This window comes from Candidatus Nitrohelix vancouverensis (assembly GCA_015698305.1).
Taxonomy (GTDB): Bacteria; Nitrospinota; Nitrospinia; order Nitrospinales; family VA-1; genus Nitrohelix; species Nitrohelix vancouverensis.
The window spans coordinates 815,243-872,913 of record CP048620.1; the positions used below are offsets into that span (position 1 = coordinate 815,243).

Below are 57,671 nucleotides of genomic sequence, written 5' to 3' on the forward strand. Positions count from 1 at the left end.
TGGGCAATACCGAAGTGAAGGGTATGGTCGAGCAGATTGTTAATGACAAGCTGGGTCAGTTGTTTGAGGAAAATCCGCAGATAGCGAAAGCGATTGTGGGCAAAGCCATTGCGGCGGCGCAGGCGAGGGAGGCGGCGAAGAAGGCGAAAGACCTGGTGCGCCGCAAAAACGCTCTGGAGATCAGTTCGCTTCCTGGAAAGCTGGCGGATTGCGCCGAAAAAGACCCGGAATTGTCGGAATTGTACATCGTGGAGGGAGATTCCGCTGGCGGTTCGGCCAAACAGGGTCGCAATCGAAAATTTCAGGCCATCCTGCCTATCAAGGGTAAGATCCTCAACGTTGAAAAAGCGCGTTACGAAAAGATGATCGGTAGCGATGAAATTCGCACCTTGATCACGGCGCTGGGCACGAGCATTGGCAAGGACGTCAACCTTGAGAATTTGCGTTATCACAAAATCATCATCATGACCGACGCGGACGTCGACGGCGCGCATATCCGAACGCTGTTGTTGACGTTTTTCTTCCGTCAGATGCCGGATCTGATCAAACGGGGCTATCTCTACATCGCGCAACCGCCTTTGTACAAGGTCAAAAAAGGAAAAGTCGAAGAGTATCTGAAAAATGAAAAGGCCTTGATCCATTATCTCGTGGAAAAAGGAACTGAGAAAATGGAGTTGAAAAACGCGCGCGGCGATTCATTTTCTAAAGAAGGTTCGCTGGCGGAAGTGGTCAACCGATTATTGCGCTTCAAGGAATGTTTTGAGCAGGTGGTGAAGAACAATATCCCGCCTTCCTTGTTGAACGCATTGATCGCTTCGGATATCGAGCGCAAGGACTTTGAATCGCTGGAAGCGATCCTGCATTGCGTTGCGCGTATCATCGATTTGCAGATAGACGAGGCGAGACGCGAGCAAAGCCAGTACATGCAGGGCGGTTTCAATCTCCCGATTGAATTTGTCAATTGCGGCGAACTGGATTCGTTGGACCCGGCTTTGCTTGAAAAGTATCAACTGCAACTGGAAGCGCAGGGCGAAGGTCGCCTGGTGGGCCGGGTTGCTTCTGAGAACAACCGTTGCGACTTGAATCATGAAATCAAAAATTTCTCGCTTCGTATCGAGTTGAATCAGGAAAATCAATTGTACAAATTTTTCCTGAGCGGCATGAACTGGGGCCGCGAATTCGAGATCAAGATCAATATCGGTTTTGTCGAATCGGCGATCATGCAGAAAATTCGCCAGGTTTATGATCCAATCCGGGAGATGGATTATCCTCCCTTTGAGTTGAATAATAACAACGATATTACGATTGTTAACGACAAAAAAGAATTGCTGACGACGCTTCTGGAAAGCGCGAAAAAGGGATTGTACATTCAACGATACAAAGGCCTGGGCGAGATGAATCCCAATCAGTTGTGGGAAACTACGATGGATCCGGATCAGCGCGCGCTCTTGCAGGTTCGTGCGGACGATCTGGTGGCCTCGGAGGAATTGTTCACGACTTTGATGGGCGATCAGGTGGAGCCGCGCCGCAAGTTCATTCAGGATAACGCCTTGCAGGCCAAGAATATCGACATTTAATCGCAGGAATATTTTTTGCGGAACGTTTTATTTTTTAAGGAAAAAGGGTTATGCCCGAAGTAATAGAGCCGATCAATATTGACGATGAAATGAGGGTCTCTTACCTCGATTACGCGATGAGCGTGATCATTGGTCGGGCTTTGCCGGATGTGCGCGACGGTCTCAAGCCGGTGCATCGGCGTATTTTGTTCGCCATGCACGAGATGGGCAATGTCCATAACAAGCCGTATAAGAAATCGGCGCGTATTGTCGGCGACGTGATCGGTAAATACCATCCGCATGGCGACACGGCGGTTTATGACACCATCGTGCGCATGGCGCAGGATTTTTCCCAGCGTTATCCAATTGTGGACGGTCAGGGCAATTTCGGTTCCATCGACGGCGACTCTGCGGCGGCGATGCGGTACACCGAGATCCGCATGTCGGAGATCACCCAGGAATTATTGAAGGATCTGGAAAAGGAGACGGTCCGTTTCACGCCCAACTACGACGAATCGCTGGAAGAACCGGCGGTGCTTCCTTCGGCGCTGCCGCATTTGCTGATCAACGGCGCGTCGGGTATCGCCGTGGGCATGGCGACGAATATTCCTCCGCATAATATTTCTGAAATCCTTGAAGCGGTCATTCACACCATCGACAATCCGGATTGCTCCTTTGAAGAATTGATGAGCATTGTGCCGGGGCCGGATTTCCCGACCCAGGGCATCATTTACGGAACGTCCGGCATCCATTCGGCCTATCGCACGGGACGCGGCATCATTAAGGTGCGCGGTCGCGTGGAGATTGAAGAGCTGAAAAAAGGCGACCGCGAGCAATTGGTGGTTCGCGAATTGCCGTATCAGGTGAACAAGGCGCGTTTTGTCGAAAAGATCGCCATGCTGGTGCGCGAAAAACGTCTGGAAGGGATTTCGGATTTGCGCGACGAGTCGGATCGCGACGGCGTTCGGGTGGTCATGGAGTTGAAAAAGGGCGCGGTTGCGGATGTGATCATCAACTCCCTTTACAAAAATACGCAGTTGCAGGAAACCTTCGGCATCATCCTGCTGGCGCTGGTCGATCAGCAGCCGAAGGTATTGAACCTGAAGGAAATCATTCATCATTTCATTCTCTTCCGCAAAGAGGTTGTCACCCGGCGGACGGAATACGATCTGAGAAAAGCGCGCGAGCGCGAGCATATTTTCGAGGGTTTGAAAATTGCCGTCGACAATATGGACGAAGTGGTCGCGCTGATCCGCCAGTCGGAAGACCCGACGATCGCCCGCACGCAGTTGATGGAACGTTTTGAGCTTTCGGAAATCCAGGCTAAAGCCATTCTGGAAATGCGTCTGCAACGTCTGACGGGTCTGGAACGACAAAAAATACTCGATGAACTGGCGGCGATAGTTGAATTGATTGGCGAACTGGAAAATATTCTCTCGCATGACGAAGTCAAACTCGGCATCATCCGCGATGAGTTGACGGAGATCAAAAAGAAATACGGCGACGAACGGCGCACCGAGATTGTCGAAGGCGAACTCGATATCATCGACATGGAGGACCTCATCGCCGAAGAGGACGTGGTGGTCAGCTACACCCGGAGCGGTTATATCAAACGCCAGGGGATGGACAATTACAAGGCCCAGCGGCGCGGCGGCAAGGGCATCAAGGGCATGGACTTGCGCGATGAGGACGTGGTGGAGAAATTGTTCATCGCTTCGACGCACAGTTATCTGCTGGTGTTCACCAATATCGGCAAGGTTCACTGGCTGAAAGTCTTTTTCATTCCGGAAGTCACCCGCATTGCCAAGGGCAAGGCCATCGCCAATCTGCTTCAGTTGCAACCGGACGAAAACATCGCCAGCATTCTGGCGGTGCGCGAATTCCGCGAGGATCAGTATGTGTTGTCGGTAACGGAACTGGGTTTCGTTAAGAAAACGCCGCTCATGGCTTACAGCAAGCCGCGTCAGGGCGGCATCATCGGCCTGACCATCGAAGACAACGACAAGGTGATCGCCGCTGAATTGTGCGAAAAGGGGAGCGATGTTTTGCTGGCGACCCGCAATGGCATGTCGATTCGCTTCGATCAGGAAGAGGCGCGGCCGATGGGCAGAACCGCGCGCGGCGTTCGCGGCATCAAACTGAAAAGCGGCGACCGGGTGGTGGGCGCGGAAGTGGTGGCGCCGGGCAACGCGCTGTTGACGGTGACGGACCGGGGCTATGGCAAACGGACGCCTTTGGATGAATATCGCATTCAGGCGCGCGGCGGTCTGGGAATCATCACCATCAAATGCAACGACAAGATCGGTTCCGTGGTTGCGGTGCGGCAGGTGATGGATAGCGACGAGCTGTTGGCCATCACCTCTAACGGCAATATTGTGCGGATGAGCGTCAATGAAATTTCGGTGATCGGCAGAAACACGCAGGGCGTTCGTCTGGTCGCTTTGAGTGAAGAAAATCGCGTGGTCAGCGTTGAAAAACTGGTTGAGTGAGGCGACCGGGAGCCGAAATGAAAGTCGGTGTGATCGGTCCTTCCCTTCCTGAACCCATTCAGCTTCGAAACAATCCTTTCGTTTTTATTTTGCGTTTAATTCTCTTCATTTGTTTGCTTTCCCTTCTTTCCTGTAAAGACAATTCATCGCCGCCTTTGATCATGAAGGCGAATGAGGAGTGGATCAAAGGTCGCAATTATTCCGCGATTGAGATGTTCAAATCCGTCCTGAACGAAGAGACCACCGGCCCTGTCGCGGAAGAGGCCTTGTTCCGTCTGGGGGAAATACACCATTTCAGTTTGGGAGACAGCGCCCAGGCCATCGTGTATTTCAAGGAACTGCAGGAGTTGAACCCGAAGAGCGTGTTCGCGCATGAGTCGCAGAGGGCGATCGCGGAGATCATGGAATATCATTTCAAGGATTACGATCAGGCGATCATAGAGAACCAGAATCTGATCAATCAATCGCAAAATCCCAAACAAAAAGCTAATCAGCAATTTCGCATCGCAATGATTTATTACAAGATGCAGAATCTGGAGCAATCGCTTGCGGAACATGAAGACCTGATTGAAGAGTACCCGGATTCAGAAGTTGCGAATGAATCCGATTTTAAAATTTTAGAGATTTTATACGGCCTGGGGCGTTGCGGAGAAGTTGAAAATCGCTATAATCGCATACTGAAAAAAAATCCGGACAGCAAGTTCACCTCTGAGATGGAATTCGTGCTGGCTTCCTGTCTGGAAGAAAAGGGCGAGTTGGAGACGGCTTACGAAAAATTCAAAGCGCTTGAAGGACGTTATCCTTATCCCTCTTTATTACAGATCAAGCTGGAAGGCGTGAAAAAACGCATCAAAAAGAAATAATATGCTGGATATTAAACTCATCAGAGAAGATTTGAAAAGCGTTCAAACGGCGCTTGAAAGACGCGGCGGCGATTTCGGAGAGCGTCTTCACAAGCTGACGGCGCTGGACGAAGCGCGGAGAAACGCGTTGCAGAGCGCGGAAGCGCTGAAGGGCAAAAATAAAAAATTGTCCGCAGAAGTGGGCCGCCTTAAAAAAGAAGGCCAGAACGCCGACGCATTGATGGAGGAAGTGAAATCCATTAAAGAACAGATTCGCGAACTGGATGAGAAGGTCAACGATGCCGAGGCGCAATCGCTCGATGCATTGTTGCATATTCCGAACATGCCGGACGCGACGATTCCCGACGGTCTGGCGGAGACGGATAACCGCCTGGAGCGTATTTGCGGCGAGATAAGCGAATTCAATTTCAAACCGAAAAATCATGTGGAGCTGGGCGAGAGCCTGGGCTTGATCGATCTGAAACGCGCCGCCAAAATTTCCGGTTCGCGCTTTGCGGTTTACAAAAATGTCGGCGCGCAATTGATGCGCGGTCTCATTAACTTCATGCTCGACGTGCAGGTGCGCGAGAACGGTTATGAAGAATTGTACCCGCCCTTTCTGGTCAATCGTGAGAGCATGACGGCGACGGGACAGTTGCCAAAATTCGAAGACGATCTGTTTGGCATGCGCGACGACCCGCTCTATCTCATCCCCACAGCGGAAGTGCCGGTCACCAATTATCATCGTGATGAGACCTTGCCCTACAGCGATCTGCCGCGCAAGTACGCGGCTTACACCCCCTGTTTTCGCAGGGAGGCGGGGTCTTATGGAAAAGACACGCAGGGCCTGATCCGTCAACATCAGTTCGACAAAGTGGAGCTGGTCAAATTCGTCGAGCCGGAACAGGCGGAGCAGGAGCTGGATGCTCTGGTCGCCGATGCGGAAAGCATTCTGAAAAAACTGGAGCTTCCGTATCGGGTGATGACCTTGTGCGCTGGAGACTTGGGTTTTTCCGCCGCAAAGACTTACGACCTGGAGGTCTGGCTCCCGGCGCAGCAGGCCTATCGCGAGATATCTTCCTGTAGCAGTTTCACCGACTACCAGGCGCGACGCGGTTCCATCAAATTCAAACGCAAGGAAGGCAAGCCGGAGTTTGTCCACACGCTCAATGGCTCTGGCCTTGCCGCGGGTCGATTGTTCGTCGCCATTCTGGAAAACTACCAGCAGGAAGACGGCTCTGTCAAAGTTCCCACCGCCTTGCGTCCCTACCTGAACGGACTCCAAACTATTTCCTAGCGCTTAACTCGCATTGCTATCAATCTTGTTAGAGCGCAGTCGAAACGTTGCGGCCCTTATCCAGCGGACGTCGTCCGCCCGGCGTGTCGCCGGGGCCGTAATGCTTATCTTTTCTATTCTACAGGGTGTAATTGAAATGTTGCGGCCTTAAATTCAGCAGGCAATGCCTGCCCCCTCACCCAGCCCTCTCCCGCGAGGGGAGAGGGTTTTCTAATGCAATCCCCCCACTGCTATCAATTTCGTTAGAGCGCAATTGCAACGTTGCGGCTCTTATCCAGCGGGCGTTGCCCGCCCCCGGCTTTTCTGGATGCGTTCTCTCAGGTTGGCAGGCGCTTCGAAGAGGTAGCTGTGGGCTTTTTTCTTCTTCACCAGCATTTTATAAGTATCTGCCATCTCCATGAGGTCTTTGCGCGCGGTTTCGTAGGCAATGCCGTGAGTGTTCTGGTGCCCGTATACGGTGTATGCGTATCGCGGGTTTTTAAGCGCGTGTTTTAGCAGATTGATCTGCCGATGGTTCATTCGCTGGGCCAGGTGTTTTTTTCCTTCCAGTTCTTTTCGGGCCTGTTCGATTTCTTCCGTTTCTTTTTTAAGATATTCAAACAGGGATTCGAGGCATTTTCTAAGAACCGAAAGTTGGTGAAGGATGAAATAGGTCAGGTCGTTGTCATCGCTTTCCGAAAGTAAAAAAGCTTTTTTGTATTGCTCGGGTTCTTTTTTAAGGATTTGCGAAATGGATGTGTACTGGATCAAACCATAGCCTTGTCGGGAAGTGTACCAGTAGAACAGGGCGCGCGCGGTGCGTCCGTTGCCGTCGACAAAAGGGTGGTCGTAGGCAAAGGCAAAATGCAATACGATCGCTTTGATGATGGGATCGATGAAGGTATCGCCGTCTTCTTCGTTGGCGAAATCGCACAGCCGCTGTAGCCGCTCGGGCAATTCTTTAGCGGGCGGCGGCACGTGCAGGGTGGTGTTGTCGAGCGCATCCGCGACAACGATATTGTCCCTATCCTGCCTCAATTTCCCTGCGGACTCCGGGTTTTTCAGGGTCTGTTCGGTCAGTTTGTTATGGAGCTCAAAAATTATCGCTGGTGAAAGCGGTTCCTCTTTAATCTCTGAGATGAATTGCATCGCATGATAATTATTGAAAATCATCTGTTCGCCATGATCTGTCGGCTTCTTTTCCTGGCGAATCATTTCTTTCGCCGCATCGGTTGTAGTGGTGGCGCCTTCCAGTTGGCTTGAGTTGATCGCTTCGTTGATGAGGGAGCGAATGTGATAGGTTTTTCTCAATTCGGGATTCATCATTGAGTCGGGAGAGGAAAGATTTCCCGCCGCGTTTTTTGCCAGCCAGTTCAACTCTTTTTGCACGGCATCCGTGTTGACAAAATGGAACGGTGCCTGGTTTTTATCCAGCAAAGGGAGGTTTTTGGATAGTTTTTTTCGTGAATTTTTTACCGCCGCCCACCATTGTTCGGAAGAGAGTCCCTCCGGAGGAGGGATTTTGTATTTGAGATCTTCCCAATGCAGGTAGCGTCCTTTTTGATCGGTGGATTGATCCCAATCAAGTATTTTTAAAAGTAGGGGCATATCCGATCCTATAGATCCAAGGATTTCTACTGTATCCGGCGGTGTTTCAGGAAGTTTCATGATTTCATCTTTTAAAGTCGTATACTAGTTTTTCAAAAAATAGTATACGACTAGTATGCGAAGTAATATACCTTATGTAGTGGTTTACAAAAATATGCCTGCTTATATGTTGTATATTTTTAATATTTAAATCGTATACTAGTTTTTGAAAAACTAGTATACGACTAGTATGCGCTTTTCACAATGCAAAAAAACCTGAATAAAAACAGAAGTTTTGCTTGTTAAACGGAGGTTTAAAAAACGTTCTGAAAACCTTGAAACAAGATGATTCATTTGAAACGGGTCAAAAGAGTTGTATTTTTACTCTCCAAAATAAAAAAATATGAAAATAAGCGAAATTAATCAAAAAGATGGTTGAATTATAACGAAGATTTCTGCAAAATGGACGGCTTGACAAATACGGCCAAGTGGATGAGTATGAAATATCCAAGGAGGGATGGCCGAGTGGTTTAAGGCGGCGGTCTTGAAAACCGTTGAACGAAAGTTCCGTGGGTTCGAATCCTACTCCCTCCGCCATATTTTTCAACTTGTTTTCAGAGCGTTCAGACCTCGTGTCTGGGGTTGTGAAATCAAGTTGAAACGATTCATGGGTATGGAGAGGTGGCCGAGCTGGCTTAAGGCGCACGCCTGCTAAGTGTGTGTAGGTCAAAAGCCTACCGAGGGTTCGAATCCCTCCCTCTCCGTAGCCCCATCTATTGACTTGGCGAGGGATGATACATGGTGTTACGTAACACCGAACCCTCTCCGTAGCGCCATTTTTGGGTTTGGCGACGGAGCAAACAATGAATTCAATGCGGTGGATATGAATATGAATCGTATACTGATCAATAGTCTGGGACTGGCGGTTTTGGCGATGAGCTTTACGGCTTGTTCGATGGAAGCCGACGAGCCGTTGAAGCTGGATGCGCAACAGGCCAAGATGCCGGAAAATCTGCCGGAAGGTTCGAGCAGTCGCCGGGCGGTGGAAGCGGCGAATCCGCAGGAGCTTCAGGTTGCAGAGACTTATCCTGAAGGTTCTTTGGGCGGGGATAATAAAAATCACCCGCAGGTCCAGGGTCAGGAAAAATTAGATCGGGAATTATTCATCCCTGAAGACCTCAAGGGCAAATGGAAATCGGTGAAATTGCTGGTGGGTCATAAAAAGGATGAAGAACTCACGCAGATCAAGACGATCGACTTGGGGACTTCATTTGAGTTGAAGGATGCGGGCCTGAAAGTGACGGTCGGTCCGTTTTTCCCGAATTTTGTGATGAACAAATCGTCGTATTCTTCCATGAACAATGAGCCGCTCAATCCGGCGGTGCAACTCCTGGTTGAAGAAAACGGAAAAAGAATTTATAAGGGGTGGGCGTTTGCCAATTATCCCGGCCTGTATGCATTCGAACATGATGTATACAAGGTGGAATTACTGGACTTTATACCTGCAAACGTGTCATAACAAACAGATATTGTGCGCCCATAGCTCAGTTGGATAGAGTGACGGTTTGCGGAACCGTAGGTCGGAGGTTCGAGTCCTCCTGGGCGCACTCTTTTTTCGGTCACGTTCCGATCCTGCAGTATTCGGGGGCGTTGTCCACGCGCTTTTAAGGAGAGGTGGCCGAGAGGTCGAAGGCGATAGACTCGAAATCTATTGTACCCATCCGGGTACCGTGGGTTCGAATCCCACCCTCTCCGTTCTTTGTTAGCCCTGTTGCCGGACGGCGCGACCAGGACAGGCGGATAGTTTTATACAGAAGCAAGCCGAGCGGGCGACCGTAAAGGCTGATACCGGCGACGGGAGAGGTGGCCGAGCGGTTGAAGGCGCACGCTTGGAAAGCGTGTGTAGGTTAACCCCTACCGAGGGTTCGAATCCCTCCCTCTCCGTATTTCGCTTCGGCAAATCAAGACATTCAAATTTGGGCAGTTTTGTTGGGCCTTGCGCGACATGGCTTTGTGAACCCCGTCAGGTCCGGAAGGAAGCAGCGGTAGCAAAATACCATGGGCGCTGCAAGATCACCCAGCAATTCTGCCTTTATTTTTTTGTAGCAAAGGGGCGGATTCGGCCCCATGCCCTCCTATTATTTCCCCACGATACAAAATTCTAAAATCTGGCCCTGGCGTCATGAGGCCTTGTCCTTGCGAGCATTTTTTTATAAAGCGGCGAGCTGACTCCTAACGATACTGCGACTGCTTGCAGACGGACCGTTTTCACAGGCGAGTCTTCATGAAATTTCATAAAAAATGTTGCATGCGGCGATGATGTAAAGCAAAATCAAAAGCCTGCGGCGGAGTAAACCGCAAGTTTGAATTTGATGCATCAAGACCGTTATTTATTTAAGCCAAGGGGCGCAGTCGGTCCCGTTCCCACCTTGATTTTATGGAATTCCAGGTATCAGCGCGCAAATGGAGACCGCAGAAATTTGCGGAACTGGTTGGGCAGGAAGCGATCGTCCAGACTTTGAAAAACGCCGTCGCTTTAGATCGGGTGGCGCACGCCTATTTATTTTCAGGCACGCGCGGCGTTGGCAAAACCACGCTGGCGCGGATTTACGCCAAGACGCTCAATTGCGTGGAAGGCCCGGGCGAAGAGCCTTGCGATGTTTGCGAAAACTGCGTGCAGATTCGCGAAGGCGCCTGCCTCGACGTGCGCGAGATCGACGGCGCCTCGAACAACGGCGTGGATGAGATCCGCGATCTCATCGAGAATATCCAGTATGGCGCGGTGTCCTGCCGCTACAAGGTTTATATCATCGACGAAATTCATATGCTCTCCAAGAGCGCCTTCAACGCCTTATTGAAAACGCTGGAGGAACCGCCCGCGCGCACCTTGTTTATTTTCGCGACGACGGAATTGAACAAGATACCGGAGACGATCCTGTCGCGTTGCCAGTGGTTTGAATTCAAGCCGCTCAACCAGACCCAGATCGTTCGGCAATTGCAGTTGATCTGCGAAAAGGAAGGCATCCAGGTCGACGAGGTCAGTCTGGAAGCCATCGCTAAAAATGGATTTGGAAGCATGCGCGACGCGCAGAGCATGCTCGATCAGGCCATCGCCTATTGCGGCAAGGACATCACGCAGGATTCGGTGGAAACCGCGCTCGGTATTGTCGGCAGGCAGGATCTGGAACGGTTCATCAATGGGCTGATCGCAAAACAGGCGGATGCCTTGATCCTGCAGATTCAGGAAGCGGCGGGCAAGGGCAAGGACCTGATTTTATTTTGCCGCGACCTGGCGGAATACGTGCGCAATCTGGCCTTTGTCAAAATATCGAAAAATCCGGAAAGCATTCTGGGCGCGCATCGCGAACTGGAGACCTTGAAAAAACAGGCGGAGTCGTTCGATGAAGATGAATTGAAGCAGTTTTTCATGGTGTTGTCGCGCACCGAAGGGGATATGCGTCGCAGCGCTTTGAGCCAGATGATTTTTGAAATGTCGGTCCTGCGCCTCACAGACGCACGACCTTATCAGAAGATCGACGAAATGATTCAGACCCTGAATCGCATGGAGCCGCCTTCGGCCGCCCCGGCTGAAAAAAAAAAATTAAGAACTGAATCGCCAGCGCCTGAAAGCGTCGCTGTTCCGCAAAAGCAAAAGGCGCCTGAATCAGCCCCGCCTCCTTCATCGCAGGCGCTTGAAGCGCCTCAGGCAGAGGCCGCGCCGGCAACCGCAGTCAGGAAGAAGGACGAAAGCTCGCATTGGGAAGAAATTCGACGTGATATTTGCGGTAAAAAGCCCTTCTTTGAATCGATCCTCGAAAAATGTCAGCTCGTTAAATTGACCTCCAGCGAATTGCATCTTCAGTTCTTCGACGCCTTCAGCAAGGAATTGGCGGAAGGCGAAGATTATGTTGATCTTTTAAAAAAATCGGCAAAGTCCATTTGCGATTTCGATGTTGCGGTACAACTCACCGTCGGGCCAAAGCAAACGATTCCCACGGAGACAAATTTGCAAGACAAGGAAGATCAAGAAGCATATAATAAGGAAAAGCTGATAACTGAAAACGAAATCATACAAGACGCCCTGGAAATCTTTGGCGGGGTGGTCAAGCGATAGACGATATGTTTGGTAAAGATATAGGATCGATGTTCAAGCAGGCCCAGCAAATGCAAAGCAAGCTGGCCGAAATTCAGGAAGAGCTCGCGCAGAAACGCGTGGAGGTTTCGACCGGCGGCGGCATGGTAAAAATCACTGCCAACGGGGCGAATGAGATTCTTTCCGTGGAAATCGACGAAGAACTGATCAACATGAAAGACCGTGAGGTTCTGGAAGATTTGATCGTCGGCGCGGTGAATGAAACGCATCGCAAAGTTAAAGAGCTGGCCCAGGAAGAAATGACTCGCCTGACCGGCGGCATCAAAATCCCGGGATTATTTCCCTGATTCCCCTTTCTGTTCAGGACGAAACCCGTCCTGATTTTCTGAAAAAATATTTGTGAAACGACCCCCTCCAGTTACAGATTTGATCGAGGAATTGAAGCGCCTGCCCGGAATCGGTCAAAAGACTGCAGAGCGGCTCTCATTTTTTCTGATGCGCGGTCCGGCGGAACGGGCGCAGAAACTTTCCGATGCGATACGCAACGTGAAGGAGAAAATCGTTCTCTGTAGTATCTGCCACGGGATCACGGAAGAGAATCCCTGCCTGATTTGCAAGAACCCCTCGCGCGACGACGCCCTCATTTGCGTTGTCGAAGAACCGCACGATGTTTATGTGATGGAAAACCTGGGCGAGTTTCAGGGCGTTTATCATGTGTTGATGGGCGTGATCTCGCCGCTGGACGGGCTGGGCCCGGACGATTTGACCATCGGCGCCCTGCAGGAACGGGTGACGAAGACGCGCCCGCGCGAAGTCATCATCGCCACCAATCCGGATATGGAAGGCGAGACCACGGCTTCGTACATTGCCCGATCCCTGAAACCGCTGGGCGTGAAGGTGACGCGAATCGCGCGCGGCTTGCCGGTGGGCGGCGAAATCGAATACGCCGATTCGGTGACTTTGATCAAATCGCTGGAAGGCCGAACGGAAATGACCTGAACGCTGTTTCTGCGCGGGGTCGGGAAAAAGGAAGTTGTGAGAGCGGAGTGACAGGGCAATATTGTTAAAACCGCTTGACATTACAAGGCTAATGGATTAATTTTCCTAATTCAATTCGACTCCTTTTTACAGGGTTTGGCCCGACGCATAAAACGCGGCGTCGGAAAACAATCGAATTCAAATGAATACCATTCCGGTGTGGCGCAATGGTAGCGCATGCGGCTGTTAACCGCAGGGTTACTGGTTCGAGTCCAGTCGCCGGAGCCATATACAAAAAACCGTCGCCCTTTGGGTGGCGGTTTTTTTTTCTGGCCCGTGGCCAGTTACATATCGCTTAACTCCTTCTGCTATCCACACTTTCAGGGCGCAATCGAAACGCTTCGGCTTTTTATTTTGTGGGCAAAACCACCCTCACCTGTATCCTCTCCCTGAGGGAGAGGGCGGGTTTCACCCGTATGCTAAATAGGCGAAACGTTTTGATTGGGCTCGAAGCGACGTCATTGCGAGGAGCGTCAGCGACGAAGCAATCCAGCGACTTTCATAGAACGCTTAAAGCCGCTGGATCGCCACGGCCTTATCAGGCGCTCGCGATGACGAACGGGTTTCACCCGCAGGATAAAGGCCGAAGCGTTTCAATTGCGCCCAACGGGATTGATAGCAGTACGGGCGGCAGAGCGTTAGAAATTCCCTCTCCCATCGCGGGCGGACTACGTCCGCAGGATAAAGGCCGTAGCTTTGGATTGCGTTCAGAGAGATTGATAGCAGAAAAAGTTGAGCGTTAGAAACCCCTCTCCCTCAGGGAGAGGGCTGGGTGAGGGGGACGGGTTTCACCCGCAGGATGAGAACCGCAAAGTTCCAGTTGCGCCCGAAAAGTGTGAATAGCAATGCGAGTTGAGCGTTACGGGTGTGGCGGCAGGCCACCGACGAAGCAATCCAGAGACTTTCACGAAATGCCTGAAGCCGCTGGATCGCCACGCGCCTTATCAGGCGCTCGCGATGACGGCTCCAATTGCGCCCAACGGGATTGATAACAGTACGGGCAGAGCGTTAAGGCTCCGGCGCCTCGCCGGGGGTGAGGGGAAAAATATTATTCCGCATCCCCTGCCAGAAGGTTTGATTCCCGGATTCTGCATGTGGTAACATTAGTCCTATTTATGCAAAACCCTAAGAATTAGAAAGTTACATGTTCCCACGAAGAGTGGTCATTAGCGGTTTGGGCGCCGTAAGCCCCAACGGCATCGGCAAAGAAACTTTTTGGCGCAATACCTGCGAAGGACTCAGCGGGGTGGATCGCATTTCCAGTTTCGATCCTTCGCATCTTACCTGCCAGATCGCGGGCGAGGTCTCGGACTTCGATCCCGGCGCTTATTACTCCAAAGGCGATCTCAACAAACTGCCGCGCGCGGCGCCGCTTGCTGTGGCGGCGGCTAAAGAAGCCCTGAATGATTCTGGCATCGATCTGACAGAGTTCGACGAAGAGGATTTCGAGAGCCTTGGCGTATTGGTCGGGAGCGGCGGCGCGGGTTTCGATTTTTCCGAAAAGCAGTTCGAAATTTATTTCAGCGGACAGAAGCACAAGATCAGCCCTTACGCAATTTCCAATTCCCTCGTCGGCATGCTGGCGAGCGAGATTTCCATGTACTTCGGCCTGATGGGGCGAAGCCATGTGATCGCCAACGGTTGCACCAGCTCGACGGACGCGATCGGCTACGCTTTCAACTCCATCCGATACGGTCAGGAAGACTGGTTGCTCTCCGGCGGCGTGGAGGCTTGCGTGACTCCGGCGATGATGTGCGGTTTCCAGCGCATGAAGGTGAACCCGGTGAATTTCAACGACGACCCAAGGCGCGGCTCGCGTCCCTTCAATCAGGATCGCGAAGGTTTCGTGCTGGCGGAAGGAAGCTGGATGTTGATCCTCGAAGAACTGGAACACGCCAAGAAACGCGGCGCGCCAATTTACGCGGAAATTCTGGGCTATGGCGCGACCTGCGACGCTTATCACCGCGTCGCCATCATGCCCGACGGCAAGCAGTCGACCCGCGCTCTGAAGCTGGCGATGAAAGACGCGCGCGTTGATAAAGGAGATATCGAATACATCAATCTGCACGGCACCTCGACGGAGCTGAACGACCGGGTCGAAACCTTCGCGGTCAAGCAGGCGTTCAACAGTCACGCCAAGAGCATTCCGACCAGTTCCACCAAGTCGATGATCGGGCACCCGCAGGGCGCGTCCGGCGCGCTCGGTGTATCCGTCGCCGCGCTCTCGTTAAAGCATGGCTACCTGACGCCGACGATCAATCAGGAAAAGCCGGACCCGCAATGCGATATCGACTACATCTCGAATCAGGGCCGGGAAGTGAAGATCAAACGAGCGATCAGCAACTGCATCTCCTTCGGCTCAAAAAATTCGGCGCTGGTGCTGGGACAATGGGAATGATCTCAATTTTATGAGACAATAAGGCCATGGAATTTTTCAATCAGATATCGGAATTCAAATTGCATCGCGCTTTCGGCGCCGGGTTGTTCTGCCTTGCGCTGAGCGCCTGCGGCGGGCCTTTGGTTTCGGTGGATGTGACGGTGGTCGATCAGAAAACCGCGTTGGAAAACCAGATTCTGGGGAGCTATGAAGAGATCGGCAACGACATGCTCCTGCTTGCGTCGGTGCGTTCGGTGGATGAAACCGGAGCGCTGAAAACGGTTGCGGAAGTTCCCAAGGATAAAAGAGCGGCGATTCAGGCGCGGCAGAGGCAGGAGTTCAATCAGGATGATATTGCGCAGTTCAAAAAGGACGCCTGCGCGGGAGAGACCGCCGAAGGCGACCTGGCTTTTCTCGACAAGACTTGCGCCAACAAGGACGAGCAGTTCCTCACCTTCGCGAAAACCATCATCGCTGAAGAAAACGAGAGCCGCCAGGTGATTCTCGAACGCATCATCGCCACCAACGAAACTTTCTCGGTGGACGACATGCCCAAGGTCAGAAAAATCTTTGCCGGACTCAACCGCGACAAGGCCAAGCCCGGCGAATGGATACAGCTGGAAAACGGCGAATGGAGCGTTAAATAAAAATCCCCACCGCTTAACGGTAAGGCATCTGGTTGCCGTTCAACTGCTTCTCGATATTGATCTCTTCCAGATTTTCCTGTTGCACAAAGGCCTCGAATTCGCGCGGGCTTTTGAACTCGAAAACCTTCGGTTCCTTTTGACCGCAGATCTCTTCATCCTGATCCAGGGTCAGCATGTTATTTTCAATTTTGTTGATCTTGAATTTCTTCCGCGTTTTAAATTTCTCAAAAATTTCTTTATAAACAGGTTCCAGGTTCAGAGCCATGGTATCTCCTTGGTTAGATGAACAATGTTGAGATAATTTATCATAGTCCTGCGATTCAAAAAATTCAATCCATCATAAAAAAATTAACAATTTTTTAAAATTATGCTAGGCTTTTCCAGATTCATAGAGCGCGACTTCATGTCGCGGAGGCAAATTGTAACTCTGCAGAGCCTCCATTAGCGGATCCAACCGGCATCGCAATGCCCCTTCCCGGTTAAAGACACCATGCCCAAACGACGCACCCTGAAAACCATCGCAGACGAAGTCATCAGAGAGTCCCGATCCCCGCTCAAGGCGGAAGAAATTATTGCTAAAATACAAAATCGCTGGCGTCGCAAAATAGCCCCCGACACGCTGAACGATTTGCGCCGCGGACTCGAACATCACCAATACCTCATCGGCGTGGAGTCGAACGATTACATGCCCTATCCCGCCGTGTTCCGCGAACTCGGCGATTTCCCGCTGTCCTTGCCGCTGGGGAAAATGGAACTGGCGCGGCGCCGCTTTCTGCCCGGACACCGGCTCATCCCTTTCATATCGCACGATCTCAACGAGTCCGATCTGGTGTTCTTCGATCCACAGGGCCGCGAGTTGCCGAAGGAGCGACAAACTTTCCTTATAGAAGACGTCATTCATTATTATCAGTACGCCGCTGGAACGCATTTCCCCGGCGATATCCAGATCAACGAAGGCGCGCCGGGCAAAAGCTCGATCACCGTTTCGGTGTGGGACCTGACCGATATGTTCCGTGATAGACCCTGCCGCCAGGGCGATCATTTTCTTGTCCGCCTGCTGGATTACGATAACGGAGTTTTTCAGATTCAGCCTTACCCGCAATCGCAGTGGAGGGAAGACCGCCTGCGACTGCGCTCGCTCAACGTTTCCCTGGAAAACGAACTAGCGCGACTGTGCGAAGAAAACCCGTCCTTCGCCGAAGCGGGACTGGAAAAACAACTCCTGCGCGGTTTGCTGGCTCTGGATAAAACGCTGTTGCCGCTCTCGGCTTTCAATATTTCGGAATTTCTGGAATCGCTCAACCACCTCGCCCTCGTCGGTCGCGAAGGCGAAGGCGTGCGACTGGCTCCAATGGCCAATACCTTGCCGAGCCAGTACCTGTGCGAGGAAGCGGTGCGCATGCCGACCGGGAAAACCGGATCGCTCAAAGCTATTTTCGAAGACCTCGGTCTGGCTGTCGACGCGGAAGAGTTCAACGCCATTCTCTACACCATCATGGGATCGGATGACTACAAGCTGGAATCGGTATTCGACCTGATTTTTGGCGGGGAAGGAAAACTGTTCTACGACAAGACGCAACATAATGCGTTCTACACGCACCTGCGCGAGTTGTTGTTTCAGGTCTGCGAAGACCTCAAGGAACCGGAGTCTTTACTCATCACGCGACTGCGCGATAACGTGGTGCGCACCAAACTGCGCCTGATCGGCCTTCTACGTTTCCTCGAAAAAAATGAAGTGGGCCTGAAAGACCTGCCGCTGGAAATTCTGGAGCAGATCGTCGATATCGACCATTACTGCACGCAGACCCTGCGCGAACTGGCGCAACGCAACCCCATGCCGGAGATCACCTTCCTGCGCGACTCGCGCCTTACGCTGAAAATCATCGAGCCGCATATCGACAAACTCGAAGAAGATATCTACTACCGCCTCGACGTCTACTAACCAGCGTGCCGCTGGACTCTTAATGGCTCCACTCGTATTGCTATCAAATCCATTAGGCGCAATCTAAACATCTACGGCTCTTATCCCCGGACGAAGTCCGCCCGGCCAGCGTGCCGCTGGTCCCTTAATGGCTCCACTCGCACTGCTATCCATCCCGTTGGTCGCATTTAAGCGGACGAAGTCCGTCCCCTCTCCCCCGGAGGGAGAGGGCTAGGGTGAGGGGGCGTGGACATTCATTATTAATATGTAATTGGTCGTTCTTGATTATTTTAAGAAAACAGGTAAAGGCTTGATGTTATTTGCAGGAATGGTCTACGCCGCTCGTTGCATCGAGCTCTTACCTGAATCATTAAAATTTTGAGTTGTGTATGGTAGGTTTGAAAAGGGAGAAAGCCTGCTCAATCTTCCCCCTGCGTAGCGGGCGCCAGCGTCGGAGACGCCGTTCTGGTTGAGGTCCTGCCAGATTTTGAGGTCGGAGAACAGGGCGTCGTTGGCGTCGATGACGCCGTCGGCGTTGGAGTCCAGATCGCTGAGCGCGGCGAAACCGTCTGCGGCGGTTCCCGTTCCTCCGTTAATAGAGGTCGCGTCGCCGAACAGTTCGGAGCCGTTGTCGATCGTTCCGTTCGCGTCCCGATCCAGCGCGAGCAAACCGTCGTCGGCGCCGACCCACGCGGTGCGCTCGGCGAAGCCGTTGTTGTCGAGATCGAAATTGACGGTCGAGCTGTTGAGGTCGGAGACCTCCAGCCCATCGCCATCCAAATCCAAAGTTAAGGGATCAAGACGGATTCGGGGAGGCGTTTCTGCAAGGAGGAAGTCTGCATTAACTTTGAAGAAGGCGTCTGAAATCTCTCTATTGGGGTCGCCCACGATTTCAAAATAAACTCCAACTAATTCTTTTAAAGTTTCATAATCTAAATTACCAACATTCTCATATAGACCAACCGCGCCATTTAGCAAATAGCTAGCTAGCGCCTCATATTTTCTCAAGCTCTCTGGCAGATTAGATGCCCCGCGCGTTTCCATCTCCTCACGAATGACATTAAAAAATTCACTGTTTGGAGACAGTTTCTGGACAGCTAGAGTATGCCCTGGATAATCTTCCTCTTCCAATCCCGGGAAGTGCTCTAGCATTTTTTGCCTATCAGTTGTCAAAATGGTTTCAAATGTTGGGAATCCCTCTGGGCCTAGCGCTTGTTCTATCAATGTACGAGCAAGATCGTCTGAGTTTGCCTGAAAGGTACTTTCAAAATCAAAGTTAGGATCAGACGTAAGGCCTCTGTTAACAGAAGCGAATTCAACAATAGTTCTTACTAATCCGTTATAAAAATTGGTGGGATCATTGCCATTGATGCCAATGGCTTTATTGAAAAATTCGGTCGAATTAGGATTAGCATCAGTGGCTACTGCCGAAATTGCTTTCATTAATTCGTAGCCAGCAGTGTAGTTTCCTGTGTCTAGATAGTTTTGTAGAACGTTTCTATTTTGTTCAACTAATTCGCTCAACGTAGCCATCGCTTAATTCTCCTTATTTTTCTGAATAGGTTTTGGATTAAAACTTGTGATTAAATTAAAGACCGATTCGTCAAGGGACACCATATTATTAAAATGCTTTTTTAAATACATGTACTCAATTTTAAAATCTCCATTCCAGGTTGTTTTACCTATGCAAGACAAAAGTATACAAGTTACGGTAGATAGACGGTCATTGTCTTGAGTGATTACGAAAGTCCCTGAGTATCGATCCATGCTTTCGAACGTTTGCCTTGTATAGCGAGTGATTTTATCTGATTCTTTTATTCCATCAGGCAATGGGTGTTTCTTAATGCTGGGAAATCTTGGAATTGTATTTTCCGTTGTGTAACGTCCTGGATTATTTTTATTATTGAATAGGTCTTTGGGATCATTAGATGGAGGAACATTTTCCAGTGTAATACTGACCCTGTCGCTTTCTGATGGAAGTTTGGTTGCAAATCTATGCGCTGTTTCTTTAGTGAAAGGAACCATGCCAGGGTATGCGGCTCTTAATCGAACCTTATTACCCTCTATCCCCCACAAATATTCCTTAGGCACATCAATGTGGTAAAGGTCTCGAAAGAAGAAAACCTGGCTATCCAGATACGCTTGTCTTTCAGCCTGTTCCTTTTCTTTAAGAAAATTCCAATACAATAGAGCCAGGATAAAGATCATAAAAATGATCCAGAAGGATTTCCGCTTGTAAAAAACTTTGCTCATATGTTTCTCCCGGTACGTTGCAATACTTAGATTTCTGATTTTCTCAAGTTTCTATCACCGTTCCCGTATGGCTTCCTGTTTGTAGCGCAGGAGCGGGCTGAGGAAATATTCGATCAGTTTGCGTTTCCCCGTTTTAATCTCCACCATCACCGACATGCCCGGTCCCAGGTTCACCCATTTGTCATTGATCTGGATTTTTGTTTTCTTGATGAGCACGCGACACTGGTAAATGAGGCCGAGGTTCTCATCCGCAATCGCATCGTTGGACAGATCGATGATGGTCCCTTCGATGAAGCCGTATTTGGTGAAGTCGAAGGTGTCGATCTTGACCTCCGCCTCCTGTCCCTCCTCCACAAAGCCGATGTCTTTGTTGAGAACGAATGCCTCCACTTCCAGTTCCGTCGATTCGGGAACGATTTGCATGAGTTCCTGCGCCGGAGTCACCACGCCGCCGACGGTGTGGATGGCGAGTTGCTGGACGGCTCCGTCGATAGGAGAAACGAGGACCTGCTGTTTGTTGCGTTGACGGGTCTTTACGATTTCTTGCGTGACCGCGTCGATTTGTTGGTTGGTTTCGCTGAGTTCCTGGAGGTTGTTCTTCTGCACTTCGGCCTTGAGCGTGTCGAGTTGGGCTGTGATCGCTGAAATGGAAGCGCTCAGTTCATGAACCTGTGCGCGGTAGCCTGCCAGGTCTTGCTCTTGCTGAATGCGTTGTTGCTCCATTTCCAGATACTGGTGGCGCGAGGTGATCTCCTGCTCCATGAGGGTCTTGTAAGATTGTGTGCGTTCGGTGATGAGCGGTAGCGTGCCTTGCAGTTTGAGGACGGAGGTCATGGCCCGGTCGCGTTCTGCAGAGCGTTTATCCCATTCTCTCTCCAGCCCCTGTTTGCGAAACAGATACTCGTTGACCTGTTCGATGAACAGGTTCTGCTGGGTGGCGATGTCTTTCATTTTCACGGAATCGGGCACATCGTGGAACAGTTTGAAATATTCGCCTTGCCAGTTCGGCGGAATCTCGCGTTGTTGCAGGAGTCTTTGAAAGGCCTCTTGCCGGGTCTGTTGCAGTTGCAGGGTTTCGAGGCGTTGCCGGAATTGCGAGGCATCGGCTTGTATGAGCGTGTTGTCGAGGGTGATGAAAGACGAGAGCGACTTCGGATAGATGCGTTTGGTATTCCGTTGAGTTTGACCTTGCATGCCCCGCCCGGAGAAATTTGGAGTTCCAAACCTGGCTGAGCGGAAATGATGACACCAAGCCATCTGCAAAGTCAAATATTAGCTATCCGGCAGTGCGCCGCCAGCGTGCCGCCCGGCCAGCGTGCCGCTGGACCCTTAATGGCTCCACTCCCTTTGCTATTAATCCAGCTGGGCGCAATTGGAGCCGTCATCGCGAGCGCCTGGTAAGGCGCGTGGCGATCCAGCGGCGTTGGGCGTTCCATGAAAGTCACTGGATTGCTTCGTCGCTAATGCTCCTCGCAATGACGTCACTTCGAGTGCAATCGAAACTTTGCAGTTATTTATCATACGGGTGAAACCCGTCTCCCTCACCCAGCCCTCTCCCTCAGGGAGAGGGTTTTCTAACGCTCAACTCTTTCTGCCATCAATCCCGTTGGGTGTAATTGGAAAGTTACGGCCATCTTCCTGCGGACGTAGTCCGCTCCTCTCCCTGAGGGAGAGGGGTCATTGAATGGTTTCTCGTAATGCTATTAATGATGTTGGGCGCAAATGAAACGTTCCGGCATAGTCCGCGCCCCCTCACCCAGCCCTCTCCCTGAGGGAGAGGGGTCATTGAATGGTTTCTCGTATTGCTATTAAAGATGTTGAACGCAATTGTAACGTTACGGCGATCAGCCAGCAGGCGAAGCCTGCGCCGTGACGAATTTCAGGCCGATGATGCTTCCGACCAGCAGGGTGAGGAAGAACAGGTGCCAGCGCGTGGCGGGGTCCTCGAATATGTATATCCCGACGAGAACGGTTCCGAAGGCGCCGATGCCGGTCCACACGGCGTAGGCGGTTCCTAGGGGAATGGTCTTCATCGCCAGGCTGAGCAACCAGAAGCTGAGGATCGAGAAAAAGATGAACGCTAGCGTCGGCATCATGCGGCTGAAGTTTTCGGAAAACTTCAGGCTCGTCGTCATGCCCACTTCAAAAATTCCCGCCGATATCAAATAGATCCAACTCATAGCAATCTCCTCATCCAAGTCCATTGGAAGAATTATCAAAGTTCGAAAAGCAGAACAGGTCTGCTTCGATTTTCAGGTAAAAGGGAAACGGTGTTGCGAATATAAAACGGGGCGAATCGATCAGCCGACGACGGCGGGCAGGTTGGCAACGCCGGACAGGCTGTGTCCGCGCACGTCTTCCACCAGGACCGATACCCGTTCGCCGGGTTGAACCTGCTTGAGGGGATCGGGGAAAAACACGCTCCAGTAATGCGGGGAGCGCCCTCTCATGAGGCCTTTGCCGCGCGATGCGGGGCCCTCCACCAGCGCTTCCACTTCGGTTCCGATAAAGCGTTGGCCCTGTTCGAGGGTCAGTCTGTTTTGCAATTCGATGGTGCGTTGCAGGCGTTCTCTTTTTTCCAGTTCGGACACGGTGTCGGGAATTTCCGCCGCCGGGGTGTTCGGGCGCGGACTGTATTGAAACATGAAGCTACTGGAATAGCCCACCCACTCCATCAAATCCAGGGTGTCTTCAAACTCCCGCTCGGTCTCGCTGGGATAGCCGATGATGACATCCGTTGAAAACGACATATCAGGAACCTTGTTGCGCACCAGGTCGATCAAGGCGCGATATTCCGCAACCGTGTGTCCGCGTCTCATCTCTTCCAGAATCCGGTCGTTGCCGCTCTGCACCGGCAGATGCAGGTGATTCACCAACACATCCAGATCCTGATAGGCCTGCACCAGCTCCGGCGTGAAATCCTTGGGATGGCTGGTGGTGAAGCGCAAACGTTGCAGGCCGGGAACCTCGGCGACGCGATACAGCAGTTCATGAAATTCGGTCGGTTCGATCAAGCCGCGTTTGCCGTAGGCGTTGACGTTCTGCCCCAGCAGGATGATCTCCTTCGCGCCGCGTCGAACCAGTTGTTCCGCCTCGGCGACGATCTCCGCCGCTTCGCGGGACTTTTCCCGTCCGCGGGTGAAGGGAACCACGCAGAAGCTGCAAAACTTGTCGCATCCCTTAATTATATTAATGAAGGAACTCGGGTCCGCAGGTCGGTCTAGCGGATGCGCCAGGTCGGGAATCGAGTATTCTTTCGCGCGGTCGAACTCCGTCCAGACGCGCGGCTTGCGCGATGTTTGCGCATGCTGAACGACATCAGAAATCTGCTCAACGCAATCCGGCCCCATGATGAAGTCAATGAAGGGCGCTTTTTTAAGTATATTTTCGCCTTCCTGCTGAGCCAGACAACCCGCCATGCCCAGCACTAGTCCGGGATTTTTGGCCTTCAAGGGACGAAAATGGCCAAAAAGGGAATAAATTTTATTCTCCGCTTTCTCGCGTATTGAACAGGTGTTGACGATGATGAGATCGGCGTTTTCCGGCTCGTGCGTGCGGAAATAACCGGAATGGAACAGGAGCAGTTCCATTCGGTCCGTGTCTGCCACATTCATCTGGCAACCGAAGGTATCTAGATAAACTTGTTTCATAACCTTTAAATCTAAATGAAAAACTTTGCCATTTCAACAGAATCTTCAACAAATTCACCCTATAATTTGTTAAAATTTACTGTATTTTCAATATAGTTATAATTTTTATTATTGACAAATATATTATCTTTAATTAATGTCTAATGTATTCCAAAAAATATTTAGCCCAAAGAAGATAATGGGTTAAGCGTAGCATCATCATTACCATCTTATCGCAAGAGGGGGGGATTGACTGTGGCCGAAACAAATTGCGTACGGCAAATAAGAGAGTCGAAAATGATGAGCAAGGCCGAACTTGCGCGCAAAGCCAGCGTGACAGTTCAGACCATCGACAGAATCGAGAAGGGAAACGAATGTCGATTGGACACCAAGCGAAAAATCATTTTGGCCCTGGGTTACAAACTGGCGGATCGATCGCGTATTTTTATGAACCCCGATGAAGAACCCGGAAACGGTTCGAATTCGTAAATAAAATACGGTCCCTAAAGTTTGTCCGATTCAATACGGCTTGGGCTCGATCCTTAGAGGAGCGACAGTCCAGGAATAGATCGGGTTCCGTTCAAGTCGGGCAATCGGAACATTAGCGTCGAATATCGGGAGAATTTTAAGGTCGATCGGCGATAGAACACAAGCTTGCCATAACGCTTAACGAAAGGATACGCGAAGAACTTTAAATTTTTCAAAAGATTGGCTTATGAAGCCACAGCGAATCAAATAATTTTATATGCCCCAGATATTATTTATAAAATTTCATAACTAATTTTTTTATAGTTTATTTTTATGACCTTTTAAATTATAATATCTAAAATATTATACCTTATTCGAGTTAGAAGATGAGCGAGAGATTGATTGTCCACCTCACTATAAAGTTTACCAACAATGTTTCTTTCTAAAGACACGCCGCTGGTTGCAGTCGATATTGGCTCGTATTCCGTCAAGCTGGCGCAATTGAACTTGAAGAAGAATAAACCCGAGCTACTCAGCTTCGGCTTATTGCCTTTGGAGCAGGAATGTCTGGTAGACGGTTCCATTCAAAAGCCCGATGAAGTGATTGAGGCGATTGGCAGACTGTTAAAAGCCGAAAAAATTGAATCGAAATTCGCGGTATCCTCTCTCGCCAGCGAAGCGGTTATCACCAAGCGCATCAAAGTTCCGGAAATGAGTCGCGAGGAACTGGAAGAGCGTATTAATGAGGAAGCGGAACAATACATTCCTTTTGATATCGACGATGTGAGTTTGAGTTTTCAGATTCTGGGACCTGCCGAGATGGACCTTCCCGATGAAGAAGGAGCGGAAGCGGAGGATCAGGGCCCTAAAATGGAGATCCTGCTGGTTGCCGTTCAGCGCGAAATCATTGACAACCGGATCGATGTTCTTTCCGATGCGGGTCTCAAGCCGGTCATCATGGACCTCGATGTTTTCGCCACGGTCAACGCGGCCAATCTCATTTCAAGCGTCGACGAATTTGACTCGGTCGCTCTCATTGATCTTGGAGATTCCTTCACGCACCTCAATATATTATCGAATGGCGTCACAGCCGTCACGCGCGACATTCCTATCGGCGGCGGCCAATGCGCGCAGAAATTGATTTCCAAATTTGACCTGCCTTTCAAAGAGGCGACGCGCGTTAAATTGGGAGCCTTGCCTTCCGGCATTGAAACCGAAGAGGTTCTCGATATCATTCGCAGGTCTTTTGAAAAAATCACCGCCGAGTTGGTCAAAACATTTGAATATTATCAAAACACGCAATCGCTCGCCATCGAACGGATCATTCTGTGCGGCGGCGGCGCGATGATTCCCGGCGTCGATCATTTATTCATGAACCAGTTCAAGACGCCCGTGGAGATCATGGATCCTTTGTCGGCGATCAAGTACAACCCGAAGAATTTTGAAATAGAAACCATGAGAGCGGTCGCGCCGTTGACGGCAGTCGCTCTTGGCCTGGCGACGCGGCGATTCGATTACAAATGAAAAAACTGAGCCTGCCAAAACTGAATTTCAAGTTGCCCGCCTTTGGGCGGTTTGGCAAGCGCGATCCCAAGGTGGAACAAGAAGAGGATTTTGGACCCGGGCGAGATACTTTAGGCGGCAAGAAAACCGTCGAACCGGGTTATCAGGCGCCTTCCTTAATCAACCTGCACGATTACCGGCAGGAATTGGTCAAGGTTCAAATACAAAAGCGCATCATGCAGGCTTGCTCCATTCCTTTGGCTTTTGTATTTCTTTTAATGGGCAACTGGATCGTCGAACTGGACCGGGTGGACATGATCAAGGCCGATATCAAAAACCTGGAAAAACAAGTCGCGGCGCTTGAAAGCGATTATCAGGCGGTCAAGAAAATGCAGGAACAGATCAGACGATCCGATGAAATTGTTTCCGGCATTCAGACTCTGCGCCACAGCCAGTTTGAAACGACCCGCATTCTCAACGATCTTTACTCGCAGGTTCCCGACGCCATCTGGTTGACTGCCGTCGAACAAAAGAACTGGCATCAGCTGAAAAAGGAGAAAGTTCCTTATATTTTATTTGAAGACCCGTCTGTCAAAGACCAGCGCAAAAAGAAGAAAAAGAGCAAGGATGAAGATTCGCGTGAAGACCTCTATGAATTCATTGAAATCAGGGGAATGGCTATCGGAGAGGAACCGGGCAACGATGTGGCGAAACTGACGATGAACCTTGAAAAGCTTCCCTACTTCGAAAAAGTTTTCATTTTCAAAACTGGAAGAAAACAAATCGCCACCGTTTACGGGGACGAATTCATTATTTATTGTTTCATGCCGGTTTCATTGGACCCAAACGCCTGAGGCTCAACCATTATGGACCACATTTTTGACAAGCTCCCTTACGACTTTCTGGAAAATATCAAGTCCGCTTATGTGATCTTGACGGGAGTCGTGGTCGGTCTGCTTCTGGCAGTGATCTATTTTTTCACGATCTACAGCGCCATCGCCGAGGAGTATGCGGGTCTGGTTTCCAACCGGGAAAATGTCAAACGCAAGCTGGATCAATATCAGCGCACGGTCAAGCAAAAGGAAATGGTTTCTCGTCAACTCATATCAATGGAAGGCAAACTTTCGCTGGCAAAGAAACAATTGCCGCGAGGGGAAGAACTGCCAAACCTGCTCAAAGAGCTTTCTTCTTTTGGTCAGGGCCGTAGCGATTTCGCCATGATGCGATTTCAACTCGAAGAAGGAGAGATCATCGATTTTTATAAGGAAGTGCCTTTCAATATCGAAATGAGAGGCAGTTTTACCGACACCATGGATTTTTTTGACAAGATGGAAAATGCACTGCGCCTCATTGGCCTGACCGAATTAACCATGCGGTCGCGAAACATGACGGAAACCCGTAACGGAGAGCAGGTGATTCAACCCACCTTGTTCACCGATTTTACCGCAACGACCTTTGCTTATGTCGAAGGCGCGGAAAGCAGGAAAAAGGAAAAGAAAAAATAAGCGTATTCATTCAGGGCAGGGCAAAGAGAAATATTTAAATTTAAAACGACGATGACACAGGCTGAACAAATCTTAAAAAGAGCGGGCGCCGGGATGGCAGGCATCTTCCTGTGCGCTGTCGTCCTTTTCAGTCTGCCGGCGCAAGCTACAGCCCAGTCCAAAAACGAAGCTGTTCTGAATTTGATGAAAGTCAGCGGCATGCAGGAAGGTTCGCCGCGTGTTCAGATGGACGCTTATTTTCTTCACCTGACCGCGCTTGGATTGAACGCCGGTGAAATCCAGTCCCTGCAAAACATCATCGGACGATTCTTTCAGCCGCACGCTCTGGTGAAAAATCTGCAAAGCCAGTTGCAGGAAAAATTCAATCGCAACCATGCCGATCGACTGCAGAGCTGGTATGAATCCGAACTCGGTCAGAGAGCCAGAGAGGCCGAAGAAGCTTTCACGGGTGATCTGTTGAAACAGAAAGTCCAGGCCTTCGAGCAATCGTTAAAAAAGAACCCGCCCGAGATCAACCGGATCCAAATCATTTTTAGAATCGTTCGGGCCGGTAAGCTTGTTGATTATTCCATCAACACGGCAGAAACGCTCATGATGCTCACCTTTCCCTATATGAGCGAAGCTAGAAGCCGCGCTTTGCTGATGGAGGGACGCGAATACGTTCAGGAGCACATTTTAAAAACTCTCCTCTACACTTACCGGAATTTTTCAAACGAGGAACTCCGCGCGCTGGCCGATGCGGAAGAATCGAAAGCTCATCGCTGGTTTCAACGGATGGTTCGTCTCAGCCATTACGACGCCTTGAACCGGGCCGCCGATGAAGGCATGACTTTGTTGAGCAAAATTCTTAACGAGATCGATTCCGGTCAGGGAGGCTACACGCTTGTTAAGGAAATCTTCCCGCCTGGAGAACGATACCGTCTGCTCATCCAGCGCGATCCGTTTCTACCATTGGTATTGCCGCAAGGATTTAACCAAACGATATCTACGCGAACGGCTCCCGGAAAACGCGGTGAGTCGCTTGTTGAAACGAAACCGCCGGTCGTCGATTTTGCAAAACGCTTTCCTTTAATACCGTTTGAACTGTACAAGCAGATTCAGGACAGCGACCCTGGTTTATTCGAGCAATTGGAAAGCTTTGGACAATTTTTCAGCAATGAGCGGGCCTTGCAACAACTCGATGAAGAAATGCTCAACGAAAAGATTTCTTCATACAGCCAGTTGATCCGGCGCGCCAACCAAATGAAAAACGAAATGCCCCTCACTCCCTTGCAAGCGGGTTACGATCAGTTCCGCCTGGTGGGGATGATTCAAAAGGGAACGCAAAAGCTCGCGCTGGTGCAGAAGGACGATCAAAGCGGGCACAGCATCAAGAAGGGCGCCCTCATGGGGCCTAACTTTGGTATAGTCGAACAGATCTCTCCCGACAAAATTGTTATTCTGGAAAAAACCAGAAATTACGCCGGGAAAATTTTATCCCAGAAAAAGGAAATTAAATTCACTCGTAAAAAAACAGATGAGAGCGAGGCGCCATCATGATCAAATTGAATAAAACCCCGACCCTTTTCGCGGTTTTGTTTTATCTCTGCGGAGCAACACAGGTTCTGGCCCAAACGTCCGAAGCCCCACAGTCCGACACGGCGGTGAAAAAAATCACGCAGTTGACCGCGACCGAGGAGGCTGATGGCGGCGCCACGGTCGTGATTGATTCGAGCGGGCCCATCAAATTCACCGCTTTCAAGCTGACCAATCCGCCTAAATTGATCGTTGATCTGTCGCGCACCGAACCCGGAGCCGCGGCGACGCCTCTGGAGCCTGCCAAAGGCATCATCAAATCCATTCGTCCTTTATATTTTGCGGAATCCCAGGTGGTGCGACTGGAAATGGCTTTGGAAAGTATTCCCGAATACCAGATACAGCGTAGCGGCGAGTCGCAATTGACCATTCGACTCAAGGGAACCGGAGCCATTGCAACATCCGCTGAAGCAACGGAGCAAACGGCGCAGGCGCCCGCAACGCAAGAAAGCAAAAGCGTGGCCAGCGACACGGCTGAAGCCAAAGTTGGGCTGGGTTCCTCCTCCTGCGATCCTATTTTGTCGGGAGAGAAGGAAAGAATCACTCTGGATTTTCAGGACGCCGATCTCGTCAATACCTTTCGCCTGATCTCTGAAGTGAGCGGCTTCAATCTGATATTTGGCCCCGGCATCAACGGCAAGCTCAACCTGCGCCTGATCGATGTTCCCTGGAACAAGGCCTTTGATATCATACTCACCAATAACAATCTGGGTAGAGAATGTTTTGGCGACAACGTCATTCGCATCGCTCCCATACTGCGCCTGACGGAAGAAAACCAGACCTATGTCAGCGCCGTGCAGGCCAAGGTGCAGGCGGAAATGGCGGGACTTCTGGCGCAACCGCTGGAAAACGAAATCGTTCCCATCCATCATGCTGAAATCCAGGCGCTGGCGGTGAACCTGCAATCTGCCCTGAGCGATCCGTCGCGCGCTCGCATCACCATCGACGAACGCACCAACACGCTGATCCTGACGGACGTCCGTCCTCATCTGGAAAAAATGCTGGACCTGATCGAGGTGTTCGACGTCAAGGTGCTGAGTCCGCAAGAAGAACTCGCTCTCGAACAAAACACCGTCGTCGTCAGCGGCGACGATTTCCCGTCCATCCCGCTGGTGGTCTATGAATACATTGCTGAGAAAGAACCGAAGCTGAGTTCCGATCTGGAATTTTATGAAGACCTGTTCAACGACAAGGCGCGGTTGTCGCAGTTGTCCGCCAACGAACTGAAGGACGCCCGGGACAACTATCGGAGCTATCTCGAACAGGCCGCCAACATGCAGTCGGCGATCATTCAGTCTCCCTTGCAAACCGCTTGGGATAACCTGTTCTGGGTCGGCACCCTGTCCAAGAATTCTGAACGCTACGCACTGGTCGAAACCACCGACCACCGGGGGCATCTGGTTCGGTCGGGGACCGTCGTCGGTCCCAATTTTGGTCGCGTCGATGAAATTGAAGACAGCCGCGTGATTGTTTTGGAAAGCGAAAGAGATTATCAGGGGAATATTTTTTCCAAGAAATTAAAAATCCCCTATGTGAGGACCAACTGAAAGCATTAGCAAAGGCGCGCTATTATTGACCGGGAACCTTGTTCCCCACTTTGCAAACTTCTCAAATAGAAACCTATGAGCCAAAGTTACGGATTTAAAGTTCGCAATCAAAGCAATGAAACGGTAACGAAGTCAAAGCTCGCAGGCATACCATTTGAGCAGACACGTGTTATGAAAACTAAATTCAAAAGCATCCCTATCGTAGTTCTGACGCTGATCCTCAGCCTTGTTGGGGTTCCTCAGATCCATGCGGCGCCCGATCAAATGGATCGGACGAGCGGTTCAGAAAACGCCTCCGACGGTTTGGGCCGCATCGCCAAACTCGACGCGCATTCTCAGGACAACGGCGAGACTTCCATTCAGGTCGCGTCCAGTCGGATCATGCAATACACCGCTTTTAAACTGTCGGATCCCCTGCGGCTGGTTCTGGATATTTCTGACATGGAGGATCCGGGCATGGCGCGTTTGGATCGCAATCGCGGTCTGGCAAAAACCATTCGTCCGATGTACTTCAATAATCTGAAAGTGCTCCGGCTCGAAATCGAATTGCGCGAAGCCGCCGATTACAACATCGAACGACCCGACAACAAAAATCTCATCATCCATCTGCGACCCGCATCCGCAGTCAAAATGGCGGCTTCCGAACCGATCGCTATACATTCGCCTGTTGAAGAAGCCAGCGTTCAAATGAAAATGGACTCTACTGCAAGTTCCGAAAAAGAGGCGAAGGAAGATGAAATTCTGAACGCTTCCAAAAATATTGGAATCGCAAAGGATCAGGAAGTCGAAGATCATTGCAAACCGCTTCTTGATGGAGAGAAAGATAAAATCTCTCTCGACTTTCAGGGCGCCGATCTGGCGAATATCTTCCGACTGTTTTCTGAAGTCAGCGGATTCAATATCATCATCGCGCCAAACGTGACCGGCAACGTAAACATTCGTCTGATGGAAGTTCCCTGGAACACCGCTTTTGACCTGATTCTGAGAAACAACAGTCTGGGTAGGGAGTGCTTCGGAAAGAACGTGATACGCGTAGCCAACTTTACAACATTGAGAGATGAAGAAATTGCGCGCAACGAAGCCGGACGCGAGAAAAACCGCGCCGATCAAGCGTCTCGACTTTCGCAGGCAGTCACCACGGAAGTGGTGCGCATCAATTATGCAAATATCGTTGATATGGCGGCGAATCTGAACCGGATGATCGTCAATCTGTATCAGGGACAGGAAGCGGTTCGCGCCTCTGTCACCGTCGACGCGCGCACCAACACTCTCATCATCACCGACATACCGCCGCATATCAATGAAATGCTCAAGATGGTGCGCACGCTGGACGTGCCGACGCCGCAAGTCATGATCGAGGCGCGAATCGTCGAGGTGAGCAAGGGATTCACCGAAGAACTCGGCGTGCAATGGGGTCTGACCGGTAATTTACCGAGACGGCTCAATCCCGGCGGGTCGGACGGGTCGATCAGCATCAATTCACCCACGGGCATCACTGCGGGCAATGCGAATGGCGGATTCCTTGTCGATCTGGCAACATCTTCCAGCGTGGGCGCAGGCGGCGTGGGCGGATTCGACATCGTCGTCGGCAATATCTTCGGCACGATGAATCTCGAACTGCAACTGCGCGCGCTTGAAACTCAAAGCAAAGGCCGCATCCTTGCGAGCCCGAAAGTGACCACAGCGGACAATCGCGAAGCCCGTATTTCCAGCGGCAATCGCATTCCGTTTGAAACCACGTCCAACAACGGCGGCACGGCGGTGGAATTCATTGATGCAGAAATCGAACTCACCGTGACGCCGCATATCACCCAGGATGATTATGTTTACATGACGATCTCCGCAACGCGCAACGGTCTGGACTCGGCCGGGCGAACCGTTGGCACCTCGCAGAACCCGATTCTGGCTACGCGCGAAGCCTCCACTGAAGTGCTGGTCGCCGACGGCGCCACGACAGTTCTCGGCGGCGTGTATGAAAACACCACCACGAACACGAAGGAAGCGATTCCCTTCTTCTCAAAAATCCCTGTTCTCGGCTGGTTCTTCCGAGGCTACCAGGATTCTGAAACCATTTCGGAGTTGTTGATTTTCATCACCCCGACCATCGTCAAGAAATACTGAAACACGAAACATGAAACAACTCAGGCTGGACCTTGGCGCGCGCAGTTACGATATTCTGATCGCGCCGGGTTTACTCAAGAATGCAGGCGCTCTCATCAAAGAAGCGGTTTCACCCAGTCAGGTCGTCGTCATCACGCACCCGACCATCAGAAAACTATACGGAGCCGCGCTGGAAAGCTCTCTCAAAACTGCGGGCTTTCAGGCCCAATGGATAGAAATCCCGGAAGGCGAATCGTCCAAGTCGCTGGAACAGGCGGGCGCTATTTTTGATTCCCTCTTCAAAATGAATTGCGATCGCAAGTCTCTTCTCGTCGCTTTGGGCGGCGGGGTGATCGGCGACATCACCGGATTCGTCGCCGCCACCTGGCTGCGCGGCGTGCCCTTCGTGCAAATTCCCACGACCCTGCTTTCGCAGGTCGACAGTAGCGTCGGCGGCAAAACCGCCGTCAACCATCCGCAGGGGAAAAATCTCATCGGCGCCTTCTATCAGCCGCGCCGGGTGATCGTCGATCTCGACACATTGAAAACTCTGCCGGAAAATGAATTCAAAGCGGGTCTTGCAGAAGTGGTGAAGTACGGCGTGATCGAAGACGCGGACTTTTTTGAATTTCTCGAAAACAACGCCGAAAAAATTCTGAAGCAGGACCCGGCCTGTCTGGAGCGCATCGTCGAAACGTCTTGCGCGGTCAAAGCGCTGGTTGTCGAAAAAGACGAGACCGAATCGAGTTACCGCATGATCCTCAACTATGGCCACACCATCGGCCACGCCGTCGAAGCGCTCACCCATTATACAGATTATCTGCACGGCGAAGCGGTCGCGCTGGGCATGGTCTACGCCGCGCGCTTGTCCAATAAGCTGGGTAAATGTTCCGACGAAGTTCCAAAGCGCATCGAAGGCCTGCTGGATCGGCTCGGTCTGCCCGTAAAATTGCCAAAGCTCGACGCCGACGCGATGATCGAATCCATGGGCCACGACAAGAAAGCCGTCGCCAATAAAATCCGTTTCATCCTCGTGCAGAAACTCGGCGCCGTCGAGATCACCAGCGACGTGCCCTTCGACGTCCTCAAATCCGTACTGACGGACTAGCGCCCGCCCCGCGCAGATCGATGAAAAAACTGTCTGCGGAATTCAAATTTCTCAAACGCCACGAACCGCAACTGCACGCCCTGCTCGTTCTCGCCGCAAACTATCCCAAAGACGACCCGCAAGCCAGCCTCATTCGCCTGCGTCAATTCGGAGAATTGCTGGCTCGCGTGTGGATACAGAAATTGCATGTTTTTTCTGAAAACACGGAACCCTATATTGATCTGCTCGACCGCGTAAGAGAACAGGGAAAGTTAGAACCCGAAGTTTACGCAGGACTCAACACATTGCGTCTCGAAGGCAACAAGGCCCTGCATTTTTTTATCGGCGATAAGGAGAGCGCACAGTCCAATCTCAAGCTGGCTAAAAAACTCGCTCGCGCATTCGATGCAAGGTTTGGCAAAGACGGCGATCGCCTGGAGTCTCCCTTCAAGCCCGAACAACTCGCCGCTTCCACGGCGCCCAACGAGATTGCTGAAGAAGCGAGAGCCGTTGACAAGGATTTCAGCGGACGCAATCTCACCAGCTTCGATTTTTCCGGCAAGGACCTGCGCGGCTACGACTTCACAGGCGCCTGCCTGTTCAGAGCCAAATTCCGCAACTGCAATTTGAAAAACGTCAGCTTTCGCGGCGCCGACCTGCGACACGCCGATTTCAGCGACGCCAAAAACCTGCAAAGTTATCAGCTCGACAACGCGATGCGCGACCAGATCAAATTACCCGATCGCGTGCAACGCGCCCTCGATTCGCAAAAATTTATTTGAAGCTGAAATTTATTCCAAATTTTTGTTATATGCTTGTTTTTTTAATATACTAATAATTAATGTTTATTATTTGTAATCATTGAGGTTTCAAGAGTTATGTCTAGTTCAAAAATTGAATGGACTGAGCACACATGGAATCCAGTTACCGGTTGTGACAAAGTGTCTCCTGGATGCGCTAATTGTTATGCAGAAACTCTTGCAAAACGATTGACAAAAATGGGAGCGCCTGGTTATGACAATGGGTTCCAGTTGACTCTTCATCCTGATCGACTTGATATCCCGATTTTGAGGAAAAAACCAACAATTTATTTCGTTAACAGCATGAGTGATTTATTTCATGAAAAAGTTCCATTTCGATTCATAGATAAAGTTTTGCAAACAATTTGTCTAACTCCCCAACATATATACCAAATTTTAACTAAGCGCCCAGAAAGGATGAAGCAGTATTTCATAAAAAGAAAGGTTCCTAGAAACGCATGGTTGGGAATCAGTATTGAAAATGAGGAATATGCTATACAAAGGCTACCTCACCTCGAAGAGATTCATGCGCATATAAGGTTTCTTTCCATTGAGCCACTTTTGAGCGACGTTGGGGAACTAAATTTATCTGGAATTGATTGGGTGATTGTTGGCGGGGAATCTGGACCAAAAGCTCGTCCTATGAAATTACAATGGGTGCAATCAATACAAAGACAATGTGAAGTATCAGGAGTTCCATTTTTCTTTAAACAATGGGGAAGTTACGGAAAAGATGGGATTCGTCGGGCAAAAAAACATAATGGAAGAGAGTTAGACGGAAGGACTTGGGACGACTTACCTCAAATAGGAAAAGAACACATATGCCAAAAAAGCACTACGAATGGGGGTATGACGGTTCAGTACCGGAAATTGGCGAACATAGTTTAGCTAAGCATAGGATCATAGAAGACTATGTGCGACGGTATATCGAAATCTTATCGGCTAACCCTAGGCAGTCGCAACTTAATTTAACCATTGTAGATGGATTCTGTGGAGGAGGTCTTTATACTTTTAAAAATGAGGTTGTCCCTGGCTCTCCATTGATTCTTTTAAGAACAGTTAGAGAGACTGAAGCAAAAATAAAGATTACGAGAAGAAAAGATTTTAAAATTAACGCTGATTTCTTCTTTATTGACGAAGCTTTGCCACATTGCAATTTCCTAAAAAACGAAATTGAGCATAGTGAATTCAAAGGCGAGCTTGGTAAATCGATTAAAATTATAGTCGGTCAATTTGAAACAAAAGCAACTGACATAATTCGGTTTATTAAAAATAAAGGAAAGGCGCATCGATCTTTATTTTTTCTAGATCAATATGGATGGAGTGACATATCTTTAGGCACCATTAGGAAAATTATAAATGAGTTAAGTTATCCAGAAGTATTGCTGACCTTCGCCGTAGATTCATTGATAAATTACTTAAATGAAAACCTAGCTGGGTCTCGATCGCTACTTTCATTGGAGCTAAACCGAAGCGATGTGCAAGAGCTATTAAACCGTAAGCGTGAGGCCGGGTGGCGGTATCTCATCCAAAACGAGTTGTATCGGCATATTCAGAATTGTACTAATGCAAAGCATTACACTCCTTTTTTTATCAAGTCTCCAAAGAGTGGTCGTTCTTATTGGTTGTTGCATTTATCTAAACACGTACGAGCGAGAGATGAAATGGCCACTCTCCATTGGGACAAACAAAATCATTTCGTTCATCATGGAAAATCAGGTTTTCATGCTTTAGGATTTGACCCTTCTAAAGATATTCTGGAACAGTTCAACCTTTTCGACTTTAATGAGATTAACCGCATTCATTCTGTAGATGCAACTACAGAACAAATTCCAAAACTAATTAACGATGATAAGCTATGGAATAGTCAGGGGGTTTCAGTAGAAGATATATTTTCTAGGCTTTCAAATAATTCTCCAGTTACTAAAATTATTGCATGTGAGGCACTCATTAAATTGCGTAAATATAATGAGGTAACGATAATTACTAAAGATGGAAAGCCAAAACCAAGGGCAAATGCTATGAAATGGGAAGATAGAATTATATTGCCTCGTCAAACTAATTTTTTGAGCATTCCAAAAAAAGAGTAAGTTATCTAATAAAATTATCCTCTGCGTAGTCCTGGAACAGGAGCTTTCCCTTGGCGTTGGATTTGGTTACAATACGCTTTGTTTTATTTAATTGTCCCCCCGTTTTTGTTTTCCTTATTTTTTCGAGTCGATCCATTGGAACCTTCACCGAATTTTTTTGAGCTGGCTGGCCAGATGTTGATCATCGGGTTTGAGGGGACGTCTCTCAACCGCGAAATTGAAGAGTGGATTGTCGATCGCAAGATCGGCGGTTTGATTTTGTTCGAACGCAATTACGAAAACCCGGCGCAGTTGCATGCCTTGACGAATGCGATCCAGAATCTGGCGCGTTCTTCGGGCGCGGCGGATGTGTTGATTTCGGTCGATCAGGAGGGCGGTCGGGTGTCGCGTTTGGGCGCGCCGTTCACGGCCTTTCCTTCGCCTTGTTGTCTGGGCGCGGCGCGTTCGGAGCCGCTGGCGCGTCGCTTTGGCGCGGCGTTGGCAACGGAGTTGCTGGCGACGGGGGTCAACATGGTGTATGCGCCGGTGCTGGATGTGAACAGCAATCCGGACAACCCGATCATTGGCAAGCGGGCGTTCAGCGATTCGCCGGAGTGGGCGGGCAGGCTGGCGACGGCGTTTGCGGCGGGGGTGCGCGAGGCGGGGGTGGTTCCTGTCGGCAAGCATTTTCCGGGGCATGGCGATACGGATCGCGATTCGCATCTGGAATTGCCGGGGGTGGATCGTCCGGCGGACTCGCTGGAGCAGGTGGAGTTGCCGCCGTTTGCGATGGCGATTCGGGACGGGCTGGAGGCGATCATGCCTGCGCATGTGACTTATTCGGCCTGGGACGCTTCGGGGCCGGCGACGTTTTCTTCTTATATCTTGCAGGATATTCTGCGCGGCCAACTGGGTTTTGAAGGGGTGGTGATCTCGGACGATCTGGAGATGAAGGCGATCGAGGATCATTATTCGTCGGAGCTGGTGCCGGAGTACGGGGTGGCGGCGGGCATCGATCAGTTTTTGATCTGTCACAACCCGGACAAGATTCGCCTGTTTCAGGAAAAGCTGGCGGAGGGGATGGATAAAGGGCGTATCGACATGGGCCGGGTGAACAGGTCGGTCGAGCGGATCATGAAATTGCGGCGTTCGCTGAAGCCCTCGCCTGCCGAGGCGCCGCGTTTTGAGGAATTGACGGAGGCGCACCGCGCCGTCGCGGAGGAAATGCAGTCCCACCTTTCTTGAACGATTCGTCTGTGGAATCTGATTCCAAATCATCGCTTGTGACGCAGGGCGCGCGGGTCGATCTCGCGGAGCTTGTCAAATGGTCCGCGCTTTACGCGGTACTTGCGGGCTATTACCTTTCTTTTTCAAAATACGGTTTCAATATCTGGGACGAGGGCGGTTTCGCCAACGGCTCCCTGCGCACCTTGAACGGCGAGATGGCGGGGCGAGACTTCAACCCCATCGGCTATACGCCGGGACGTTATGTGTTCGGGGAGTTCCTGTTCCGCGTCTTCGGCGTGCATTTGCAGAGCCTGCGCATTGGCGTGGCCTTGCTCACGCCTGCGATGGTGATCGCTCTGTATGCGGTGGGGCGTCGCATCATGCCTCCGGGCTTTGCGTTGGTCGCGGCTTTGTTTCTGTTGTCGGCGCCGTCGATGTATTACAACCGTTTCTTTATTTTCTTCACCGTACTCAACCTGTTTTGCCTGATCCGTTGCATGGAGGCGATGACGCGCGGGCGCTTGCTGATCCTGGCGGGGGTGGTCCTGCTGAGCGCTTATTTCAAATTTGAAGTGGCGATGTATTCAACGCTGATCGCTGGCGTCGCGCTGGGTTTGTTGCTGTGGAAGCGTCGGCGCGAATCCGATGCGGGGCCGGGATTTCAGAAGACATGGTCGATCGCGTTGCATCGTCCTGTGTTCTGGGTAACTGTGGCGGGCCTTGCAGCGGCGCTTGCGGCCTTGCTGTATTACGTCAGTTCAATCAATCTTTATGAGAAGGGCGTGCGTCAGCTTCTGGAGTCTTATGAGGTCTGGGGCAATCCGATGCCCGCGTTGTTTCCTGTGGGCGAGGTCTGGGCCACGATGAAACCGCACGAGTATTTTGATCGGGTCCTGTTTTATATTCCGCCTCTGCTGTATGCGTTGACGGGTCTTTTGCTGGCCTGGCGGCTGTTGAGGCGCGAAGGCGGTTGGCGGATGCAGGATTATTATCTGTTCGTGATCTTCGCGTTTGGTCTGTGTTCCTTTGGTCTGGTGATCTGGCGTTCGGGTCACGACAATCTTCTGCGCACCCTGGCGCCCGCCTATCTTTTGTTTTGCTACGGATTGTATTTGGTCTGGAACAGAGCGACGAAAGCTCCCCTGTTTTCCGGCGGCGGTTTGTTGAAGCGAATGCCGCTCAATCTTCTGTTGTTGCTGGCGCCGTTTTTCTATCTTTACGAGATGAACGTGAATCACGGATTTTATGCGGGATCGATAGGAGCGATGCGGCAGGAAACAACTCGGTTGACCCTGGAACGGATGGACGTCTACACGAATGAGGCGGAAGCTTTAATGATCGAGAATGTCCTTGAAAGGATTCAGATTTATTCTGACAAGAATGATAGGATATTTGCTCTACCCTTGAACCCGATATTTTATTTTATTTCAGAGCGAAGCAACCCGACGCCTTATGACTGGATACTTCCGGGAATGCTGGATGAAGGGGGAGAAAGAAAGGTGATTGAATATTTGCGAAAAGATTCGCCAAAGGTTATAATTTATGTAGATATTCCAATTGACGGAAAAAATGAAAGACGTTTTGTAAAATATTCCCCGCAGGTTTTTAATTATATTGCTGAGAATTACCTGTTTGATGAATTTGTAGGTTATTTTCAGATCCTGTTACCCAGATCGATTTTGGAATAAAAACGAGTTCACATTTACAATTTTTAGAAATGTGAAAGGGGTGGGATAAAAAATATAATTAGTCCTTAAAAAATAAGGGTGTTTTTTTAAAAAACTTTGTAAAACCGTTATTTTTAGCCAATTAGCGATTGAAATTAGATAGATTCGTATTAGAATAACTGGAAAAAAGCAGGACTTTTCCCGGTTGTTTCAGGAAAAGATATACATAGTCTCCAGTAGGCGCTGGAGACCTTTTTATTTTTTGTTTTTAAGCAAAGGGAAGCCCTATCCATCCCGTCATTTATTTTTTGACAAAAGAGGGCTATTTATTTCCTTGAGGGCTATATTATAGACGCACCCCTCGAATATTATAAAACTATATTGGTTTAACGAAAAATGCAAGAAAAAAAACTTGGAACTGCGAAATTTTTAGGCGAAAGAATTCGGCAGTGGAGGAAGTCCTTGCCGCTCAAATCGTATGAATTAGCGAAATTAATCAATATCTCCCAAGGTTCGTTGTCGGATATTGAAAATAACAAGTCGCTTCCGTCAGCCGACACAATCGCTAAATTGTACAAGTACACCAACATCAACATCATCTGGTTGCTGACGGGTCAGGGCGCAATGAAAAAGGGAAAACAAGGCGCCGAGACGACTGAAGATTCCGGAGTTGAAGCGATGGAGCCTTATGGTCAGGACCAGACTTTGAAAGAGTTGATCGAAAAAGTCGTGCGTATTTACCATCGCGGCAATGCTGACAAGAAAGCGCATTTGAAGGGATTTCTCATGGGCGCCGACCCTGGAGAATAAACGCCTCCTCGGGTAGAACATTTGCCCCACTCGTTTTTGTGACAGATTTTTCCTGCGTATTTCTAAAAGCCCTCTACAAATTTATATTGTTGTCTGCCCGATAGTCGCGCTTCGCCCGAACGGGCGGCCTTGTTTTATAAGGCCGATCGACCCTTTTCGATTTCCAGATTTGTGAAGTCCAGTTTCGAATCCTTGTCCTCAACCAGCAGATCTATGATGCGCTTGAGCGTTTGCACATGCCCGCTTGCGGCTTCGACTGCATCGTATTTAGGGTCTTCATCTTCCAGAGATACAATTCCGGGGCTGACGTGGTTGATGTAAAAAATGCCGACGGGAACGCGTGGGTTATTTTGTTTCCCCTTGCAGGTATTGACAATGACGGTGAAGGCATCGGTTTGTCCCTGTGAATAAATTTCAAACACCCCGCCGTTTTTAACGGAATATTTTCGACACAGCGCGACGATGCGTTGGACGTCTGCTTCGGACAGGGCTTTATAGACTGTGTGCATTGTGGATGGGAAGGGTTGAGGGTTTCGGGCTGGTCTGCGCCAGCAGGATCGGGCGCCAGTTTAGCAAAAAAACACTGGGTTCGGCGCTCAATTCTATATTGATGGTTTTTTCCTGGAAGAAAAAATGCTAAGTTCCTTGGACTGATACCTTAAAAGGCGTGTTGGCAAACGCCATTCCCCGGATTTTTTGAAAGCGATCGTATGAATTTTCAGGACGTTATTTTCAGTCTGGAGCGTTACTGGGCCTCGCGGCAATGCGCGGCGCATCAGCCTTATGATATTGAAGTGGGCGCGGGTACGTTCAATCCGAGCACGTTTTTCCGCGCGCTGGGGCCGGAGCCGTATCGCGCGGCTTATGTCGAGCCTTCGCGTCGCCCGACGGACGGTCGTTACGGGGAGAATCCCAATCGCCTGCAACATTATTATCAGTATCAGGTGATTTTGAAACCGTCGCCTGCGGACGTGCAGGAGCAGTATCTGGGAAGCCTGACGGCGCTGGGCATCGACCCCTTGAAGCATGACATTCGATTCGTGGAGGACGATTGGGAGTCGCCAACCTTAGGCGCCTGGGGCCTGGGTTGGGAGGTCTGGCTGGATGGAATGGAGATCACCCAGTTCACGTATTTTCAGCAGGTGGGGAGCATCGAGCTGAACCCGATCACGGTGGAGTTGACTTATGGGTTGGAACGCATCGCCATGTACCTGCAAAACGTCGATAACGTTTACGATCTGAAATGGAACGATCAACTGAAATACGGCGACGTTCACCTCGAAACGGAAAAACAGTTTTCGCGCTACAATTTTGAAGCGTCGGGAAAAGAGCGGTTGTTTCAGTGGTTCGATATGTATGAAGCGGAGGCGAACGACTTGCTGGACCAGGACCTGGTATTACCGGCCTACGATTACACGCTCAAATGTTCGCATGCCTTCAACTTGCTGGACGCTCGCGGGGCGATCAGCGTCACTGAGCGTACCGGTTTTATCGGTCGGGTGCGCAAGCTGGCGCGTCGATGCGCGGAAGGTTATGTGCGCCGCCGCGAAGAAATGGGCCACCCTCTCAACGTCGCCTGAGATCTTCAGGCGACAGGGTTCGCAAAGCGAACCCTTCCTCTCTACAAGCTATCTGACTATCAGTCCCCTGCCAGCCCCGAAATGATATCGGTTTTGCCGATGATGCCGACGAGTTTTCCTTGATCGAGAACGGGAATCGTGTGGATGTCTTTATCGGCCATGAGCGATGCGACTTCCTGTACAGAGCTTTCGGGTGAAACGGAAATCGCGTCGGCGGTGTAGATGTCTTCGACCCGACCTCCGGTGATGCGCTTGAGTTCCTCTTCAAATTTTTGCTGACTTTCCAGAAAAATAACGGCGTCGAACAGGGCGATGGCGGTGGGGATATGAATCTGTTTATTCTGATCGATCAGGTCTCCTTCGGTGACGATTCCCGCGAGCTTGCCTTTTTCATCCATCACCGGCAGTCCGTTGACTTTGTGTTTTAGAAATAATTTTGAAAGGTCTTCGATGGACGCGTCTTTGCGAATGGAAACGACGTTCGTGGTCATGATGTCTTTGGCTTTAAGCATAGTGAATCCTAAAAAAATGGGTGGCATTGAATCCATTGTAATGCGCGCCAGAGCCGCAAACAATAAGCAATTCGATAATTTTCAATGAGAAGATGGAGAGGAATAATAAATCCTGAAATGCGCGCCAGAGCTGAAGATAATAGGCAATTCTAATTTAGAGATGAATGGATGGCGGGAGAAAAATTCATCCTGCGCGCATGGACCCGCTTGCCGGATCGGGGCAGTGTGTCAGGCGCCGTGTTGCGGCGTCGGCGTGTTGCTTTCGCTCAAAATTCTTTCAACCACTTCGATGAAGTGACCGATGTTCAGCGGTTTGGTGAAGTAGTCGCGAAAACCCATGTCGAGAGATTTTTTAATATCCTCTTTCATTGCGTTGGCGCTCAGGGCGACGATGGGTGTGGATGCGATATCTGGATTGCTCTGTATGGCCTGAAAGGCGGACCAGCCGCTCATTCCGGGTAGATGCAAATCCATCAGGATCAAATCGGGGTGAAAATGTTCAATGATTTTGATTCCGTTTACGGCGTTGGTGGCGGTAATGAGGTGACAGTTTTTCCTGGACCCGAGAATTTGCCGGACCAGTTCGATGTTGTCCAGATTGTCCTCTATATAGATGATTTTATATTTTTTGTCTCCAGGGCTGGGCGAGGGAATTTCGGGGACCTGCGTATTCGTGGAGGAGTCGGCGTCGTCGAATCGCCCTTTGGGGAATTCAACCGTGAAGCGGGAGCCGGAGCCCAGCTTGCTTTCAACGCTGATATCTCCTCCCATCAACTGCATCAGTTGTCGGGTGAAGCCCAGGCCGATGCCGGTTCCTTCGACTTTTTGAGGATCGTCGACCAGGCGCACAAAGGGTTCGAAGATGGCGGCGCATTGGTCTTCGGGAATTCCTTGTCCCGTGTCGGTCACCTGGATGATGATCGCGTCGTCCCGGTCCTCGCATTCGAGTCGCACGGTTCCTTCAGGTCGGTTGTATTTGATGGCGTTGGAAACGAGATTGATCAAGACTTGTTTGAATCTTAAATAATCGGCGTGGATCGGGACGTCTCCGCTCTCGAAATCCGGTTGATAGATTTTCACCTGATTGCTTTTGGCCAGCGGCTGTAAAAACAGGCAGACTTCTTCGATGGCTTTTTTGATATTGAAATGTTCGGGCTTCAAATCCAGCTTGCCGGATTCGATGCGAGCGAGGTCGAGAATTTCGTTGATCAGTTTTAGCAGGTGTTCCCCGCCGGTCACGATTTTGCTGATATTGTCCTTGTCGACCGGTTCCAGTTTGTTGGCGAGTTTGATCTGGAGCAACTGGGCAAATCCGAGAATGGAATTCATCGGCGTTCTCAGTTCGTGGCTCATTTGCGTGAGAAACAGACTTTTGCTCTGGTTGGCTTTGATGGCCCGTTCTTTCTCAAGGGTCAGATCGCTGGTGCGTTGTGCGACCAATCCTTCCAGATTGCGGTTTTTTTTATCGAGTTCATTGAAGAGGGAATAACTTTCAAGCGAGTTGGCGAGGTATTGGAGAATCAGGGTCGCCAGCTTGTATTTTTCCTTGAGATGAGGTTCGTTCTGGTTTTTCAAAATTCCGACGAACATGCCTTGGACCCGACTGCCGGTTGCGAGCGCGTGCAGGAGCAAGGGTTCCCCGGACGCGCCGTAGGAGCTGGAAATCATGCGATTCTGGTTGAGCGCCCAGGAAAAATCGTTGTTTTCAATCGTACGCTGGACTTCTTGTTCGATGTGTGAGGTTTCCGATTCCGGGCAGCAATAGCTGAGGCTGAAGTCGGAATCCATATCGTCTATCAAATAAAAGGCATGAGCGCTGAAGGGAAGGATTTTATTCAAGGTTTCGGAAGCTTCCTTGATGCGTTGGGTTGCGTTGCGATGGTCCTTTTGTTTAACGCTTCCCATAGCGCTGATGAGTTCGAGCGCAAAGTACTGCAGGCGAGACATCTCTTCAAAATAGGCGATGCGCTCCTCGTTTCGTGTGGTTTCAATTTCCTGGCTCATAGGTCGACCTCACAGCAAAAAATGGACCGATTCTTTATATTGATTTTCCACGCGTTCAAAAACGGTCTGGATACAGTTGAGCGGCAGGTCCAGGAGTTTCCACGCATTCGTATCGATTGCTGGAATATGGACTTCTCCGCTTTTTCCCAATTGCAGGCAGTGCGCGATGATGTCGCCCATGTGTACGATGGCCGCCATCGTTTTGTGTTGCGGCGCTTGCGAAGGCGCGTGATGATATTTAACAGCCTCTATCAGCGTTTCTGGAAACTTCCAGTTTTCCAGCACCTGGGCGCCGACTTCGCCATGATGGTTGCCTAATAAATGCTCTTCCATTCGGTAGAGCTGTTGGCCGGACATGCGGTACAGTTCCATCAGGCGATCGGTTTCCTTGGAGAAATTGCAGAACACGACAAGCCGCCCTATTTCGTGAAGGATGCCCGCAATATACATCGGCTCCGGGTTGCTTTCATGTTTCAGTATCGCCAGCGTGCGGGCGGCAATGCCAGTGGCGATACAATGTTCCCAAAACGCGCTCACTGGAACCACGTCATTTGAAACCGCGCTGAACTTTTGAATGATGAGGGTTCCGAAAGCAAGGTCGCGGATTTGCTCGGTTCCAACCATAGAGATGGCATGAGAGATCGTTTCGATTTTTTCATCCAGACTGAAATAACTGCTGTTAACGATCTTCAGTAATCGCGCGGTGAGTCCAACATCCTGGGAGATGATTTCCGCCATGTCGTTGAACGATTTTCTTGGATCGTCCAGAACGTCGTTTATTTTTTCGAGCAGTTCCGGAGGGGAGAACAGCTGAATCGCTTCGTCGGGAAGGCTGTGAAAATCTATGGTCATGTCGACTACTCGCGATCTTTAAGGTTTAACATGTGATGCCGCACAGCTCCCCTGAACAACTGCTGGATCAGCGGTTCCTTCGAGTTGTTATACCTGAACAATTGAAGACAGTGTAATTCCGCTTTGGCGATTTCAGGCAAGGGGGTTTCTTCCGGTAGCTGGTAACGAGTTTGTTTGGTTTCTTTAAGCTGACTTGGCGTTTCGTCGCTTTTTCGTATCGCTACATAAAGGATTCCCCATTTCTTGAAGATACTGCGGTGTTTCTCCTGAATTTGACAACCAGCGGCGAGCAGGGTTCTTTGGTGGAGGTCTTGTATATCCTCAGCGACCATCATTCCTTCTTTGAGTTCGTCTACATGGATCAGTATCATAAATACGTAATTTTAAATGGTATCTGTTGATTCGGTCATGAAGCAATCATCATTCATTATAATAGTAGTATAAACTTTTTTTTTGGTTGAGGGAAATTATGAGCGCTAATTTAAAGGGATGCAGAACAGTTCAGCGTAATTTTCCGGTAAAAGGGAGGTGGAGAGGCCGGTTTGGGCTTGGAGCTGGGGATTGGAGGCTAGATGCTGGGGATTAGAATCGGAATTGGGATTCAAACAAAATTATAGGCGAAGCATCCGCTGGAACAGCGCACCATATAGTGCGGGCAGGAGCGGCAGGGTTCCTTGACCTTGGTTTCTTCAAAGACGGTGTTGAGGAATTTCGAACCCATGCGCGCGGTGGCGATGCTGTTGACTTCCTTGAAATCGCCGATATTGCCGAGCTTGAGGTTATGAAAGGGGAAACAGTTGAAACAGTCGCCCTTGCCGTCGATATCCATCGGACTGCCGTCGGCGCAACCGAAATACAAATCCTGTTGGCCCCAGGTTTCCATCGCCGGGGTCTGTTTGAATCCGTGATAGTAAAAACGCTCGGCGAGATGCATTTCGTCTTCCTGAATATCGTCGAGAAAGCAGGGCGGAAAGGAGCAGTCGAAACGGAAACACATCTGCGGATATTTTTTGAGCATGGCAAACATGACGCGCCCAGCGGCGGGATAGTCCCGGATTGGCAAGTAGGCGTTGGATTCTCCGCCGACGATGGGAAAGGCCGGGCTGACACGGATGCGGTACATCTGGTCGCGCGGCAATCCGGCGTTCTGATAAATTGCGTCGATCTCTCTGCACTGGGCGGAGAGGTCCTGATTTTTTGAGTACAGGTTGATGCTGAAAGTGACGCTGAAGCCGTTCACGCGCAGAAGCGTTTCTGCAATTTCCTGACAGCGCTGGTGATTTTTTTCGGAAATGTTTTCGCGCGTCTGCCAGTTCAGGAGTACGGCGAAATAAATTTTGCGCAAGCGCGCTCCGTTGGGCCCGGCGATGCTGACCAACAGGTCCAGCGCCTTTTCGCTCATCAAACCATTGGTGAACAGGCCGAGAGAAGCGCCGGGCGTGATCGCTTCGTAGGTCAACTTCATCATTTCGACGAAACGCGGGTGCAGGGTGGGCTCGCCGCCCATGAAATTGATCACCGGAGCCTTGCTGACTTTGGGCAGAAGCTCCTTGGCAAAGAAGTCGAAGTCCATGGTTTTTTCCGGCGACTTCACGGTCTCTTCCATGTACTCATCTGCGAAGCAGTAATTGCATTTCAGGTTGCAATAGCTATTCAGTATGATATTCATGAAAGTCCTCTATTTAGGGGCGAAGCGCTTGCGTTTTCAATCAAGCCAGAGGCTCGACGCCCTACAGCGTCGCCACGCATCGGGTCGGTCGGGCCTCGCGCCAGTCGCGAGCTATATGCATACAGTCTAGATATTTATCCTACCATTTATAGGATTAATCCTACAACAGGGATTTTCATGAAATGAAGGGTTTTTGGCGAGAGATTTATCGCGATTGGCTGGGAAGGGCGCGCTTAAAAAACGGCGACAGATTTTTTTAAAAATCTGCCGCCGCTTGCATTAAAACCGGGCGACTGTTCTTTAGAAAAATCTGCCGCCGCTTGCATCCATACAAATTGCTAGGACTCAGGGCTTGATGTAGATATAACCCTGTTCCTGCAGATCGGCGATGCGTTTGACCGCCACCGGATGCTCGGTGGGCAGGAAACCGGGAACAAGGGAATCCAGAGGCTTGTTGAATAATTTCATGGAGACCTGGCACATCTCCGGTTGCGCCCCCTTGTCGAGAATCAGCTTCAGACGACTGACCAGGGTCGGGTCCGCCAGTTCCTTGTCGAATAAATTCAGCGCAGGACCGTGCACCACCACGACCACGTCGATCTTGTCCGGTCCGCCCTCCGCGTCGATATGCTTGTTGACCAGCGCCATGGCGTATTTCACCAGCTCCACATCGGCGCTGTCGATATGGTAAAGCACTTTCAGTTTTCCATCGGGGCCGCGATGCTCGGCGGCGGCGCTGGCGCCAGTTGCGCTGGACAGGGCGAGAACCAGACCCAGAAAAAACGTCATCAGGAATTTCATAATGCCTCCAGTTCAGTATAAAAAAATCAGGATTGATTCCATTATTTTACAGAGTTTAAAAGGCGAAAGGGGAAATATCATGAGAGATCGCAGCGCCGCCGATTGCTGGCCATATTTTGAAATTTATTGATAAGATGAAAAAATAATTTTGATTAGCGGAGTTGGAAAATGCTTCCCAAAAATAGACCGCCCACCCATCCCGGCGAAATGTTGCTTCTGGAGTTTCTGGAACCTGCCAAACTCACGCAGACGGAATTGGCGCGTCACCTGAACTGGTCCTTTGCCCGCCTCAATGAAATCATCAACGGCAAACGCGGCGTCACCGCCGACTCGGCGCTTTCTTTAGGCGAAGCCTTTGGCACAGGCCCGGAATTCTGGCTCAACCTGCAACGCAACTGGGATTTGTGGCACAGCCGAAAAAAGCATCGCCCTGTCGCCAAACTACAAATTAAATCACGCGGCAAGGTTTCTGCGTAACCTTTCCCTTTAATTTGAACGCTGAGAGCGTTAGCCTGTTCGGGAAACGAATTATCAAGGGTAATAAAATGTCCGATTGTTGCAGTCTGGAAAATGAAGAATTCAGCCAATTGCGCGGCAAGCAACGCCGCGCACTGGTCATTGTCTTGTGGATCAACGGCCTCATGTTTTTGTTCGAGTTCGCCGCAGGAATACTGGCCAACTCCTCCGCCCTGCTCGCCGACTCCCTCGACATGCTCGGCGACTTCCTCACCTACAGCCTGAGCATTTATGTGCTGGCGCGCAACGATACCTGGCAAGCCGGAGCCGCCCTGTTCAAGGGAATCATTCAAGCCCTGTTTGCCGTCGGCGTGATTTATGAAGTGATCGACAAGCTCCTGCACGGCGGCGAACCCTCCGGCCTCCTCATGGGCGGCGCCGGAACCATTGCGCTCATCGCCAACAGCCTGTGCCTGCTGATCTTGATGAAACACCGCGACGACAACCTCAACATGCAATCCGTCTGGCTGTGTTCGCGCAACGACGTGATCGGCAACGTCGGCGTGCTCGTCGCCGCAGTCCTGGTCTACTTCACCGGCTCGTCCCTGCCCGACATCGCCGTCGGAGCATTGATAGCCGCCATCTTCCTGCGCACCGCCTTTTTCATCATCACCAGCGCCCTGAAACAAATCCGCGCGAACTAGTTTTCAAACAGCGGGGGATTTTATCTTTTGGAGTAGGTTTAAAAATGAAGACAATAGTTAGTAATAATTAAGTAAAAGGGGGCTATTGTTAGGAGCACATCCTCAAATTGATAATATCTTGAACATCCAGGAAGGTAGGCTGATAATTTATGTTTGGATCTATATTTTCAATTAATAATATAAAAGACCAAAAAAGACATTTAGATTGTCAAGTTGGTGAATCTCGTTGGCATATTGAACTGTCTAATTATGATTTATCTGCTGATTTTTTAAAGTCTGACATTTATTTCGATAATATTTATCGGGTTGACTTAAGTAGTCTGTGCATCTTTAGTGATGTTGAATTAAAAAATAAGAATTATGAACTAGGCAATCTTTTTAATTTTGATAAATCTAAATATATTGGGACTATCGTAGTTGAAATGTCACTAGAAAAAGAGAAGCATTTAGACATATTAATTACGTTAATTGTACCTAAATTAGACTTTGACCAAATCTGGATGGACTTAAGCCATAATCAGATTGAAGGAGTGTTATTAAGGACAAAAAATAATACTAAGAATTATGATTCGAATGGCAAATTTTTAGGGTTGGAAGGGGAAGCGTTATTTTCAATATCCTCTATGAATATGAATTATTAAATTAATAGCCAATATAATGTTTTAAAAAACATATGTTCTTGACAGCATATTATTATTGTGTGCATAATAGCTTATGGAATGGAAGGTTGAGTTTCACGATCTTTTCGAGCCAGAGTTTGACGCGCTTACCGAAGATGTTCAGGATGAGATTCTGGCGCTTGGTAAATTGCTCAGAAGATTTGGTCCGCATTTGGAAAGGCCGCATGTTGGCTCTTTGAAAGAATCAAAGCACGCCAATTTGAAAGAACTCCGTTTCAATGCGGATGATGGCGTATGGCGGGTTGCTTTTGCTTTTGATCCCAAGCGTAAAGCCATCTTATTGGTGGCGGGAGATAAGTCGGGAAAAAGTAAAACGGCATTCTATAAAAGACTGATAAAAAAAGCGGATAAACGGTTTGATGCGCATCTCGAAGAATTAAAAGCCAAAAGGAAATAAGGTCATGGGAAGCAATTTGGATGAAAAAATCAAAAAACTGAGTAAAAAGCGTCAGAAGAAAATCGCCGCGCGCTTTGAAGCGCTGGAGGCGGAGGAGCTGACCCTGCGTGACCTGCGCAAGGCCAGCCGGATGACTCAAAAAGCTGTGGCTAAGAAATTGAATATCAGCCAGGACAATGTTTCACGACTGGAATCCCGTTCGGACGTATTGTTATCGACGCTGAAGTCTTATGTGCAATCGCTGGGCGGAAACTTGAGTCTGATGGCAGAGTTCCCGGACAGACCGCCCGTATCTATAACGGGATTTTCTGTACTGGTAGATAAAAAAACACCAAAGCCGAAATCACGCACAGCGGCCCAGCGTCGTTAGGGGTTTCATGAAAGTCTCTGGATTGCTTCGTCGCCCTTGGTTCCTCGCAATGACGGTCGCATAAATACTTCCTCTGCCATCCCCCTTCCGTCTTATTCCTTGTAATTTTTGCGCTTATTTGAAAAAATCATCGTTTTTGGGGTCGGGATCGGCGCGTTATGAGGCGGGATTGCGGGGTGTGGCTGAAAGGGACGATTTGAGAGCGGTTTGCATTGACATTTCTAACGGGGAATCCTAGAATAGCTGGCATTTCGTTATCATTTATGAGAAATTAAAGTGTTGGGTCCGAATGAACATTCCGGCCTGGCTCTGGTTCTATGAAATTTAATGGAAGCGCGCTTCCTCTAAGTGAATATTTAAGGAGATTGTTTCATGCCAGTTGCTGAAGAAAAAGAACAAGCGACGGATAAGCAAAAGGGAACTATTAAAATTACCGTGTGTAAAAGCCTGAGCGGCATCGCCGAGGGCGCGGAGAAGGTCTACGCGGAATTTGAAAAGCAGATCGCGGCCATGGGCGCCAATGCGGAGATGGGCGACAAGAATTGCGAAATGGGCCAGGTGGGTTGCCGGGGCTATTGTAGCCGCGACGTGCTGGTGGATGTATACGTTCCCGGCGAACCGCGCGTGACTTACGAAAAAGTGAAGCCGGAAATGGTCTCTTCCATTCTCAAGGATCATATTGTTGGCGGTAAAGTTTTCAAGAAGGCCGCGTCGAAAGAGGATTATTACGAAACGCTTGGCAAGCAACAGCGCGTTGCCATGGAATTCGGCGGCGCCATCGATCCTGAGAATATCGACGAATATATCTCGGTGGGCGGTTACGAGGCTTTGAAGAAAGTTCTCAAAACCTTCAAACCGGGCGAAGTGATTGAAGAGATTAAAAAATCCGGTCTGCGCGGCAAGGGCGGCGGCGGATTCGTCACCGGCGTGAAATGGGAAAAAGCGGCGACGGCTCCAACGGATGACCTGGGCACGCGCTACATCATGGTGAACGGCGACGAGGGCAACCCGGCGTCTTATATGGATCGCTCCATCATGGAGGGCTGTCCGCATCAGGTGGTCGAAGGTCTGCTGATCGGGGCTTACGCGATTCAGGCGACGGAAGGCATCATCTATACGCGATCGGATTACACCATCGCCGTGAAGCGATTGAACAAGGCTCTGGAGCAGGCGCGCGAGCGCGGTTTCCTCGGCAAGAATATCATGGGTTCGGATTTCAGCATCGACGTTCGCGTTCACGAGGGTATGGAATCCTTCATCAACGGCGAATCGACGGCGCTGATGCAGACGGTGGAGGGCAAACGCCCGATGCCGAAGGCGCAACCGCCGCATTCCTGCAACAACGGTTTGTGGGGTCGACCGACTTTGCTGAACAATGCGGAGACCTGGTCTACGGTTCCGGCGATCATCCGCAAGGGCGCGGACTGGTACGCGGGCATGGGACCGGACAACGCCAACGGCTGTAAGGTCTGGGCGATCTCTGGCAACATCAAATACAATGGTTTGATGGAGCTGGACATGAACACCACCTTCAAAGACGTGATCGAAGATTATTGCGGCGGCATTCAGAAGAAGAAGGCGCTGAAGGTCATTCACGCGGGCGGCGTTACGGGCGGTTTTCTGCCTCCTGAGATGGCGGACACGAAAACCGATTACGAGAGCTTGCTGAACGCGGGCGTCATCATGGGTCAGGCGAGTTTCGCGGCTTACGATGAATCGGCTTGTGTGGTCGATCTGGCGAAATTCTGTATCGGCTTCAACGAAGCAGAAACCTGCGGAAAATGCACGCCTTGCCGTATCGGGCTGACGCTGATCCGCAACAAGCTGGATGATATTTCCGAAGGTCGCGGCAAGATGGAAGATCTGGAAGATCTGAAAAATCTGTGCGAAGAGATCAATGTGACCTCCTTGTGCGGTCTGGGCGAAACGGCGGTGCATGCGGTATTGACCGGCATCAAGTATTTCCGCAAGGAATACGAGCGTCATATCGTCGACCAGATCTGCGACGCGGCAAAATGCACGGGTCTTTACCATTATGTGGTCAAGGAAGATGATTGTGTCGCCTGCGGCGCCTGCATCAAGCCTTGTCCGACCGGGGCTATCACCGGCGGCACCCGTAAAGAAGCGGCGCATATCGACATGGATCTTTGCATCAATTGCAACGCCTGCTATCAGGCTTGTAATTTTCTCGCGATTCTGTAAACGCAGAGCGTTTTACGATTTTACGATCCCGCCCTGGCCTCCTCAGGAGGCTGTGGCGGGATTTTTTTATGGCCCCGAGTTATGTCATCAGTTTTAAAATAGGATCTGTTTGACATGAGCTGTTTTGCTGACAGGCCGGGTTGAACCTGAAGATGGAACTTACAATTTTGCAATTCACAGCGACGGATGCAGATGCCGGGATGCGTTTGGACGTCTTCCTGGCGGAAGCGCAGAGCGAGGTAACGCGTTCGCAGATCAAAAAATGGATCGACGCGGATCGGGCGCTGGTGAACGGTCGGGCGGAAGCGGCGCGTTACAAATTGAAGGCGGGCGACGCGGTCTGTCTGGAGCCGCCGCCGCTGGCGCCTTCGCAGACCCTTGCCGAGTCGATCCCTCTTAAAATCCTCTTTGAAGACGAGCATTTTCTGGTGATCGACAAACCGGCGGGCATGGTCACGCATCCGGCGCCGGGGCATTCCGGCGGCACGCTGGTCAACGCGCTGTTGCATCATTGCAAGGACTTACCGGGCATCGGCGGCGTCGAGCGTCCGGGCATTGTGCATCGCCTTGATAAAGAAACGTCCGGTCTGGTGGCGGTTGCAAAAACCAATGCGGCGCTCAACCATCTGGCGGGCCAGTTCAAGAACCGCACGATTCAAAAGGTGTATCTGGCGCTGGCGCAGGGACGCTTCAAGGAAGCGCGGGGGAAAATAGATTCCAGCGTCGGACGGCACAAGGGAGACCGAAAGAAAATGACAGCGGGCGCGGTGGACGGTCGGGAAGCCGAGACCTATTACGAAGTGAAGGAACAGTACGATCTTTTCGCCTGGCTCCGTTTGTTTCCCAAAACCGGGCGCACGCATCAGATTCGCGTGCACCTGGCATCCATCAACCACCCGGTTCTGGGCGATAAACTTTATGGCGGCAGGATGGACCCCCGTCTCGGGCGCCTGTCGCGCCATGCTTTGCATGCCCACCGTTTGGAATTGAACCACCCCGCTACGGAAGAGCGAATGCTATTTGAGTCGCCTTTCGCCCCAGACCTGGAAAGCTACCGGCTCCGGGCGACCAAAAGCTAAGACTTCTGCAGATTTCCGGCGGCGAATGTCGCATGCGTTTTAAACGAATTTTGGCGTTGTTTGTCCTGCGTCTGAGTTTTCCCCAAGGGCTGTGGAAAACTTGTGGATAAGCCTGTCTCTCCCTTTGAAATTTCATAACTTAGGGAGATTTTGAGTATATGGAGCGTTTAAAGGCGCATGGCTTAATATACGATTTTACAAGCATTTGTGGAATTATTGGGTCTGGTTTGTTATTAAAGCGTTTTAGCTGTTGACAAATTTTTTTTTATCCACAGTTTGAACAATAGTAGACAAAATGGCTTTGATTCTGGCTCAAGCGGCCCAAATATCCTGTCGGAATTTTGACGCTATTGTGAGGGTTTAACCGCAACAAATTTGTTAGGATTTGGTTAGGGGCGCTTGAGTCCTTCCCTAGAATGTGGGAAAAACTCCCGTCAGAATTTTTGACGGCGGTTGGGAGTTCCTAAGCGAAGGGGAAAGACGGAACCGAATCTTGGCTCCTCGAAACAAGCCTGTATGAAGCCCTTTGACCGAGGTCCTTAAAATTTGAGAATCCCGGACATCGCGAGCTGGAGGATCGAAGGAATCTATTTTGAGATGTCTTTGGCCCCTCGCGCAGGTTTTTCCACAGACGATGTGAATAGTTTGTGGAATAAATTCGCAAGGCTTAGGAAAGACGGGGACATGCGCCGCAAAGGCCAATCTGCACAACTTCTGCCCAGTTTTTTAAAACGTTTAAAAGCAATCTGTTATAATGTCCGCGTGAAATTGCATTCAATGGCAGGTTCAACCCGGCTGAAGTCTCTCCTTGCAGGTATGCGCGTCCGACTATGATCAATCCCAGACAATTATCTAATTTTTGCTGGTGGTATTTTTTGCTGATATTAGGAACCGCGCTTGTCGGCGTGGTTTTTATATACAGCGCCAACCACGGTCGACCCGAAGAATTTTTCAGGAATCTATATATCAAGCAGTTGTACTGGATCCTTTACGGTTTCCTTGTCATGCTGATTGCGATCCTTGTGGACTACCGCCTGCTGAATCGTTACGCCTACCTGATATATTTTCTCACCCTGCTTGCGCTGGGCTATGTGTTGATCAACGGCGTGGTGGCGTCGGGCGCGAAGCGCTGGATTCATATCGGTCCCTTGACCTTGCAGGTTTCCGAGTTTGCCAAGTTTGCTTTGATCATTGCGCTCGCGAAATTTTTTGAGACGACAAAAATGCAGGGCCAGTACCGTTTGTTTGATTTGTGGATACCGGCCTTGTTGACGCTCATCATCGCCTTGATGATTGCGGCTCAACCGGATCTGGGCACGGCGCTGGTTTTGTTTTTTATCTTCGTTGTGTTCATCACTGCGATAGAGTTCGACTCGAAAACCCTGGTGAAATTATTTGTGACGGCCCTGGCAGTGACGCCTGCCTTATGGTTGTTTTTAAAAGATTATCAAAAAAGCCGATTGTTGACCCTGGTCAACCCGGAGCTGGACCCGCTGGGGGCGGGTTATCATTCGATACAGTCAAAAATTGCTATCGGTTCGGGCGGATTCTGGGGCAAGGGTTTGATGGCGGGCACCCAGAGCCGTTTGAATTTTTTGCCGGAAAAACACACCGATTTTATTTTCTCGGTTTTTGCGGAAGAATCGGGCTTCATTGGCGTTGCGGTATTGCTGTCAGTCTACCTCATCATCATCCTGAAGGGATTGAACATTGCGTTTCGCGCCGGGGATCGTTTTGGCTTCCTGCTGGCGTTGGGGATCATTTGCTCCCTGACTTTCTACACCGTGTTTAATATTGGGATGACCATCGGTTTTTTCCCCATCACCGGCCTGCCCTTGCCCTTGCTGAGTTATGGCGGGTCTTCGTTGATAACCAATTTTTTTGCGTTTGGATTGCTATTGAATATCGAAATGCGCCGAACCGTGCATTGACGAGCGCTGAAAGCTGTCCAATGGGACGGGCAACGTGCTATAATCGCTGTTTAAAAAAGACAAATTCGGTATTCAAATCTCCTATTTTTAGAATCAGTCGCACTCTATGCAATCAGAAATTCTGATCAATTCCAATGCGCGCGAAATTCGCGTGGCCTTGATGGAGAACAACCAGTTGGTCGAGTTGTTCATCGAACATCAACAGCATAAGGGCATTGTCGGCAACATATATAAAGGGACCGTTACCAAAATTCTGCCTGGAATGCAGGTGGCTTTTGTCGATATCGGTTTGGAGAAAGCCGGGTTCCTCTATGTTGGCGATATCGACGTGCTCGACTTGCTGGATTTGGAAAGTCATGACGAAAGTTGCGTGCCTTTGAGCGACAGCGCGGAGACGGGCGCGGATCAGGAAAAATCCATGCGCAACATGAATCATGACATCCCCATTCAGGAGATTTTGAAGGAGGGGCAGGAGATCATGGTGCAGGTCGCCAAGAATCCGCTGGGAAGCAAGGGGCCGCGCATCACGACTTACATCACCCTGCCGGGTCGCTATCTGGTGTACATGCCGACGGTGGATCATATCAGCGTCTCTCGACGCATCGAAGACGAGGTTGAAAAGGAACGGCTGAAACAGGTGATCGCCGGGATAGGCAACCCGCACGAAGGTTATATCGTGCGCACCGCCGGCCAGGGTTGCGGCAACGAAGATTTTCAACCCGATCTGAATTTCCTGCATCGGCTCTGGGGCAATTTGAAGGACATGCCGGGGAGCGACAACGGATCGCGTTTGTTATACGAAGATTTGAATTTGATCTTTCGCTCGATCCGGGATTTGTTCACGCACGATGTGCAACGTCTGGTGATCGATTCCAGAAGCGCTTACGAAAAATGCGTTGAGTTTTGTTCGAACTATCTGCCGCATCTGGCGGACAAGATTGAGTTGTATGAAGACCCGGCGCCCCTGTTCGACCACTACGGCATCGAAGTGGAGATCAACCGCGCGCTCGACCGCAAAACCTGGCTTAAATCCGGCGGTTATATCGCCATAGACCAGACTGAAGCGCTGGTGGCGATCGACGTGAATACCGGTAAATTCGTCGGTCACAGCGATCCCGAAGAGACGATTCTTACCACCAATCTGGAAGCGGTGAAGGAAATCGTCTATCAGTTGAGATTGCGCAATATTGGCGGTATCATCATTGTCGACTTCATTGACATGGTCAAGGAAGAGAGCAAGGAGATGGTGTGGAACGCTCTCAACCAGGCGCTGAAAAGCGACCGTTCGCGCACCAAGATTCTGAAAATTTCAGAGATCGGTCTGGTCGAGATGACGCGCAAACGGGTGCGCGAAAGTCTGGTGCAGAATTTATGCGAACCCTGCTCCTATTGCGAAGGCGAGGGTTATATCAAATCCCCGTCGACGACCTGTAGCGAGATCATTCGCGCGATTCAGAAAATCGGATACATCCCTCAGTCCAAAAAGCGCATCGTCAATGTCGAGGTTCATCCGCAGATCTATGATTTGATGTTCGAAGAAGAAAGCACGTATCTGGAAGAGCTGGAAGAGATGTATGATTTGGAGGTTCTGTTCCAGGTCAATTTGAAACTACACCGGGCCAAGTTCCGTGTGAGCGTTGCGGAGGCAGAATGAAACTGTTTCTAAGGGCGTTGAAGCAAAAGCAGTCGCTTGTTCAGTTGTGTCTGGCGTTGGTATTGTGTCTGGGGCTTGCCGCTTGCGGCACGACGGGCCAGAAATTTGATGAGAATTTATTTGGAAGTATCGAAAACGGTAAAACCACTCAGAAAGAAATTCTGGACATGTTTGGACCGCCCTACCAGAAAGGTTTGGAGAACGGCGATTTCATCTGGGTGTATGAATACAATAAATATAATCTCCTGAGCGGAAACGTCTCCAAGGATCTGCATATTTCCTTTGATCGTGATGGCATCGTCAAATCTCATCAATTCATGAGCAATTGACCCATTCTGCCCGCCTTTTGACCTTAATTTAACGCATGTTCGGTTTCAGCCGAAGACAGCAAACCACCTTGCATCTGACCTGGTTTGCTTTCTTTTTGACCTTTGTGGCCTGGTTCAACATGGCCCCGTTCAATACGACATTGATCAAGACTCTGGGCTTCACACAGGCTCAGATCGATTTGCTGATGATCTGCAACCTGGCGTTGGCGATTCCCGCGCGTATTTTCATCGGCGGTTTGTCGGATTATTATGGGCCGCGGATTGTTTTCAGCGGGTTGCTCGTCTATGCCGCCCTGGTTTGCGTCGCCTTTGGCCTGTCCCAGACTTTTGAACAGGTGTTGGCGACGCGCTTGCTGATGGGCATCGTCGGCGGCGGATTTGTGGT

General features: G+C 50.2%; 51 protein-coding genes, 6 tRNA genes and 1 other RNA gene (2 of these 58 running past the window's edge). 44 read left to right on the forward strand and 14 right to left on the reverse strand.

What is annotated here, in order from left to right:
- The 4 genes in view from gyrB to serS are tightly spaced (at most 50 nt apart) and all read left to right on the forward strand, a layout consistent with a single transcriptional unit that may run on beyond the window.
- Positions 1-1,577, forward strand: the 3' portion of a protein-coding gene (gyrB, locus tag G3M78_03985; GenBank protein QPJ64599.1) for a DNA topoisomerase (ATP-hydrolyzing) subunit B. The gene continues 1,027 nt to the left of window position 1, outside the view; the window shows 1,577 of its 2,604 coding nt (coding positions 1,028-2,604); its start codon lies off the left edge, out of view; the stop codon is at positions 1,575-1,577.
- Between the two features lie 50 nt (positions 1,578-1,627).
- Positions 1,628-4,045 (forward strand): DNA gyrase subunit A, encoded by a 2,418-nt coding sequence (gyrA, locus tag G3M78_03990; GenBank protein ID QPJ64600.1) that lies wholly within the window; start codon positions 1,628-1,630, stop codon positions 4,043-4,045.
- A gap of 17 nt (positions 4,046-4,062) precedes the next feature.
- Positions 4,063-4,908 carry a tetratricopeptide repeat protein gene (locus G3M78_03995; GenBank protein QPJ64601.1) on the forward strand — a complete coding sequence of 282 codons (846 nt, stop codon included), beginning with the start codon at positions 4,063-4,065 and terminating at the stop codon, positions 4,906-4,908.
- Position 4,909: 1 nt separating this feature from the next.
- The gene (gene serS / locus G3M78_04000) at positions 4,910-6,184 is read left to right on the forward strand and encodes a serine--tRNA ligase (protein ID QPJ64602.1); all 1,275 of its coding nucleotides are present in this window, start codon (positions 4,910-4,912) and stop codon (positions 6,182-6,184) included.
- Between the two features lie 270 nt (positions 6,185-6,454).
- Here the strand turns inward: serS and G3M78_04005 are convergent, their stop codons facing one another.
- The gene (locus G3M78_04005; GenBank protein ID QPJ64603.1) at positions 6,455-7,831 is read right to left on the reverse strand and encodes a Fic family protein; all 1,377 of its coding nucleotides are present in this window, start codon (positions 7,829-7,831) and stop codon (positions 6,455-6,457) included.
- A 430-nt stretch (positions 7,832-8,261) separates the two neighbouring features.
- Between G3M78_04005 and G3M78_04010 the strand changes: the two genes are divergently transcribed.
- From G3M78_04010 to G3M78_04070, 13 genes are all read left to right on the forward strand, one after another.
- Positions 8,262-8,347 (forward strand) — tRNA-Ser (locus G3M78_04010).
- 78 nt (positions 8,348-8,425) lie between these two features.
- Positions 8,426-8,514: transfer RNA gene (locus tag G3M78_04015), tRNA-Ser, on the forward strand.
- Between the two features lie 125 nt (positions 8,515-8,639).
- Positions 8,640-9,269, forward strand: coding sequence for a DUF2155 domain-containing protein (locus G3M78_04020; GenBank protein QPJ64604.1), 630 nt, complete (start codon positions 8,640-8,642; stop codon positions 9,267-9,269).
- A 14-nt stretch (positions 9,270-9,283) separates the two neighbouring features.
- A tRNA-Arg gene (locus G3M78_04025) sits at positions 9,284-9,357 on the forward strand.
- 61 nt (positions 9,358-9,418) lie between these two features.
- Positions 9,419-9,505: transfer RNA gene (locus G3M78_04030), tRNA-Ser, on the forward strand.
- Between the two features lie 102 nt (positions 9,506-9,607).
- Positions 9,608-9,694 (forward strand) — tRNA-Ser (locus G3M78_04035).
- 43 nt (positions 9,695-9,737) lie between these two features.
- An RNA gene (gene ffs / locus G3M78_04040) (signal recognition particle sRNA small type) lies at positions 9,738-9,836 on the forward strand.
- A gap of 351 nt (positions 9,837-10,187) precedes the next feature.
- Positions 10,188-11,864, forward strand: coding sequence for a DNA polymerase III subunit gamma/tau (dnaX, locus tag G3M78_04045; protein ID QPJ64605.1), 1,677 nt, complete (start codon positions 10,188-10,190; stop codon positions 11,862-11,864).
- A gap of 5 nt (positions 11,865-11,869) precedes the next feature.
- Positions 11,870-12,190 carry a YbaB/EbfC family nucleoid-associated protein gene (locus G3M78_04050; GenBank protein QPJ64606.1) on the forward strand — a complete coding sequence of 107 codons (321 nt, stop codon included), beginning with the start codon at positions 11,870-11,872 and terminating at the stop codon, positions 12,188-12,190.
- Positions 12,191-12,242: 52 nt separating this feature from the next.
- Positions 12,243-12,842, forward strand: coding sequence for a recombination protein RecR (recR, locus tag G3M78_04055; GenBank protein ID QPJ64607.1), 600 nt, complete (start codon positions 12,243-12,245; stop codon positions 12,840-12,842).
- 192 nt (positions 12,843-13,034) lie between these two features.
- Positions 13,035-13,109: transfer RNA gene (locus G3M78_04060), tRNA-Asn, on the forward strand.
- 916 nt (positions 13,110-14,025) lie between these two features.
- On the forward strand, positions 14,026-15,279 hold the full coding sequence (locus G3M78_04065) for a beta-ketoacyl-ACP synthase II (protein ID QPJ64608.1): 1,254 nt from the start codon (positions 14,026-14,028) through the stop codon (positions 15,277-15,279).
- Positions 15,280-15,305: 26 nt separating this feature from the next.
- Entirely contained in the window at positions 15,306-15,905 is a 600-nt protein-coding gene (locus tag G3M78_04070) for a YdbL family protein (GenBank protein ID QPJ64609.1), read from the forward strand.
- A gap of 13 nt (positions 15,906-15,918) precedes the next feature.
- On the opposite strand, the gene G3M78_04075 is transcribed toward G3M78_04070, so the two are convergent.
- The gene (locus tag G3M78_04075) at positions 15,919-16,170 is read right to left on the reverse strand and encodes a hypothetical protein (GenBank protein ID QPJ64610.1); all 252 of its coding nucleotides are present in this window, start codon (positions 16,168-16,170) and stop codon (positions 15,919-15,921) included.
- Positions 16,171-16,395: 225 nt separating this feature from the next.
- On the opposite strand from G3M78_04075, the gene G3M78_04080 reads away from it, so the two are divergent.
- Complete coding sequence (locus tag G3M78_04080) at positions 16,396-17,847, forward strand: hypothetical protein (GenBank protein QPJ64611.1); 1,452 nt, start codon at positions 16,396-16,398, stop codon at positions 17,845-17,847.
- A 312-nt stretch (positions 17,848-18,159) separates the two neighbouring features.
- Here the strand turns inward: G3M78_04080 and G3M78_04085 are convergent, their stop codons facing one another.
- From G3M78_04085 to miaB, 5 genes are all read right to left on the reverse strand, one after another.
- Positions 18,160-19,350 (reverse strand): hypothetical protein, encoded by a 1,191-nt coding sequence (locus G3M78_04085; protein ID QPJ64612.1) that lies wholly within the window; start codon positions 19,348-19,350, stop codon positions 18,160-18,162.
- A gap of 12 nt (positions 19,351-19,362) precedes the next feature.
- Positions 19,363-20,079 (reverse strand): hypothetical protein, encoded by a 717-nt coding sequence (locus G3M78_04090; protein QPJ64613.1) that lies wholly within the window; start codon positions 20,077-20,079, stop codon positions 19,363-19,365.
- 54 nt (positions 20,080-20,133) lie between these two features.
- Positions 20,134-21,273, reverse strand: a complete 1,140-nt coding sequence (locus G3M78_04095) for an HlyD family type I secretion periplasmic adaptor subunit (GenBank protein QPJ64614.1) — start codon at positions 21,271-21,273, stop codon at positions 20,134-20,136.
- Between the two features lie 650 nt (positions 21,274-21,923).
- The gene (locus G3M78_04100) at positions 21,924-22,259 is read right to left on the reverse strand and encodes a multidrug efflux SMR transporter (GenBank protein QPJ64615.1); all 336 of its coding nucleotides are present in this window, start codon (positions 22,257-22,259) and stop codon (positions 21,924-21,926) included.
- A 120-nt stretch (positions 22,260-22,379) separates the two neighbouring features.
- Entirely contained in the window at positions 22,380-23,729 is a 1,350-nt protein-coding gene (gene miaB, locus G3M78_04105) for a tRNA (N6-isopentenyl adenosine(37)-C2)-methylthiotransferase MiaB (GenBank protein ID QPJ64616.1), read from the reverse strand.
- A 234-nt stretch (positions 23,730-23,963) separates the two neighbouring features.
- On the opposite strand from miaB, the gene G3M78_04110 reads away from it, so the two are divergent.
- From G3M78_04110 to G3M78_04175, 14 genes are all read left to right on the forward strand, one after another.
- Positions 23,964-24,197 carry a helix-turn-helix transcriptional regulator gene (locus G3M78_04110; protein ID QPJ64617.1) on the forward strand — a complete coding sequence of 78 codons (234 nt, stop codon included), beginning with the start codon at positions 23,964-23,966 and terminating at the stop codon, positions 24,195-24,197.
- A gap of 411 nt (positions 24,198-24,608) precedes the next feature.
- On the forward strand, positions 24,609-25,700 hold the full coding sequence (gene pilM / locus G3M78_04115) for a type IV pilus assembly protein PilM (protein QPJ64618.1): 1,092 nt from the start codon (positions 24,609-24,611) through the stop codon (positions 25,698-25,700).
- Positions 25,697-26,533 carry a PilN domain-containing protein gene (locus G3M78_04120; GenBank protein QPJ64619.1) on the forward strand — a complete coding sequence of 279 codons (837 nt, stop codon included), beginning with the start codon at positions 25,697-25,699 and terminating at the stop codon, positions 26,531-26,533. The genes pilM and G3M78_04120 overlap by 4 nt, the downstream gene beginning before the upstream one ends.
- Positions 26,534-26,545: 12 nt before the next feature.
- Positions 26,546-27,184: a type 4a pilus biogenesis protein PilO gene (gene pilO / locus G3M78_04125; protein QPJ64620.1), complete on the forward strand. Its 639-nt coding sequence runs from the start codon at positions 26,546-26,548 to the stop codon at positions 27,182-27,184.
- A gap of 51 nt (positions 27,185-27,235) precedes the next feature.
- Positions 27,236-28,723: a pilus assembly protein PilP gene (locus G3M78_04130; GenBank protein QPJ64621.1), complete on the forward strand. Its 1,488-nt coding sequence runs from the start codon at positions 27,236-27,238 to the stop codon at positions 28,721-28,723.
- On the forward strand, positions 28,720-30,306 hold the full coding sequence (locus G3M78_04135) for an AMIN domain-containing protein (GenBank protein ID QPJ64622.1): 1,587 nt from the start codon (positions 28,720-28,722) through the stop codon (positions 30,304-30,306). Before G3M78_04130 ends, G3M78_04135 begins: the two co-directional genes overlap by 4 nt.
- A 171-nt stretch (positions 30,307-30,477) precedes the next feature.
- Complete coding sequence (pilQ, locus tag G3M78_04140) at positions 30,478-32,427, forward strand: type IV pilus secretin PilQ (GenBank protein QPJ64623.1); 1,950 nt, start codon at positions 30,478-30,480, stop codon at positions 32,425-32,427.
- Between the two features lie 10 nt (positions 32,428-32,437).
- The gene (locus tag G3M78_04145; protein ID QPJ64624.1) at positions 32,438-33,514 is read left to right on the forward strand and encodes a 3-dehydroquinate synthase; all 1,077 of its coding nucleotides are present in this window, start codon (positions 32,438-32,440) and stop codon (positions 33,512-33,514) included.
- Positions 33,515-33,534: 20 nt separating this feature from the next.
- Positions 33,535-34,275: a hypothetical protein gene (locus tag G3M78_04150; GenBank protein QPJ64625.1), complete on the forward strand. Its 741-nt coding sequence runs from the start codon at positions 33,535-33,537 to the stop codon at positions 34,273-34,275.
- 96 nt (positions 34,276-34,371) lie between these two features.
- On the forward strand, positions 34,372-35,181 hold the full coding sequence (locus tag G3M78_04155) for a phage Gp37/Gp68 family protein (protein ID QPJ64626.1): 810 nt from the start codon (positions 34,372-34,374) through the stop codon (positions 35,179-35,181).
- Positions 35,115-36,383 carry a three-Cys-motif partner protein TcmP gene (tcmP, locus tag G3M78_04160; protein ID QPJ64627.1) on the forward strand — a complete coding sequence of 423 codons (1,269 nt, stop codon included), beginning with the start codon at positions 35,115-35,117 and terminating at the stop codon, positions 36,381-36,383. The genes G3M78_04155 and tcmP overlap by 67 nt, the downstream gene beginning before the upstream one ends.
- Positions 36,384-36,557: 174 nt before the next feature.
- On the forward strand, positions 36,558-37,607 hold the full coding sequence (gene nagZ, locus G3M78_04165; protein QPJ66760.1) for a beta-N-acetylhexosaminidase: 1,050 nt from the start codon (positions 36,558-36,560) through the stop codon (positions 37,605-37,607).
- Positions 37,608-37,645: 38 nt separating this feature from the next.
- Positions 37,646-39,277, forward strand: a complete 1,632-nt coding sequence (locus tag G3M78_04170) for a hypothetical protein (protein QPJ66761.1) — start codon at positions 37,646-37,648, stop codon at positions 39,275-39,277.
- Positions 39,278-39,652: 375 nt separating this feature from the next.
- Positions 39,653-40,066: a helix-turn-helix transcriptional regulator gene (locus tag G3M78_04175; GenBank protein QPJ64628.1), complete on the forward strand. Its 414-nt coding sequence runs from the start codon at positions 39,653-39,655 to the stop codon at positions 40,064-40,066.
- Between the two features lie 134 nt (positions 40,067-40,200).
- On the opposite strand, the gene G3M78_04180 is transcribed toward G3M78_04175, so the two are convergent.
- Positions 40,201-40,575 (reverse strand): hypothetical protein, encoded by a 375-nt coding sequence (locus tag G3M78_04180; GenBank protein QPJ64629.1) that lies wholly within the window; start codon positions 40,573-40,575, stop codon positions 40,201-40,203.
- A gap of 201 nt (positions 40,576-40,776) precedes the next feature.
- On the opposite strand from G3M78_04180, the gene G3M78_04185 reads away from it, so the two are divergent.
- Positions 40,777-41,646 (forward strand): glycine--tRNA ligase subunit alpha, encoded by an 870-nt coding sequence (locus G3M78_04185; protein QPJ64630.1) that lies wholly within the window; start codon positions 40,777-40,779, stop codon positions 41,644-41,646.
- Between the two features lie 59 nt (positions 41,647-41,705).
- Here the strand turns inward: G3M78_04185 and G3M78_04190 are convergent, their stop codons facing one another.
- The 6 genes from G3M78_04190 to G3M78_04215 form a co-directional block, all read right to left on the reverse strand.
- On the reverse strand, positions 41,706-42,158 hold the full coding sequence (locus G3M78_04190; GenBank protein QPJ64631.1) for a CBS domain-containing protein: 453 nt from the start codon (positions 42,156-42,158) through the stop codon (positions 41,706-41,708).
- A 228-nt stretch (positions 42,159-42,386) separates the two neighbouring features.
- On the reverse strand, positions 42,387-44,162 hold the full coding sequence (locus G3M78_04195) for a response regulator (GenBank protein QPJ64632.1): 1,776 nt from the start codon (positions 44,160-44,162) through the stop codon (positions 42,387-42,389).
- 9 nt (positions 44,163-44,171) lie between these two features.
- Positions 44,172-45,014, reverse strand: a complete 843-nt coding sequence (locus G3M78_04200) for an HDOD domain-containing protein (GenBank protein QPJ64633.1) — start codon at positions 45,012-45,014, stop codon at positions 44,172-44,174.
- A 5-nt stretch (positions 45,015-45,019) separates the two neighbouring features.
- Complete coding sequence (locus G3M78_04205) at positions 45,020-45,385, reverse strand: hypothetical protein (GenBank protein ID QPJ64634.1); 366 nt, start codon at positions 45,383-45,385, stop codon at positions 45,020-45,022.
- A gap of 230 nt (positions 45,386-45,615) precedes the next feature.
- On the reverse strand, positions 45,616-46,683 hold the full coding sequence (locus G3M78_04210) for a radical SAM protein (protein ID QPJ64635.1): 1,068 nt from the start codon (positions 46,681-46,683) through the stop codon (positions 45,616-45,618).
- A gap of 345 nt (positions 46,684-47,028) precedes the next feature.
- Complete coding sequence (locus tag G3M78_04215; protein ID QPJ64636.1) at positions 47,029-47,484, reverse strand: hypothetical protein; 456 nt, start codon at positions 47,482-47,484, stop codon at positions 47,029-47,031.
- A gap of 168 nt (positions 47,485-47,652) precedes the next feature.
- On the opposite strand from G3M78_04215, the gene G3M78_04220 reads away from it, so the two are divergent.
- The 11 genes from G3M78_04220 to G3M78_04270 form a co-directional block, all read left to right on the forward strand.
- Complete coding sequence (locus tag G3M78_04220) at positions 47,653-47,961, forward strand: HigA family addiction module antidote protein (GenBank protein QPJ64637.1); 309 nt, start codon at positions 47,653-47,655, stop codon at positions 47,959-47,961.
- Positions 47,962-48,029: 68 nt separating this feature from the next.
- Complete coding sequence (locus tag G3M78_04225; protein ID QPJ64638.1) at positions 48,030-48,644, forward strand: cation transporter; 615 nt, start codon at positions 48,030-48,032, stop codon at positions 48,642-48,644.
- A gap of 149 nt (positions 48,645-48,793) precedes the next feature.
- Positions 48,794-49,285, forward strand: a complete 492-nt coding sequence (locus tag G3M78_04230; GenBank protein QPJ64639.1) for a hypothetical protein — start codon at positions 48,794-48,796, stop codon at positions 49,283-49,285.
- A 73-nt stretch (positions 49,286-49,358) separates the two neighbouring features.
- Entirely contained in the window at positions 49,359-49,721 is a 363-nt protein-coding gene (locus tag G3M78_04235; GenBank protein ID QPJ64640.1) for an addiction module toxin RelE, read from the forward strand.
- Between the two features lie 4 nt (positions 49,722-49,725).
- Complete coding sequence (locus tag G3M78_04240; GenBank protein QPJ64641.1) at positions 49,726-50,091, forward strand: helix-turn-helix transcriptional regulator; 366 nt, start codon at positions 49,726-49,728, stop codon at positions 50,089-50,091.
- Positions 50,092-50,463: 372 nt separating this feature from the next.
- Positions 50,464-52,293, forward strand: coding sequence for a 4Fe-4S dicluster domain-containing protein (locus tag G3M78_04245; GenBank protein ID QPJ64642.1), 1,830 nt, complete (start codon positions 50,464-50,466; stop codon positions 52,291-52,293).
- 152 nt (positions 52,294-52,445) lie between these two features.
- Positions 52,446-53,372, forward strand: coding sequence for an RluA family pseudouridine synthase (locus G3M78_04250; GenBank protein ID QPJ64643.1), 927 nt, complete (start codon positions 52,446-52,448; stop codon positions 53,370-53,372).
- 830 nt (positions 53,373-54,202) lie between these two features.
- Entirely contained in the window at positions 54,203-55,303 is a 1,101-nt protein-coding gene (gene rodA, locus G3M78_04255) for a rod shape-determining protein RodA (protein ID QPJ64644.1), read from the forward strand.
- 106 nt (positions 55,304-55,409) lie between these two features.
- Complete coding sequence (locus G3M78_04260) at positions 55,410-56,957, forward strand: Rne/Rng family ribonuclease (protein ID QPJ64645.1); 1,548 nt, start codon at positions 55,410-55,412, stop codon at positions 56,955-56,957.
- 44 nt (positions 56,958-57,001) lie between these two features.
- Positions 57,002-57,286, forward strand: coding sequence for an outer membrane protein assembly factor BamE (gene bamE, locus G3M78_04265; GenBank protein QPJ66762.1), 285 nt, complete (start codon positions 57,002-57,004; stop codon positions 57,284-57,286).
- 35 nt (positions 57,287-57,321) lie between these two features.
- A protein-coding gene (locus tag G3M78_04270; protein ID QPJ64646.1) for an MFS transporter crosses the window boundary here: on the forward strand, positions 57,322-57,671 show its start. Its footprint extends 1,084 nt past the window's final position; the window shows 350 of its 1,434 coding nt (coding positions 1-350); the start codon lies at positions 57,322-57,324; its stop codon lies off the right edge, out of view.

What these genes read in the sequence shown, in the direction of transcription:
- gyrA (QPJ64600.1), top strand. Translation starts at nt 1,628, where the DNA reads ATGCCCGAAGTAATAGAGCCGATCAATATTGACGATGAAATGAGGGTC.
- G3M78_03995 (QPJ64601.1), top strand. Translation starts at nt 4,063, where the DNA reads ATGAAAGTCGGTGTGATCGGTCCTTCCCTTCCTGAACCCATTCAGCTT.
- serS (QPJ64602.1), top strand. Translation starts at nt 4,910, where the DNA reads ATGCTGGATATTAAACTCATCAGAGAAGATTTGAAAAGCGTTCAAACG.
- G3M78_04005 (QPJ64603.1), bottom strand. Translation starts at nt 7,831, where the DNA reads ATGAAACTTCCTGAAACACCGCCGGATACAGTAGAAATCCTTGGATCT.
- G3M78_04020 (QPJ64604.1), top strand. Translation starts at nt 8,640, where the DNA reads ATGAATCGTATACTGATCAATAGTCTGGGACTGGCGGTTTTGGCGATG.
- dnaX (QPJ64605.1), top strand. Translation starts at nt 10,188, where the DNA reads ATGGAATTCCAGGTATCAGCGCGCAAATGGAGACCGCAGAAATTTGCG.
- G3M78_04050 (QPJ64606.1), top strand. Translation starts at nt 11,870, where the DNA reads ATGTTTGGTAAAGATATAGGATCGATGTTCAAGCAGGCCCAGCAAATG.
- G3M78_04065 (QPJ64608.1), top strand. Translation starts at nt 14,026, where the DNA reads ATGTTCCCACGAAGAGTGGTCATTAGCGGTTTGGGCGCCGTAAGCCCC.
- G3M78_04070 (QPJ64609.1), top strand. Translation starts at nt 15,306, where the DNA reads ATGGAATTTTTCAATCAGATATCGGAATTCAAATTGCATCGCGCTTTC.
- G3M78_04075 (QPJ64610.1), bottom strand. Translation starts at nt 16,170, where the DNA reads ATGGCTCTGAACCTGGAACCTGTTTATAAAGAAATTTTTGAGAAATTT.
- G3M78_04080 (QPJ64611.1), top strand. Translation starts at nt 16,396, where the DNA reads ATGCCCAAACGACGCACCCTGAAAACCATCGCAGACGAAGTCATCAGA.
- G3M78_04090 (QPJ64613.1), bottom strand. Translation starts at nt 20,079, where the DNA reads ATGAGCAAAGTTTTTTACAAGCGGAAATCCTTCTGGATCATTTTTATG.
- G3M78_04095 (QPJ64614.1), bottom strand. Translation starts at nt 21,273, where the DNA reads ATGCAAGGTCAAACTCAACGGAATACCAAACGCATCTATCCGAAGTCG.
- G3M78_04100 (QPJ64615.1), bottom strand. Translation starts at nt 22,259, where the DNA reads ATGAGTTGGATCTATTTGATATCGGCGGGAATTTTTGAAGTGGGCATG.
- miaB (QPJ64616.1), bottom strand. Translation starts at nt 23,729, where the DNA reads ATGAAACAAGTTTATCTAGATACCTTCGGTTGCCAGATGAATGTGGCA.
- pilM (QPJ64618.1), top strand. Translation starts at nt 24,609, where the DNA reads ATGTTTCTTTCTAAAGACACGCCGCTGGTTGCAGTCGATATTGGCTCG.
- G3M78_04120 (QPJ64619.1), top strand. Translation starts at nt 25,697, where the DNA reads ATGAAAAAACTGAGCCTGCCAAAACTGAATTTCAAGTTGCCCGCCTTT.
- pilO (QPJ64620.1), top strand. Translation starts at nt 26,546, where the DNA reads ATGGACCACATTTTTGACAAGCTCCCTTACGACTTTCTGGAAAATATC.
- G3M78_04130 (QPJ64621.1), top strand. Translation starts at nt 27,236, where the DNA reads ATGACACAGGCTGAACAAATCTTAAAAAGAGCGGGCGCCGGGATGGCA.
- G3M78_04135 (QPJ64622.1), top strand. Translation starts at nt 28,720, where the DNA reads ATGATCAAATTGAATAAAACCCCGACCCTTTTCGCGGTTTTGTTTTAT.
- pilQ (QPJ64623.1), top strand. Translation starts at nt 30,478, where the DNA reads ATGAAAACTAAATTCAAAAGCATCCCTATCGTAGTTCTGACGCTGATC.
- G3M78_04145 (QPJ64624.1), top strand. Translation starts at nt 32,438, where the DNA reads ATGAAACAACTCAGGCTGGACCTTGGCGCGCGCAGTTACGATATTCTG.
- G3M78_04150 (QPJ64625.1), top strand. Translation starts at nt 33,535, where the DNA reads ATGAAAAAACTGTCTGCGGAATTCAAATTTCTCAAACGCCACGAACCG.
- G3M78_04155 (QPJ64626.1), top strand. Translation starts at nt 34,372, where the DNA reads ATGTCTAGTTCAAAAATTGAATGGACTGAGCACACATGGAATCCAGTT.
- tcmP (QPJ64627.1), top strand. Translation starts at nt 35,115, where the DNA reads ATGCCAAAAAAGCACTACGAATGGGGGTATGACGGTTCAGTACCGGAA.
- nagZ (QPJ66760.1), top strand. Translation starts at nt 36,558, where the DNA reads ATGTTGATCATCGGGTTTGAGGGGACGTCTCTCAACCGCGAAATTGAA.
- G3M78_04175 (QPJ64628.1), top strand. Translation starts at nt 39,653, where the DNA reads ATGCAAGAAAAAAAACTTGGAACTGCGAAATTTTTAGGCGAAAGAATT.
- G3M78_04180 (QPJ64629.1), bottom strand. Translation starts at nt 40,575, where the DNA reads ATGCACACAGTCTATAAAGCCCTGTCCGAAGCAGACGTCCAACGCATC.
- G3M78_04185 (QPJ64630.1), top strand. Translation starts at nt 40,777, where the DNA reads ATGAATTTTCAGGACGTTATTTTCAGTCTGGAGCGTTACTGGGCCTCG.
- G3M78_04190 (QPJ64631.1), bottom strand. Translation starts at nt 42,158, where the DNA reads ATGCTTAAAGCCAAAGACATCATGACCACGAACGTCGTTTCCATTCGC.
- G3M78_04195 (QPJ64632.1), bottom strand. Translation starts at nt 44,162, where the DNA reads ATGAGCCAGGAAATTGAAACCACACGAAACGAGGAGCGCATCGCCTAT.
- G3M78_04200 (QPJ64633.1), bottom strand. Translation starts at nt 45,014, where the DNA reads ATGACCATAGATTTTCACAGCCTTCCCGACGAAGCGATTCAGCTGTTC.
- G3M78_04205 (QPJ64634.1), bottom strand. Translation starts at nt 45,385, where the DNA reads ATGATACTGATCCATGTAGACGAACTCAAAGAAGGAATGATGGTCGCT.
- G3M78_04210 (QPJ64635.1), bottom strand. Translation starts at nt 46,683, where the DNA reads ATGAATATCATACTGAATAGCTATTGCAACCTGAAATGCAATTACTGC.
- G3M78_04215 (QPJ64636.1), bottom strand. Translation starts at nt 47,484, where the DNA reads ATGAAATTCCTGATGACGTTTTTTCTGGGTCTGGTTCTCGCCCTGTCC.
- G3M78_04220 (QPJ64637.1), top strand. Translation starts at nt 47,653, where the DNA reads ATGCTTCCCAAAAATAGACCGCCCACCCATCCCGGCGAAATGTTGCTT.
- G3M78_04225 (QPJ64638.1), top strand. Translation starts at nt 48,030, where the DNA reads ATGTCCGATTGTTGCAGTCTGGAAAATGAAGAATTCAGCCAATTGCGC.
- G3M78_04230 (QPJ64639.1), top strand. Translation starts at nt 48,794, where the DNA reads ATGTTTGGATCTATATTTTCAATTAATAATATAAAAGACCAAAAAAGA.
- G3M78_04235 (QPJ64640.1), top strand. Translation starts at nt 49,359, where the DNA reads ATGGAATGGAAGGTTGAGTTTCACGATCTTTTCGAGCCAGAGTTTGAC.
- G3M78_04240 (QPJ64641.1), top strand. Translation starts at nt 49,726, where the DNA reads ATGGGAAGCAATTTGGATGAAAAAATCAAAAAACTGAGTAAAAAGCGT.
- G3M78_04245 (QPJ64642.1), top strand. Translation starts at nt 50,464, where the DNA reads ATGCCAGTTGCTGAAGAAAAAGAACAAGCGACGGATAAGCAAAAGGGA.
- G3M78_04250 (QPJ64643.1), top strand. Translation starts at nt 52,446, where the DNA reads ATGGAACTTACAATTTTGCAATTCACAGCGACGGATGCAGATGCCGGG.
- rodA (QPJ64644.1), top strand. Translation starts at nt 54,203, where the DNA reads ATGATCAATCCCAGACAATTATCTAATTTTTGCTGGTGGTATTTTTTG.
- G3M78_04260 (QPJ64645.1), top strand. Translation starts at nt 55,410, where the DNA reads ATGCAATCAGAAATTCTGATCAATTCCAATGCGCGCGAAATTCGCGTG.